52 protein-coding genes (1 of these 52 only partly in view) are annotated in these 55617 nt (G+C 69.6%); 26 read left to right on the top strand and 26 right to left on the bottom strand.

Annotation, left to right across the window (positions count from 1 at the left end; all coding sequences use genetic code 11):
- The 4 genes from ACZ432_RS01295 to ACZ432_RS01280 form a co-directional block, all read right to left on the bottom strand.
- Positions 1 to 1056: the 5' portion of an ABC transporter permease gene (locus tag ACZ432_RS01295; protein WP_426963329.1), read on the bottom strand. Its footprint begins 969 nt before the window's first position; 1056 of the gene's 2025 nt are visible here — the first part of the coding sequence; the start codon lies at positions 1054 to 1056; the stop codon falls past the left edge of the window.
- Between the two features lie 9 nt (positions 1057 to 1065).
- Entirely contained in the window at positions 1066 to 2313 is a 1248-nt protein-coding gene (locus ACZ432_RS01290; RefSeq protein WP_426963330.1) for an ABC transporter substrate-binding protein, read from the bottom strand.
- A 155-nt stretch (positions 2314 to 2468) separates the two neighbouring features.
- Positions 2469 to 3920, bottom strand: coding sequence for an aldehyde dehydrogenase family protein (locus tag ACZ432_RS01285; RefSeq protein WP_426963331.1), 1452 nt, complete (start codon positions 3918 to 3920; stop codon positions 2469 to 2471).
- A 28-nt stretch (positions 3921 to 3948) separates the two neighbouring features.
- Positions 3949 to 4416, bottom strand: coding sequence for a MaoC family dehydratase (locus ACZ432_RS01280; protein ID WP_058366515.1), 468 nt, complete (start codon positions 4414 to 4416; stop codon positions 3949 to 3951).
- 122 nt (positions 4417 to 4538) lie between these two features.
- Between ACZ432_RS01280 and ACZ432_RS01275 the strand changes: the two genes are divergently transcribed.
- Positions 4539 to 4934, top strand: coding sequence for a PaaI family thioesterase (locus tag ACZ432_RS01275; RefSeq protein WP_426963333.1), 396 nt, complete (start codon positions 4539 to 4541; stop codon positions 4932 to 4934).
- 805 nt (positions 4935 to 5739) lie between these two features.
- Here ACZ432_RS01275 and paaK read toward each other — a convergent pair.
- Positions 5740 to 7026, bottom strand: a complete 1287-nt coding sequence (gene paaK / locus ACZ432_RS01270) for a phenylacetate--CoA ligase PaaK (protein ID WP_426963335.1) — start codon at positions 7024 to 7026, stop codon at positions 5740 to 5742.
- Positions 7027 to 7209: 183 nt separating this feature from the next.
- Here paaK and ACZ432_RS01265 point away from each other — a divergent pair, with 183 nt between their 5' ends.
- Positions 7210 to 8385 (top strand): thiolase domain-containing protein, encoded by a 1176-nt coding sequence (locus ACZ432_RS01265; RefSeq protein ID WP_426963336.1) that lies wholly within the window; start codon positions 7210 to 7212, stop codon positions 8383 to 8385.
- Positions 8382 to 9818: a zinc ribbon domain-containing protein gene (locus ACZ432_RS01260; protein ID WP_426963337.1), complete on the top strand. Its 1437-nt coding sequence runs from the start codon at positions 8382 to 8384 to the stop codon at positions 9816 to 9818. The genes ACZ432_RS01265 and ACZ432_RS01260 overlap by 4 nt, the downstream gene beginning before the upstream one ends.
- 80 nt (positions 9819 to 9898) lie before the next feature.
- On the opposite strand, the gene ACZ432_RS01255 is transcribed toward ACZ432_RS01260, so the two are convergent.
- On the bottom strand, positions 9899 to 11041 hold the full coding sequence (locus ACZ432_RS01255) for a thiolase family protein (protein ID WP_426963338.1): 1143 nt from the start codon (positions 11039 to 11041) through the stop codon (positions 9899 to 9901).
- A 97-nt stretch (positions 11042 to 11138) separates the two neighbouring features.
- Between ACZ432_RS01255 and ACZ432_RS01250 the strand changes: the two genes are divergently transcribed.
- The 3 genes from ACZ432_RS01250 to ACZ432_RS01240 all read left to right on the top strand — a co-directional run bounded on the left by ACZ432_RS01250 (position 11139) and on the right by ACZ432_RS01240 (position 14358).
- A complete protein-coding gene (locus ACZ432_RS01250) occupies positions 11139 to 12026 on the top strand; it encodes a 3-hydroxyacyl-CoA dehydrogenase family protein (RefSeq protein WP_426963339.1) in 888 nt (295 codons plus the stop codon).
- The gene (locus tag ACZ432_RS01245) at positions 12023 to 12832 is read left to right on the top strand and encodes an enoyl-CoA hydratase/isomerase family protein (protein WP_426963340.1); all 810 of its coding nucleotides are present in this window, start codon (positions 12023 to 12025) and stop codon (positions 12830 to 12832) included. The genes ACZ432_RS01250 and ACZ432_RS01245 overlap by 4 nt, the downstream gene beginning before the upstream one ends.
- A 779-nt stretch (positions 12833 to 13611) precedes the next feature.
- Entirely contained in the window at positions 13612 to 14358 is a 747-nt protein-coding gene (locus ACZ432_RS01240) for an IclR family transcriptional regulator (protein WP_426963341.1), read from the top strand.
- Between the two features lie 33 nt (positions 14359 to 14391).
- Here the strand turns inward: ACZ432_RS01240 and ACZ432_RS01235 are convergent, their stop codons facing one another.
- On the bottom strand, positions 14392 to 16119 hold the full coding sequence (locus ACZ432_RS01235; protein WP_426963342.1) for a thiamine pyrophosphate-binding protein: 1728 nt from the start codon (positions 16117 to 16119) through the stop codon (positions 14392 to 14394).
- 161 nt (positions 16120 to 16280) lie between these two features.
- On the opposite strand from ACZ432_RS01235, the gene ACZ432_RS01230 reads away from it, so the two are divergent.
- The gene (locus ACZ432_RS01230) at positions 16281 to 17237 is read left to right on the top strand and encodes a type IV pilin domain-containing protein (RefSeq protein WP_426963343.1); all 957 of its coding nucleotides are present in this window, start codon (positions 16281 to 16283) and stop codon (positions 17235 to 17237) included.
- A 51-nt stretch (positions 17238 to 17288) separates the two neighbouring features.
- On the opposite strand, the gene ACZ432_RS01225 is transcribed toward ACZ432_RS01230, so the two are convergent.
- The gene (locus tag ACZ432_RS01225) at positions 17289 to 18155 is read right to left on the bottom strand and encodes a universal stress protein (protein WP_426963344.1); all 867 of its coding nucleotides are present in this window, start codon (positions 18153 to 18155) and stop codon (positions 17289 to 17291) included.
- A 265-nt stretch (positions 18156 to 18420) separates the two neighbouring features.
- On the opposite strand from ACZ432_RS01225, the gene ACZ432_RS01220 reads away from it, so the two are divergent.
- The 4 genes from ACZ432_RS01220 to ACZ432_RS01205 all read left to right on the top strand — a co-directional run bounded on the left by ACZ432_RS01220 (position 18421) and on the right by ACZ432_RS01205 (position 22971).
- Positions 18421 to 18849, top strand: a complete 429-nt coding sequence (locus ACZ432_RS01220) for a DUF1810 domain-containing protein (RefSeq protein ID WP_426963345.1) — start codon at positions 18421 to 18423, stop codon at positions 18847 to 18849.
- A gap of 87 nt (positions 18850 to 18936) precedes the next feature.
- Complete coding sequence (rdfA, locus tag ACZ432_RS01215) at positions 18937 to 19548, top strand: rod-determining factor RdfA (protein WP_426963346.1); 612 nt, start codon at positions 18937 to 18939, stop codon at positions 19546 to 19548.
- Between the two features lie 77 nt (positions 19549 to 19625).
- A complete protein-coding gene (locus ACZ432_RS01210) occupies positions 19626 to 21575 on the top strand; it encodes an archaea-specific SMC-related protein (RefSeq protein ID WP_426963347.1) in 1950 nt (649 codons plus the stop codon).
- A 658-nt stretch (positions 21576 to 22233) separates the two neighbouring features.
- Positions 22234 to 22971, top strand: coding sequence for a sugar phosphate isomerase/epimerase family protein (locus tag ACZ432_RS01205; RefSeq protein WP_426963898.1), 738 nt, complete (start codon positions 22234 to 22236; stop codon positions 22969 to 22971).
- Positions 22972 to 23010: 39 nt separating this feature from the next.
- Here ACZ432_RS01205 and ACZ432_RS01200 read toward each other — a convergent pair whose 3' ends face one another.
- The gene (locus tag ACZ432_RS01200; RefSeq protein WP_426963899.1) at positions 23011 to 24036 is read right to left on the bottom strand and encodes an NAD-dependent epimerase/dehydratase family protein; all 1026 of its coding nucleotides are present in this window, start codon (positions 24034 to 24036) and stop codon (positions 23011 to 23013) included.
- An 818-nt stretch (positions 24037 to 24854) separates the two neighbouring features.
- Here ACZ432_RS01200 and glmU point away from each other — a divergent pair.
- Complete coding sequence (glmU, locus tag ACZ432_RS01195) at positions 24855 to 26042, top strand: bifunctional sugar-1-phosphate nucleotidylyltransferase/acetyltransferase (protein WP_426963900.1); 1188 nt, start codon at positions 24855 to 24857, stop codon at positions 26040 to 26042.
- 99 nt (positions 26043 to 26141) lie between these two features.
- Here glmU and ACZ432_RS01190 read toward each other — a convergent pair whose 3' ends face one another.
- Positions 26142 to 27314, bottom strand: coding sequence for an MFS transporter (locus ACZ432_RS01190; protein ID WP_426963901.1), 1173 nt, complete (start codon positions 27312 to 27314; stop codon positions 26142 to 26144).
- Positions 27315 to 27527: 213 nt separating this feature from the next.
- Here ACZ432_RS01190 and ACZ432_RS01185 point away from each other — a divergent pair, with 213 nt between their 5' ends.
- On the top strand, positions 27528 to 27725 hold the full coding sequence (locus tag ACZ432_RS01185) for a hypothetical protein (protein WP_058366531.1): 198 nt from the start codon (positions 27528 to 27530) through the stop codon (positions 27723 to 27725).
- A 26-nt stretch (positions 27726 to 27751) separates the two neighbouring features.
- Here the strand turns inward: ACZ432_RS01185 and ACZ432_RS01180 are convergent, their stop codons facing one another.
- The 4 genes from ACZ432_RS01180 to ACZ432_RS01165 form a co-directional block, all read right to left on the bottom strand.
- Complete coding sequence (locus ACZ432_RS01180) at positions 27752 to 28162, bottom strand: RidA family protein (RefSeq protein WP_426963903.1); 411 nt, start codon at positions 28160 to 28162, stop codon at positions 27752 to 27754.
- Between the two features lie 100 nt (positions 28163 to 28262).
- Positions 28263 to 30314, bottom strand: a complete 2052-nt coding sequence (locus ACZ432_RS01175; RefSeq protein ID WP_426963904.1) for a TRAP transporter permease — start codon at positions 30312 to 30314, stop codon at positions 28263 to 28265.
- 93 nt (positions 30315 to 30407) lie between these two features.
- Complete coding sequence (locus ACZ432_RS01170; protein WP_426963905.1) at positions 30408 to 31577, bottom strand: TAXI family TRAP transporter solute-binding subunit; 1170 nt, start codon at positions 31575 to 31577, stop codon at positions 30408 to 30410.
- 193 nt (positions 31578 to 31770) lie between these two features.
- Positions 31771 to 32550: an HpcH/HpaI aldolase family protein gene (locus tag ACZ432_RS01165; protein WP_426963906.1), complete on the bottom strand. Its 780-nt coding sequence runs from the start codon at positions 32548 to 32550 to the stop codon at positions 31771 to 31773.
- A 76-nt stretch (positions 32551 to 32626) separates the two neighbouring features.
- On the opposite strand from ACZ432_RS01165, the gene ACZ432_RS01160 reads away from it, so the two are divergent.
- Entirely contained in the window at positions 32627 to 33214 is a 588-nt protein-coding gene (locus ACZ432_RS01160) for a carboxymuconolactone decarboxylase family protein (protein WP_426963907.1), read from the top strand.
- A 27-nt stretch (positions 33215 to 33241) separates the two neighbouring features.
- On the opposite strand, the gene ACZ432_RS01155 is transcribed toward ACZ432_RS01160, so the two are convergent.
- The 3 genes from ACZ432_RS01155 to ACZ432_RS01145 form a co-directional block, all read right to left on the bottom strand.
- Positions 33242 to 33583 carry a cupin domain-containing protein gene (locus ACZ432_RS01155; protein WP_426963908.1) on the bottom strand — a complete coding sequence of 114 codons (342 nt, stop codon included), beginning with the start codon at positions 33581 to 33583 and terminating at the stop codon, positions 33242 to 33244.
- A 132-nt stretch (positions 33584 to 33715) separates the two neighbouring features.
- Positions 33716 to 34264, bottom strand: coding sequence for a thiamine pyrophosphate-dependent enzyme (locus ACZ432_RS01150; protein ID WP_426963909.1), 549 nt, complete (start codon positions 34262 to 34264; stop codon positions 33716 to 33718).
- Positions 34264 to 34773, bottom strand: a complete 510-nt coding sequence (locus tag ACZ432_RS01145) for a thiamine pyrophosphate-binding protein (protein ID WP_426963910.1) — start codon at positions 34771 to 34773, stop codon at positions 34264 to 34266. Before ACZ432_RS01145 ends, ACZ432_RS01150 begins: the two co-directional genes overlap by 1 nt.
- Before the next feature lie 151 nt (positions 34774 to 34924).
- Between ACZ432_RS01145 and ACZ432_RS01140 the strand changes: the two genes are divergently transcribed.
- From ACZ432_RS01140 to ACZ432_RS01125, 4 genes are all read left to right on the top strand, one after another.
- Complete coding sequence (locus tag ACZ432_RS01140; RefSeq protein WP_426963911.1) at positions 34925 to 36019, top strand: Ldh family oxidoreductase; 1095 nt, start codon at positions 34925 to 34927, stop codon at positions 36017 to 36019.
- 78 nt (positions 36020 to 36097) lie between these two features.
- Complete coding sequence (locus ACZ432_RS01135; protein ID WP_426963912.1) at positions 36098 to 37291, top strand: iron-containing alcohol dehydrogenase family protein; 1194 nt, start codon at positions 36098 to 36100, stop codon at positions 37289 to 37291.
- Positions 37292 to 37358: 67 nt separating this feature from the next.
- The gene (locus ACZ432_RS01130; RefSeq protein ID WP_426963913.1) at positions 37359 to 38312 is read left to right on the top strand and encodes a D-2-hydroxyacid dehydrogenase; all 954 of its coding nucleotides are present in this window, start codon (positions 37359 to 37361) and stop codon (positions 38310 to 38312) included.
- Between the two features lie 58 nt (positions 38313 to 38370).
- Positions 38371 to 38796, top strand: coding sequence for a universal stress protein (locus tag ACZ432_RS01125; protein WP_426963914.1), 426 nt, complete (start codon positions 38371 to 38373; stop codon positions 38794 to 38796).
- A gap of 37 nt (positions 38797 to 38833) precedes the next feature.
- Here the strand turns inward: ACZ432_RS01125 and ACZ432_RS01120 are convergent, their stop codons facing one another.
- The 4 genes from ACZ432_RS01120 to ACZ432_RS01105 form a co-directional block, all read right to left on the bottom strand.
- Positions 38834 to 39562 carry a fumarylacetoacetate hydrolase family protein gene (locus ACZ432_RS01120; protein WP_426963915.1) on the bottom strand — a complete coding sequence of 243 codons (729 nt, stop codon included), beginning with the start codon at positions 39560 to 39562 and terminating at the stop codon, positions 38834 to 38836.
- A gap of 104 nt (positions 39563 to 39666) precedes the next feature.
- Positions 39667 to 41133 carry an acetyl-CoA hydrolase/transferase C-terminal domain-containing protein gene (locus ACZ432_RS01115; RefSeq protein ID WP_426963916.1) on the bottom strand — a complete coding sequence of 489 codons (1467 nt, stop codon included), beginning with the start codon at positions 41131 to 41133 and terminating at the stop codon, positions 39667 to 39669.
- Positions 41130 to 41675 (bottom strand): MaoC family dehydratase, encoded by a 546-nt coding sequence (locus ACZ432_RS01110; protein ID WP_426963917.1) that lies wholly within the window; start codon positions 41673 to 41675, stop codon positions 41130 to 41132. The genes ACZ432_RS01115 and ACZ432_RS01110 overlap by 4 nt, the downstream gene beginning before the upstream one ends.
- The gene (locus ACZ432_RS01105) at positions 41675 to 42877 is read right to left on the bottom strand and encodes an acyl-CoA dehydrogenase family protein (RefSeq protein WP_426963918.1); all 1203 of its coding nucleotides are present in this window, start codon (positions 42875 to 42877) and stop codon (positions 41675 to 41677) included. The genes ACZ432_RS01110 and ACZ432_RS01105 overlap by 1 nt, the downstream gene beginning before the upstream one ends.
- A gap of 135 nt (positions 42878 to 43012) precedes the next feature.
- On the opposite strand from ACZ432_RS01105, the gene ACZ432_RS01100 reads away from it, so the two are divergent.
- A complete protein-coding gene (locus ACZ432_RS01100; RefSeq protein ID WP_426963920.1) occupies positions 43013 to 43786 on the top strand; it encodes an IclR family transcriptional regulator in 774 nt (257 codons plus the stop codon).
- A gap of 443 nt (positions 43787 to 44229) precedes the next feature.
- Here the strand turns inward: ACZ432_RS01100 and ACZ432_RS01095 are convergent, their stop codons facing one another.
- Positions 44230 to 45216: a DUF7551 domain-containing protein gene (locus ACZ432_RS01095; RefSeq protein ID WP_426963921.1), complete on the bottom strand. Its 987-nt coding sequence runs from the start codon at positions 45214 to 45216 to the stop codon at positions 44230 to 44232.
- A gap of 212 nt (positions 45217 to 45428) precedes the next feature.
- Here ACZ432_RS01095 and ACZ432_RS01090 point away from each other — a divergent pair, with 212 nt between their 5' ends.
- The 4 genes from ACZ432_RS01090 (at position 45429) to glmM (ending at position 48884) form a co-directional block, all read left to right on the top strand.
- A complete protein-coding gene (locus tag ACZ432_RS01090; protein WP_426963922.1) occupies positions 45429 to 45848 on the top strand; it encodes a TRAM domain-containing protein in 420 nt (139 codons plus the stop codon).
- A gap of 87 nt (positions 45849 to 45935) precedes the next feature.
- Positions 45936 to 46541, top strand: a complete 606-nt coding sequence (locus ACZ432_RS01085) for a helix-turn-helix domain-containing protein (protein ID WP_426963923.1) — start codon at positions 45936 to 45938, stop codon at positions 46539 to 46541.
- Between the two features lie 77 nt (positions 46542 to 46618).
- Positions 46619 to 46798: a hypothetical protein gene (locus ACZ432_RS01080; protein ID WP_426963924.1), complete on the top strand. Its 180-nt coding sequence runs from the start codon at positions 46619 to 46621 to the stop codon at positions 46796 to 46798.
- A gap of 727 nt (positions 46799 to 47525) precedes the next feature.
- On the top strand, positions 47526 to 48884 hold the full coding sequence (glmM, locus tag ACZ432_RS01075) for a phosphoglucosamine mutase (protein WP_426963925.1): 1359 nt from the start codon (positions 47526 to 47528) through the stop codon (positions 48882 to 48884).
- 19 nt (positions 48885 to 48903) lie between these two features.
- Here the strand turns inward: glmM and ACZ432_RS01070 are convergent, their stop codons facing one another.
- Positions 48904 to 49350: a pyridoxamine 5'-phosphate oxidase family protein gene (locus tag ACZ432_RS01070; RefSeq protein ID WP_426963926.1), complete on the bottom strand. Its 447-nt coding sequence runs from the start codon at positions 49348 to 49350 to the stop codon at positions 48904 to 48906.
- A gap of 131 nt (positions 49351 to 49481) precedes the next feature.
- Between ACZ432_RS01070 and ACZ432_RS01065 the strand changes: the two genes are divergently transcribed.
- Positions 49482 to 50429, top strand: a complete 948-nt coding sequence (locus tag ACZ432_RS01065; RefSeq protein ID WP_426963927.1) for a TIGR03571 family LLM class oxidoreductase — start codon at positions 49482 to 49484, stop codon at positions 50427 to 50429.
- A gap of 16 nt (positions 50430 to 50445) precedes the next feature.
- Here the strand turns inward: ACZ432_RS01065 and ACZ432_RS01060 are convergent, their stop codons facing one another.
- The 3 genes from ACZ432_RS01060 to ACZ432_RS01050 all read right to left on the bottom strand — a co-directional run bounded on the left by ACZ432_RS01060 (position 50446) and on the right by ACZ432_RS01050 (position 53017).
- Positions 50446 to 50622, bottom strand: coding sequence for a hypothetical protein (locus ACZ432_RS01060; protein WP_426963928.1), 177 nt, complete (start codon positions 50620 to 50622; stop codon positions 50446 to 50448).
- A complete protein-coding gene (locus ACZ432_RS01055; protein ID WP_426963929.1) occupies positions 50622 to 51842 on the bottom strand; it encodes an ABC transporter substrate-binding protein in 1221 nt (406 codons plus the stop codon). The genes ACZ432_RS01060 and ACZ432_RS01055 overlap by 1 nt, the downstream gene beginning before the upstream one ends.
- A 62-nt stretch (positions 51843 to 51904) precedes the next feature.
- Positions 51905 to 53017 (bottom strand): HEAT repeat domain-containing protein, encoded by a 1113-nt coding sequence (locus ACZ432_RS01050; protein WP_426963930.1) that lies wholly within the window; start codon positions 53015 to 53017, stop codon positions 51905 to 51907.
- Positions 53018 to 53259: 242 nt separating this feature from the next.
- Between ACZ432_RS01050 and ACZ432_RS01045 the strand changes: the two genes are divergently transcribed.
- Both ACZ432_RS01045 and ACZ432_RS01040 read left to right on the top strand, forming a co-directional pair.
- Entirely contained in the window at positions 53260 to 54450 is a 1191-nt protein-coding gene (locus ACZ432_RS01045; protein ID WP_426963931.1) for an ABC transporter substrate-binding protein, read from the top strand.
- 132 nt (positions 54451 to 54582) lie between these two features.
- A complete protein-coding gene (locus ACZ432_RS01040; protein WP_426963932.1) occupies positions 54583 to 55551 on the top strand; it encodes an aldo/keto reductase in 969 nt (322 codons plus the stop codon).
- Positions 55552 to 55617 lie beyond the last annotated feature (66 nt).

The raw sequence follows: 55617 nt of genomic DNA, 5'->3' as shown, positions 1-55617 counted from the left end.
ACCGGTGAGGAGGAACACGAACGGCGCGACCGCGAGCACCGCGACGAACGCGAGCCCGAGGTTCCGCCGCGTCTCGTCGGAGAACACGCCGGACTCGACGCCCGTGAGCAGCGTATCTTCGGCACCCCCCTCACTGTGTTCCGACCCCCCGAACAGCCCCTGCGGCTTGTACAGCAGGACGCCGATCATCAGGAGGAAGATCGTCACGCCCTCGAAGTCCGGCATCGCGACGACGAACCCCTGCAGCTCGAAGAGTTCGGCGCCGGCGTAGGTCCGGGTGAGCGTTCGAACGACGCCGACCAGGAGGCCGCCGACCACCGCGCCGCGGAAGCTCCCGAGACCGCCGAGGACGACGATGATGAACGCCGGGACGATGACGCTGCTTCCCATCCCGGGGTTCACGCTCTGGTACCCGCCGAGGACGATGCCGCCGACGGCCGCGAGCGCGGCGCCGAGCCCGAAGATGAGCGTGTAGTACCGGTCGATGTCGATCCCGACGTTTCGGACCATCTGCCGGTCCTCCGACCCCGCCCTGATGATCATCCCGTACTTCGAGCGGGTGAGGAACAGCCAGATCCCGGCCGCGAGCAGGGCGGTGAACCCGATCATGAAGTAGTTGTACACCGACACCTCGATACCCCCGACCGCGATCGGCGTCGTGAGGTAGTCGGGAACGGCGAGGTTCTGCTGTTCCGACCCCCACCCCAACACGATCAGGTCGTTGATGATCAACACGAGCCCGAAGGTGAGGAGGATGTGGTAGAGCGGGTTGCGGCCGTACAGCGGTCGGATGGTGAACCGCTCGATCCCGACCCCGACGATCCCCACGAGCAGCGGCGACAGCACTAACGCGACCCAGAACCCGACCCCGGACCCGAGGGGGTCGACGATGCTGAGGGCGAAGTAGGCGCCGAGCGCGAACAGCTCCCCGTGCGAGAAGTTGATCACGTCCATCACGCCGAAGATGATGGACAGCCCGGCCGCCAACAGCACGTACACCATGCCGAGGGAGAGGCCGTTGACGAGCTGCTCCGCCAGGTTGACTACTAGGGACATCTGTCTGTCCTAGTTCATCTCGCAGCCGAACTCGCTCGCTGGGCGGAGCGCGTTCTCCCCCTCGGTCTTCGAGAGGATATCGACGTTGGCCATCTCGCCGTCCCCCTCGGTCAACTCGGCGATCCACGTCGGGTTGGTGGCCTGGTGGTCGGACTCGCGCAGCGTGATGTCGCCGAGGACGGTGGTGAAGCTCCCGCCCTCGAGGGCGTCGCGGGCGTCGGCCGGATCCGTGCTCCCCGCCTGCTCCATGCCCTTCGCGATGAGCCGGACGGAGTCGTACCCCGTTCGCTCGTAGTTGCCCGGCACCTCGTCGTACTCCGACTGGAACCCCTCGACGAACGCCTGGTTGTCGCCGATGTCGATGGAGGGGTCGTAGCGGACCCCGCCGTACGTGCCGACGCTGTTGGGGCCGGTCCCCGCGCGGGTGCTCTTGTACGCCATCGTCGGGGCGACGAGCGCCACGTCCTCGGTCAGCCCGCGGTCCGCGGCCTGATTGACGAAGGTGACCAGGTCGCCGCCGGTCATCCCGAGCACGGCCACGTCGGCGTCCGAGTTTCCGATCTGCGTGATGTAGGACTCGTAGTTCGACGATCCGAGGCTCGAGGACGACTCGCCGACCTCCGTGAACTCGTCGCTCGCCTCCTCCATGCGCATGCTGGTCCGGTTGTAGACGGAGGTGCCGTAGGCGTAGTCCGCGTAGTGGAACCAGACGTTCGACCCGATCTCCTCGACCGTGTACCCGGAGACCGCCTCCGCGATCTGCGCCGTGTTCGTCTCGAAGCGGAACACCCACTGGTTACACTGCTCGCCCGTGATCGGCACCGCGGCCCCGCCGGCGAAGTAGACGGTCTCCTCGGAGGCGGCCAGCTCGTTGAGCCCGAGGGCGGCCGAACTCGAGATCGCGCCGACGAGGTAGTCGGCCCCGTCCTCCTGGATCGCCTGCTGGGCCGCCTGCGAGGCGGCGCTCGCGTTCGTCTCCGTGTCGTAGTAGACGGGGTCGATCTCGAAGCTGTACTCGTCGCTCTCGTTGATCTGCTGGACCGCGTACTCCGCTCCCGCACGCTGGGAGGGCCCGAGCGTGCTGTACGCCCCCGACATCGGGTTCAGGATACCGATCGTCGCGGTGTTGTCGCCGCCGCTCGATCCGCCGGTACAGCCGGCGAGCCCCAGCGACGCGGCCGTACCTGCGACCGACAGGAACGTTCGCCGATCGTACGCGCTACGCTCCCCGGAAGGGGATCTTTCGTTATTCATCATGGTGGATGATCTGGTAATGGATCTCAACCAAGGGATAATAAATCTTTGTAGGATCGATGCTCGCGATTTGGCGGGACGAACTCGACGGAAAGCGTGCGGGAGACGGGTCCGGCGGAAAGCGCGGGCCCCCGGTCGAAGGCGCGTCGAACGCCCCGTCAGTCGAAGTTGATGTGGACGTTCTTCACTTCGGTGTAGGCCCTGAGCGCTTCCTCGCCCTGCGCCGCGCCGTGCCCGCTGTCCTTCGTGCCGCCGAACGGGACCTGCGGCCACGTGTTCGGTGTCTCGTTGACCATCACCATGCCGTACTCGAGCGTCTCCGCGAGCCGATGCGCGCGGGAGAGGTCGCTCGTCCACACGCAGGCGGTCAGCCCGAACGGGGAGTCGTTCGCGACCGCGAGCGCCTCGTCCTCGTCGCTCACCTCGATGACCGACAGCACCGGGCCGAAGATCTCCTCGCGGGCGACGGTCATGTCGTTGTCGACGTCGGTGAGGACGGTCGGTTCGACGAAGTGGCCCGTCTCCGGATCGTCCGGGACGCCGCCGCCCGCGGCGACGGTCGCCCCCTCCTCACGCCCCGTTTCGATGTACTCGAGGACGTCCTGCTGGTGGGACTCGCTCACAACGGGCCCCATCTGGCCGTCGTCGTCGATGCCGCCGCCGAGCGGAATACTCTCCGCGATGTCGACGAGCCGCTCGACCAGCTCGTCGTGAACGTCTTCGTGGACGACGAGCCGCGAGTTCGCCCAGCACATCTGGCCGGCGTTCATGAAGATCCCGTACTGGACGCCGCGCGCGGCCGCGTCGAGGTCGGCGTCCGGGAAGACGACCGCCGGTCCCTTCCCGCCGAGCTCGAGCGTCACGTCGGCGACGGCGTCCGCGGCGTCGCGCTGGATCGTCTTTCCGACCCCGGTGCTCCCGGTGAAGGTGACGTGGTCGACGCCCTCGTGGCCGGCGAGCGCGCTCCCGGCCTCGGAGCCGGACCCGGGAACGACGTTCACCACGCCGTCGGGGAGCCCCGCTTCCTCGGCGGCCTTCGCGTAGTAGAGCGCCGAGAGCGGCGTCGTGCTGGACGGCTTCAACACGACCGAGTTCCCCGTCGCGAGGGCGGGTGCGACCCCGCGACCGGCCAACTGGAACGGGTAGTTCCAGGGGGCGATGTGGGCGGTCACGCCCACCGGCTCGCGCCGGGTGTAGTCCAGCCGGCCGCCGGAGACGGGGATCTGGTCGCCGCGGACCTTGTCCACCGCACCCGCGTAGTGCCGGAAGGTGTCGATCACCATGTCGATCTCGAGGCCCGCCTCGAACGGCGTCTTGCCGTTGTCGTGGGACTCGACGAGCGCGATCTCGTCTTTCATCTCCTCGATGGCGTCGGCCATCTCGTGCAGCGCCGCGCGCCGGGCGCCGAGGTCCAGTTCGCGCCACTCGGACCCGCGCTCGACGGCCGCGGCCGCGGCCGCGACCGCGTCGTCGACGTCCGCCGCGCCGGCCTTCTGTACCGTCGCGTACGGTGCTTCCGCCGCCGGATCTTCCGTCGTGATCGTCTCGCCGTCCGCGGACGAGCGCCACTCGCCGTCGATAAACAGGTCTGTTGGACCGGAGTACTCCATCGTGTCAAAAAGTCCCTCGCGATGTCCCTTAATCGTTGCTCTCCGCCCGCTTGATCATGAACTTCATGTCCCCTTCGAAGACCGTGGTTCCGTCCTGGTTCTCCATGTGGGTGTCTAAGACCACGAGCCCGGCGTCGTCCCGGCTGAGCTCCTTCCGGCTGTCGACGGTCATCTCGAGCTGGATCGTGTCGCCGATGTGGACCGGGTTGGGGAGGTCCATGTAGTTCATCCCGAGGAACGCGATGGCCGTCCGCTCGAGGATCCCGGTCCGGTAGACGAACCCGGTCGCGTGGACGAACGTCATCGGGCCGTGCGCGATCCGCTCGCCGAACTCCTGTTCCGACGCGTACTCGCGGTTCGTGTGGAGCTCCGTCCAGTCGCCGCTGAGCGCGGAGTGCACCACGAAGTCCGCCTCCGTGACGGTTCGGCCGACGCTCACGAACTCCTTCCCCGGTTCGAAGTCCTCGAAGTAGTGAGGCTCGTAGCTGTATGGCATCGCCTAGAACTCATCCGGGCGGGTTAAATAAGTTTAGCTCGCCTGCCGTCCCTCGCCGCTCGCGTCGCACGCCCTTCCGCCGGCGGTACGTATTTATCCCGCGTCGCCGACGTCCCGACCGGATGAGTGACGTTCCAACGGAGCTTCGGGAGCGGATCCGGTCGGACCCGTTCTGCGAGCTCCTCGAGATCGAGTTCGTTGACGTCGACGTCGGCGCGGCCGAGGCGGAACTGACGGTCACCGAAGAGCTACTGAACTTCCACGGGACGCTCCACGGCGGCGCGATCTACTCGCTGGCCGACGCGGTGTTCGCCGCGGCGTCGAACTCCCACGGCGACGCGGCGGTCGGCCTCGAGTCGAACATCTCCTACCTCGACGCGGTCGACGTCGGCGAGACCATCGTCGCGACGGCGGAGGAGACCCACCTCACCGACGGGACCGGGGAGTACGAGGTCGAGGTGACCACCGCGGCCGGCGACCGGGTCGCGACGTTCCGCGGCCGCGTGTACCGCCCCTGATAACTCGGTTCGGGGGCGCTGCTCGCGAGTCGCAGATAGTGGCCGACGACCGTTCTCGGGATTCTTGTGACCGGAAAGCACGAGGACGGTCCACCCGTGCGGGTGCTCCCCAGTACCGAGGTCGCGGACGGCTCTCTGTGCGGGGGTTTTGTTTGTGGTTCTGTTGTCGATCCTGTTGCTCTCGGCAGCAACACTCAGAAAGCCCCAGTCAGCTCTCTATACGGTGCTTTTTCTGTGTCTGTCGTCGATCCTGCTGGTCTGGACAGCATCGTCTAGAAAGCCCCAGCCGGCTCGACCGGCCGTCGTGAGACGGTCCGGGCTGCCTGCAGTAGCGGGCTGCCGGGCTGCGACTCACGGGCTCCCGCTCGTGCCTCGCGGGACCGCGACACGCGTTGCGCTCCTCGCTCCCCGCCGCGCGGGACAAACCGCGTCCCGCTGCCCTCCGGCGTGCAGTAGCGCGCCGGAGACACATCTCGCTGCGGTGCTTGCGGTGCCGGGGCCGGATCGAGCCGGCTGCCCCTTTCAGTCCCACCCCGCTCCGCCCCGCACCGCAACCGCACAGCAGCCTCGCACCTCCCCAGCCTCGGCGGCGGCGCGGCCGCGGAACAGCACCGCACAGCAGGCGGCCGCGCCTCCGCCTCCCTCGCGCGCGTCGGAGTCGCGCGCGCCGACCGCCTCGGCACCGCCGCGATCACTGAACGGAGGGCGGTCGACGGAAGGCGGTCGACGGAGGGCCGTCGACGCAGGACCGGTCTCTCAACCTGTTCGTGGACCGCCGTGATGCCCCGGTTCCGAGGGCCGGTGGTTAGCGGTCGTCGAAGACGCGCTGCACCTTGCCGACCTCGGTCCGCTCGATGCCGCCCGAATCGACGAGGGTCAACTCGTCCGGCGTGAACGAGAGGACGTTGGACAGCCGGGTCATGACGGTGCTGTACAGCTCCGACTCGTCTCCGTCGAACTCCGGCTTCTTCTCGATCGTGAGCTCCATCACGTCGAGGTTGTTCTCCTCGCGGAGGTCGATCCGGTAGTGCGGCGCGACGCCATCGACGTCGAGCACCACGTCCTCGACCTCGCTGGGGTAGAAGTTGATCCCCCTGACGATCAGGAGGTTGTCGGTCCGCCCGGTGACGTTGTCCATCCGGACCATCGTGCGCCCGCACTCGCACTCCTCGTAGTTCAGGCTCGTGAGGTCGCCCGTGCGGTACCGGAACACCGGCAGCGCCTCCTTGCTCAGCGTCGTCAGGACGAGTTCGCCCTCCTCGCCCTCCTCGACGTGTTCGCCCGTCTCGGGGTCGATGACCTCCGGGTAGAAGTGATCTTCCCAGAGGTGGAGGCCGTCCTGCGCCTCGTGGCACTCGTTCGAGACGCCGGGACCGATGATCTCCGACAGCCCGTAGATGTCGATGCCGTTCACGTCGAGTCGCTCCTCGATCTCCTCGCGCATCGGGTCGGTGCACGGCTCCGCGCCGAAGATGATCGTCGAGATCGGCAGATCCTTGGGGTCGTACCCCATCTCCTCGGCCGTCTCCGCGAGGTAGAGCGCGTACGACGGCGTACACGAGAACGCGTCGCTCTCGAGGTCGTTCATCAGCTCGACCTGCCGCTGCGTGCCGCCGCTACCGATCGGCACGACGGTCGCGCCGAGCTCCTCGACGCCGTAGTGCAGTCCCAGGCCGCCGGTGAACAGCCCGTAGCCGTAGGCGTTCTGGACGGTATCGCCCGCGTCGACTCCGGAGGCCTTCAGCGACCGAGCGACGACGTCGCTCCACACGTCGAGGTCGTCGTCGGTGTACCCGACGATCTTCGGCTTGCCCGTCGTCCCGGAGGAGGCGTGGATCCGCGTGACCTCGTCGCGGTCGACCGCGAAGAGGCCGTCCGGGTACTCGTCCCGGAAGTCCTCCTTCGTGGTCATCGGGAGCTTCTCGATGTCCGCCACGCCGTCGATGTCGTCCGGGGTGATCCCCAACTCGTCGAACTTCTCGCGATAGAACGGAACGTTCTCGTAGGCGTTCTCGACGGTCTCGCGGAGCCGCTCGTCCTGCAGTTCGCGGATCTCCGCTCTGTCCGCCGTTTCTACTGGCTGGTATGCCATGGATACGCACTGATTGGGCTAGTGTGGTTAATAATTGTTGGGATACTTCCGGTCGCCGCGCTGCCTCCGGGACCGCGGCGCTTCGGTGGGGGCGACGAGCGGCCGGCGCGCGGGGTTCGTTCCGGCGTCCGGACCGAAACGGCAACGGAAAGCTATTTTCCGTCCTCCGATGTGTGTCGTCGTATGCGAGACGCTTACATCATCGGCGCCGGGCAGACGCCGTTCGGCGCGATGCCAGACAGGAGCTATCGGTCGCTGTTCGGCGAGGCGTTCGACCGCGCGGTCGAGAGCGTCCCCGACGGGATCGACGAGGCCGACATCGACGAGGCGGTCGTCGGCTCGCTCGGCGTCGGCGGCCGCCAACTCGGCCTCTCCGGACCGGCCGCGACGGAACACCTCGGCCTCCACGGGATCCCGAGCTCGCGGATCGAGAACGCCTGCGCCGCGTCGGGCTACTCGGTCCGGCAGGCCGTCCAGGCGGTGAAAAGCGGGATGGCGGACGTCGCCCTCGCGGGCGGCGTGGAGGTGATGACCGACATGAGCGGGGACGTGACCAAGTACTGGCTCGGCGTCTCCGGCGAGACGGAGTGGGAGCGGCTCACCGGCACGACGTTCGCCGGCGTGTACGCGCAGATGGCGAGCGCCTACCTGGACCGGTACGACGACGCGACGCGTGAGCACCTCTCGATGGTCGCAGTCAAGAACCACGCCAACGGCGCGAAGAACCCCAACGCACACCTCGGGTTCGAATGCTCGCTCGAGGACGCGATGGGCGCGCCCGACGTGGCGCATCCGCTGAACCTCTACCACTGCTGTCCGACCTCCGACGGCGCGGCGGCCGTGCTCGTCGCCAGCGAGGACGTCGTCGACGAGTACACCGACGAGCCCGTCCGCGTCGCGGGCGTCGGCGCGAGCAGCGAGCGGGTCGGGCTCTTCCAGCGCGAGGAGTACACGACGATCGCCTCCTCCCGCCGGGCCGGGGAGAAGGCCTACGACCGGGCCGGCATCGACCCGTCGGACGTCGACTTCGCGGAGGTCCACGACTGCTTCGCGATCGCCGAGCTGCTCGCGTACGAGGACCTCGGCTTCTGTGACCCCGGCGAGGCGTACCGCCTTCTGGAGGAGGGCACGACGGAGCTCGACGGCGACCTCCCGGTCAACGCGTCCGGCGGCCTCAAGTCGAAGGGGCACCCGATCGGCGCGACCGGGGCGGGCCAGGTCGCGGAGGCGTTCAAACAGCTTCGGGGGAAGGCCGGGGACAGACAGGTCGCGGACCCGAGGTACGGCGTCACGCACAACGTCGGGGGGAGCGGCGGCGCGGCGGTCGTCCACGTCCTCGAACGGGAGGTGGGCCGATGAGCGACGTCCGCGTTCGGGCGTTCGGTGCGTACAGCCCGCGCCTGCGGATCGACGCGGAGTCCTTCCGGGAGGCGTGGGGTCACTTCGAGGCGGCCGGGGTCGAGACGAAGGCCGTCCCGGAGGCGGACGAGGACGCGCTCACCATGGGCGTGGAGGCGGCGCGGCGAGCGCTCGACGCCGCGGGCGTCGATGCGGACGAGGTCGAGTACCTCTCGTTCGCCACCACGACCCCGCCGATGGCCGAGTCGGACCTGACGGCCCGGCTGACGAGCCTGCTCGGGGTCCCGACGACCGCGACGACCCTGACGATGACCGGGAGCACGCGCGCGGGGGCACAGGCGCTCGACGCCGCGCTCGACGCTGGCCCGTGGGGCGACGGCGTCGGCCTCGTCGTCGCGGCCGACTGCCCGACCGGCGCGCCGGACAGCGCGGTCGAGCACGCGGCCGGCGCCGCCGGCGTCGCCGCGGTCGTCGGCGGTGACGGGCCGGGCGTCGTCCGCGACCGGGCCTCCCACGTCGAGCCCTTCCCCGGCACGCGGTTCCGGGGCGCCGGGTCCGACGAGACGACGGAACTCGGCGTGACCAGCTACGACCGGAAGTCGTTCGAGACGGCGATTCGCGGGGCAGTCGACGGCCTCGGTCCGGTCGGCGACGTCGACGCGGCGGCCGTCCAGTCCCCGAACGGCAAGCTCCCGTACCGGGTGACGGGCGCGCTCGGCGTCGACGCCGAGCGGGTCGCGGCCGCCGACACGGTCGGTACGCTCGGGGACACCGGCGCCGCGAGCGCGCTCCTCGGGGCGGCGAAGGCGTTCGACGACGGCGCCGACCGCGTGCTCCTCGCCGCGTACGGCAGCGGCGCCGGCGCGAACGCGATGGTCCTCGACGGCGACGTTCCGACGAGGTGTGCACTCGACGGCGACGTCGACCTCAGCTACCCCGAGTACCTCCGCCGGCGCGGCGAGATCACCGCCGACGAGCCGGACGGCGGGGGCGCGTACGTGAGCGTCCCCTCGTGGAAGCGGACGATCCCGCAGCGGCACCGACTGATCGCGGGGCGCTGCCCCTCGTGTGACGCGCTCAACTTCCCGCCCGAGGGGGCGTGTCGCGAGTGCCACGACCGCCCCGACGACTACAAGACCGTCCGACTTCCCGGAACCGGAACGGTGGAGGGAGTCACGACCATCGCCCAGGGGGGCGCGCCTCCGGAGTTCGTCGAACAGCAGTCGAAGAGCGGTCCGTTCGTGAGCGCCGTCGTCGCCTTGGACGGCCCGGCGGGCGACGAGACGGTGAGCGTCCCGACGCAGGTGCTGGCGCCCGGGGAGTCCGCGGTGGAGATCGGGGACAGAACCGAGGCGGTGACCCGGCGGATCTACCGACAGGAGGGCGTCATCCGCTACGGGTTCAAGATGCGGCCGGTCGAAACCGACGGATAGCGCCCCGTCGGCTCTCGGCGGCGGCCCTGCTCGACGCTCCGATCGGTCGGCTCCGTCGGTTCGTCGTCTGCAGTCGTACGTTATGTTCGGTCGAAGACCGTCGCCACGCCCTGCCCGAACCCGACGCACATCGTCGCGAGCCCGCGGTCGCCGTCGCGCCGCCGTAGCTCGTGCAGGAGCGTCGTGGCGATCCGGGCGCCTGAGCAGCCGAGGGGGTGTCCCAGCGCGATCGCGCCGCCGTTCACGTTCAGCTTCTCGTCGGGAATTCCGAGTTCGTGGGCACAGTGGACGCTCTGCGCGGCGAAGGCCTCGTTGAGTTCGACCAGGTCGAGGTCGTCCACGCCGAGTCCGGCGTCGTCGAGCGCCGCCCGCGTCGCGGGGACCGGTCCGCGCCCCATCACTCGGGGGTCGACGCCCACGACCGACCGCGTCGCGACCCGCGCGATCGGTTCGAGGTCGTGCTCCTCCGCGTACGCGGCGCTGGTGACGAGGAGCCCGGCCGCTCCGTCGGTGAGCGGCGAGGCGTTCCCGGGCGTCACCGTCGCCTCGTCGTCGTCGCGAAACACGGTCGGGAGGTCGCCCAACTGCTCGACGGTCGTCCCGGGGCGGGGGGTCTCGTCGGTCGACACGACCCCGTCGGGCGTCTCCACGGGGACGATCTCCCGGTCGAACCGCCCCGCCTCGGCCGCCTCGACGGCCCGCTCGTGCGACCGGAGCGCGAACTCGTCCTGTGCCTCCCGCGAGACGCCGTGTTCGCGGGCGACCGTCTCGGCGGTCTGGCCCATCGGGAGGCGGTCCGCGTCGTACCGCGACTCGATCGCCGGATGCAGCCAGTCGGAGAACGGGACGCGACTCATCTGCTCGACGCCCGCGACCGGATAGACCTCGCCGTCACCGGCCTCGATCGCGCGTGCGGCGTCGTTGAGCGTCGTCAGCGACGAACCGCAGAGCCGCGTCGTCGTCGATCCCGGAACGGTCGCCGGGTATCCGCCGGCGAGCAGCACCTGCCTGGCGAGGTTTCGTCCCTGTTCCGCTTCCTGGTTCGCACATCCGAGCCGGAAGTCGTCCCATTCCTCGGGATCGACGCCGGTCCGGTCGATCAACGCGTCGAGCACCGCCGTCACGAGGTCCTCGGGGAACACCGCCGAGAGCGCGCCGTCCTTCTTCGCCATCGGCGTTCTGACGGCGTCGACCACGACGGCCTGCTGTCTAGACGTACCCATTGACAGGTTCAGATCGCGAGTTCTCGGTGATTAATTCACCGATCGGTGCATCGATGGCTGCAAACGCTTTTGAGTCTGCGCGTGGTCGCCGTTAGTGATGAAGGTCGCAGTACTCGGCGCGGGAACCATGGGCCACGGTATTGCACAGGTGTCGGCGATGGGCGGTCACGAGGTCAGCCTGCGGGACCTCGAGACCGAGATCGTCGAGTCGGGGCTCGACGCCATCGAGTCGAACCTGGACGGCGGGGTCGAGCGCGAGAAACTGACGCCGGCCGAGGCCGAGGCGGCCCGGGACCGGATCACCGGGACGACCTCCCTGCCCGAGGCGGTCTCCGGGGCCGACCTCGTCGTCGAGGCCGTCCCGGAGGAAATGCCGATCAAACACGACACGATGACCGAGGTCGAGAGCCACGTCGACCCGGACTGCCTCATCGCCTCGAACACCTCCTCCCTGTCGCTGACCGAGATCGCGAACGCGCTGGACCGGCCGGAGCGCGCGGTCGGCCTCCACTTCTTCAACCCGGTCCACATCATGAACCTCGTCGAGGTCGTCGTCGCCGAGCAGACGAGCGACGAGACGGTCGCGGCCGCGACGGAGTTCGCCGAGGGGATCGGGAAGACGCCCGTCACCGTCACCGACTCGCCCGGGTTCGCGTCGTCGCGGCTCGGCGTCGCACTCGGCGTCGAGGCGATGCGCATGGTCGAGGAGGGGGTCGCGGACCCCCGAGACATCGACACCGCGATGGAACTCGGGTACAACCATCCGATGGGCCCGATCGAACTCGGCGACGTCGTCGGGCTCGACGTTCGACTCGACATCCTCGAGTACCTCCGCGAGGAGCTCGGCGAGCGCTTCCGACCGCCGCAGGTGCTGAAGCGGAAGGTGCGTGCCGGGAAGCTCGGCAAGAAGACCGGCGAGGGGTTCTACGTCTGGGAGGACGGCGAGGTGGTTGGCGTCAGCGGGTCCGGAGGTGACGAGCAGTGAGCCTCCCCGAGGCGGTCGCCGACTGCGAGACCGTGTCGGCGTCGGTCGGGGACCGTGCCGACCACGTCGCGACGATCGAACTCTCGCGTCCGGACGCCAGGAACGCGCTCGACGCACAGCTCCGCGCGGAGCTCGAGACCGCCATGCTCGCCGTCGAGGAGACCGACGTCCGAGCCGTCGTGTTGACGGGCGACTCGGACGCGAACGCCTTCGTCGCCGGGGCCGACGTCACGGAGCTTCGCGAGCGGGACTCGCTCGAGCAGCGCGAGGCGAGCGAACGGCCGCGGGTGTACGAGCGCGTCGCGGACTGCCCCGTCCCGGTGATCGCGCGCATCAACGGCCACGCCCTCGGCGGGGGCTGCGAGCTGATCCAGGCGTGCGACATCCGGATCGCCCACGAGGACGCGAAGATCGGCCAGCCGGAGATCAACCTCGGCCTTATCCCCGGCGGCGGCGGAACGCAGCGACTCCCCCGGCTCGTCGGCGAGGGCCAGGCGATGAAGCTGATCCTCTCCGGCGAACTCGTCGACGCGACGGAGGCGGCCGACATCGGGCTGGTCGAGGAGGTCCACGGCGACGACGCGTTCGACGACCGCGTCTACGAGCTCGCGGGCGCCATCGCCGCGAAGAGTCCGGTCGCCCTGCGGTTCGCGAAGAAATCGGTCAAGGCCGCCTCGCGGATGGACCTCGAGTCCGGCATCGAGTACGAGGCCGAACTGTTCGCGCAGCTGTTCGCGACCGAAGACAAAAACGAGGGGATCGACGCGTTCTTCGAGGACCGCGAGCCCGAGTGGACGGGCCGATAGCGCGCGCACCGAACCGTTCGGGTGAGTCGAACGCGCTCCGGTGCCGATTCCGGTCCTTCCGTCTCGCCGGCTCGCGACTCGCTTTCCGCTTCTCTCGGGGTTGATACGGACTGCCACACGTTCTCGATACCGTCTTCCGGCGTCCGTTCATCGTGACAGCACGCTCGCCGCGTTCGGCCGTGCCGAATTTTGGCTCCCGGTTCGAGACGACGCCGGTATCCCCGTCACACACTCGCTTTCCGCCCGTATCCGGAGCCGGACCGCTCAAACGCGGCCGCGGGCGTGGCTTGGCTGGTTTCGGAGAGCCGACTGCCGCCGTTCTTCCCGGCGTTCTCCGCCGAATCCTGGTGCGTCCCCGTCGATATTACCCTCATGGTCGTTCGGCACTGATGAATGTTCTCACGGTGCTGCCCTCGGCTCGTCGCGGTCGCCGTCGTCACGAAACTACCCCTCAATGTTACAAAAATACGTTTGTAATGGAGGGTGGAAATCCCGACTCGTTCGTCGCTATCGAGATCGCCGTGGGATAGAACTCCCATCTCCAGCGGTTGCTATCGTCTATCTCTATATGATGATAGATATCTAAACAGGAAAAACAACCATGTTTTGGCTCAATCAAGTTTATTCTAAACACTTCACTAGAAAATATACTCTTAAGTCTAAATAATTTCTAATAACCTGACCGAACATCCAACCTTTCTTCTATGGTTGCCATTCGCTCTCAGCCTTTGTTCAGCCTGGATGAACAGACATATGGCGAATCGTGAACAACGGCGCGTATGGACGACACCGTAGAGGCCGGGGACAAACTGCTCCGGCTCGTCGAGACGCTCAAGGAGCACGGGCCCTCGGGCGTGACCGAGCTCGCCGACAGGGCGGACATGCCGAAGAGCACCGCCCACGCCTACCTCTCGACGCTCAAGGAACACGGGTACGTCGTCCAGACCGACTCGCGGGCGTACCGGCTGAGCCTGCGCTTCGTCGACATCGGGAGCAAGGTCCGCGAAACGCGGGAGCTGTACGACGAGATCCGGGCGAAACTCGACGAGATCTCCGAGGAGACGAACGAGAAGGCGTGGTGGACCGTCGAGGAGAACGGGAAGGCGGTGTTCATGGCGAAGTCGGCGGGCAAGCGAGCCATTCAGACGAACGCCCGGATCGGGCTCCACCTCGAGCTGTACCGGCTCGCCGCGGGGATGGCGATCCTCGCGAACCTCCCCGCCGAACGCCGGGTCGACATCCTCGACGGCTACGAGTATCCGCTCCCCGACGGGCGGACCCGCGCGGACCTCGAGTCGGAACTCGAGACCGTCCGGGAGACCGGGGTCGCGTACGGCACCGACAGCTTCCTCGAAGGCGTCACCGGAATCGGCGTCCCGCTCCTGGACAACGCCGGAACCGTCCACGGCGCGATCAGCGTCTCGGGGCCGAGCAACCGCCTCGAGGACGACCGGAACGAGCAGGAGTTGACGGACCTCCTGCGGGGTATCTCTGGCGAACTGCAGGTCAATTTCTCCTATCGGTGACGCCGACGGGACCGCGTCGGCCCCGCCGTCCGATCAGCGCTCCCGGGTCATCCACTCGCTGGCCTGCGGCTCCGCGGGATCCGTCGCGACCTCCACCAGCGATGGCCCGTCGCGGGCCCGCGCGTCGTCGAGCGCCTCCGCGATCCCGGACACGCCCGCGACGCGCGTCGCGTCGACGCCCATCCCCTCGGCGACCGCGGCCAGGTCGAGGCCGGCGTCGGCCCAGCCGTACGCCCCCGGACCGAGGCCGTGGGAGCGGTCGGCCTCCTCGCTGATGATGGCGTAGTCGTCGTTGTTGAGCGCGACGACGGTAACGTCGATCCCCTCCGTCGCGAGCGTGTGTAGCTCGTGGATGCACATCAGTAGGCCGCCGTCCCCCACCAGCGCGACCGCGTCCGCGTCCGGGTTCGCCAGCTTCGCGCCCATCGCCGAGGGGAGCGCGGTCCCCATCGTCGCCCACGACCCGGGGTTGACGTACGACTGCGGGCCGTAGGCCTCGCACGCGAGCAGCGTCCACTGGCGCGACCCGCCGGCGTCCGCGGTGACGATCGCGTCGCGGGGGAGCGCCTCGCGGACCGCTCGGACTACCTCGACGGAGGTCGGCGGGTCTCCCGCGTTCCGCGCCGCGGCGACCGCGTCGAACCGCGCCGCGTCCGCCGTCCGGACCGCGGCCGCGCGCTCGTCGCCGGGCCGTTCCGCGTCGCCGCCGCGCTCGGCTATCCCGTCCGTCAGTGCCCGCAGCGTCCGGTCGGCGTCGGCGACGATCCCCACGGCCGGCTCGTAGCCCGTCCCGAGGTCGTCGGCGCCGAGCGTGACGTGGACCAGATCGTCGGGGAGCTCGACGGACCAGCGGCCGGTCGCGACCGCGTCGAGGTCCGACCCCACCGCGAGGGCGGCGTCCGACTCGGCCAGCAGTCCGCGAAGCTCCGTCGAGGACCCGCCACAGAGCACGCCCGCCGAGAGTGCGTGGTCCTCCGGGAGCGTTCCCTTTCCCTTGTAGGTCGTCACCACCGGCGCGTCGAGCGCTTCCGCGAACGCGCGAAGCCGCTCGCTCGCCCCGGCCCGGCGGACGCCGCCGCCGGCGAGGACGACCGGCTGCTCGGCTCCAGCGAGCAGGTCCGCGGCCGCGTCGACGGCCGCCGCTGGAGGCTCCGGTGGCGTTCTGGACGCCCCCTCGCCGACGCTCGCCTGCGGCGTCGCGCTCGCGAGGAAGTCCTTCGGGATGCCGACGCGGACCGGCCCCATCGGCGGTTCGCGGGCGATCCGGATCGCCCGGTTCAGCTCCGCGACGGCGCTCTCGGCGGTCTCCACGAGGACGTTCTCCTTGACCACGTTGTCGTAGGTGTCCGGCGGCGTCTCGTGGATCCCGTCGCCGCCGCGAACCTCGTGTTCCGTCTCCACCGCGACGTGGACCATCGGCACGCAGTCGTTGAGCGCGTTCTTCAGCCCGTTCATCGCGTTCATGTCGCCCGGTCCCGGGACGACGACCGTCGCGGCCATCTCGCCGGGGTCGCGCGTCTCCGCGTACCCCCACGCGGCGTGCGTGACGGCGGTCTCGTGGCGCGCGACGACGAACCGGGCGTCACGGTCCGCGAGCGCCTCGTTGAGCGGGAGCGTCTGCTTGCCCGGAATGCCGAAGACGGTGTCGACGCCGTGGTCCAGCAGGCAGTCCACGACCGCCGCTCCGACGGTCGGCGTTCCGTCGCCGTCTCCGACCCTCCCGGTTCCCCCCTCCGCCGTTCGGTTCGTGCGTCCGGTCATTGGTGCCCCTTCTCCGGACCCCGACAATAATCCTTCGCACCGGCGGTGTATCGCATGTCGCGATACGCAGGTCGGATGGTGTCGCCTCCGCGGCGTGCCGTCGGGTCGCTCCCGCGAGGCGCGGTCGGGACAGTTTTCTTGTCGGCGATCCAACGCCGCCCATGGTGTGCTCCGACGGCGTCGACCGCGGGATCTCGCCGGTCGTCGGCGCGGTGATACTCGTCGGTATCGTCGCGCTGTTGGCGGGCACGGGCGGCGTGCTGTTCCTCGGTCTCGCGGACGACCCCGATCCCGCTCCCGGAGCGACGCTGGACGTGGAGACGGCCGGAGACGGTCTACACCACAGGCTCGTCCACGGCGGCGGCGACACGATCGACGGTGGCGAGCTCGCGATACGCGGGACCGCCGACCCGGACGCGGCCGCGGGCACGCGACTGACGGCCGGGACCGCCGTGGAGATCTACCCCGTCGACGAGGAGATCAGGGTCGTCTGGCGCGGCGAGGACGACACGACGTACGTCCTGACGACCGCGACCGTCGAGCGGACGCTCCCCGAACCGGACGAGACCTGCGAGTGGGTCGACGCGGAGACCGACGGCGGGACCGACCCGATCACGATCGACGGGCTCGTCGTCGACTGCGACGTGGAGACCGACGAGGGGATCACCGTGAGCGACGGGGGCGTGGTCGTCGGCGAGTCGGCCAGCGGAGCGAAGGACTTCGACGGGGACGACGCGACCGTCTACGGGGACGTGGACGTCGAGAAGGTCGTCAACATCCAGACGGGCACCGTCCGGGGGAGCGTCCTCTCCCGGACGGCGGACGCGAAGCTCGAAAACGTGACCGTCGACGGCTCGGTGACCGCACGGAAGGTCGTCGAGGTGCTCGCCGGGAGCGCGGTCGGCGGCGACGTCGAGAGCGAGAACAACACGGTGAAGGTGTTCGACTCGACCGTCTCGGGGTCCGTCCTCGCGGCCGACGGCGAGCAGGTCAAACTCGACAACGCGACCGTCGAGGGGCACGTGTACGTCGAGGAGGCGGCGTTCGACTGCACCGACTCGACAATCGGCGGGCGGGACTGCGACGACTACACGCCTCGCGACCCCGACGAGGCCTGAATCCGTTTCTCCGGCCGCCGACGGCGCGACGGAGGCCCGCGACCGCCGGCGTCAGGCCTCGGACGGAACGACGATCACCGGCACGGGGGCGTTCCTGAGCGTGCGCTCCGCGACGCCGCCGAGCAGGATTTTCTCGGCGCCGTGCTCGCCGGTGGTTCCCATGACGACGGCGTCGACGTCGTACTCGTCCACCGCGTCGACGATGGCCTCGGCGGGGTCGCCACGCTCGACGTGCGAGCGGACCGCGGACAGACCGCGGTCGTCGCCCGCCTCGGCGACGCGGTCGACTGCCTCGCTGGCCGAGCGGTCGCGCTCCTCGTCCGACAGCAGGGAGCGGAGGGTCGCGCCGACGCCGCCCTCCTCGACGACGGAGAGCGCGTCGACGGACGCACCGAGCGCGGCCGCCAGGTCGAGCCCGTGGGCCGCGGCCGCCTCCGCACGCGGACTCCCGTCGGTCGGCAGCAGGACGCGCTCGTAGGGCGCCGTCAGGCGCTCGTCGTCGCGGAGCCGCGCGACCAGCACCGGGGTCTCGGCGAGCCGGACGACCTTCTCGGTGACGCTACCGAGCAGCCCTCTCGCTCCAGAATTGCCGTGCGTCGCCATCGCGATCAGGTCGTGGTCGTACCGGTCCGCGTACTCGGCGATGCTCGGCGCGGGATTCCCCTGTACCGTCTCCGTCTCCGCGTCGATCCCCACCTCTGCCAACGTCTCCGCGGCGTCCGCGAGCACGTCCTCCCCCTCGCTGACGAGCGCGTCGACCACGTCGCCCTCCACGAGCGTGACGCTGTCGCGCGCGGTGTCCGCGACGAACAGCAGCTCCACGTCCGCGTCGACGCGCCGGGCGAGTTCGCCGACGTGCTCGAGCACCGCGGCCGCCCCCTCGCTGCCGTCGACGGGAACCAGGATCCGGTCGTACATGGGATCGGGTACGCCCACCCCCGCCAAAGTCGTTCGGGTCGGCGATCGCCCGCCCGTCGCCGTGTGGTTCACGTTCGGCCGCTCTCGCTATCGGTCGACATTTTCGCTCGGTTATGTGTCCGTCCACGTTTCAGAATTCCCATTTATCGTCCCCGGGGCGGTGTAGTCGCGCCACGGCGTGTTCGGGCGCCGCGCCGTCGCACACTCTCGGTTTCCAGACCCGACCGTTTAGGTGCGGCTCGCACGTAGGTCGCGACCTGGACGAATGACTCGTTCGGAGGACCCCCACGACCTGCAGCGGTTCGTCGAGGCACAGAATCCCGTGATAGACCAGGTGAAGACGGAGCTCCGGTCGGGCCGGAAGCGGACCCACTGGATGTGGTTCGTCTTCCCGCAGGTCGCGGGGCTCGGCAGCAGCCGCATGGCCCGGCGCTACGCGATCGGATCGCGGGCCGAGGCGGAGGCCTACCTGGCGTACCCGGTTCTCGGACCGCGGCTTCGCGAGTGCACGGCCCTCGTGAACGCGCTCGACGGTCGCACGGCGACCGAGGTGTTCGGGTCCCCCGACGACCTGAAGTTCCGCTCCTCGATGACGCTGTTCGACGCGGTCGCGGACGACCCCGACCCGTTCCGAACGGCGCTGGAGACGTACTACGACGAACCAGATCGAGAGACATTACGCTTTCTCGAGTAGTCCGGCGGGTGCGGTATCGAGACCACGTTACTACCGCAACCACGTTACACCGCTATCTTTGTAACGGTGGAGGACGTGCGTCACCGTATGACCGATACCGATTCTCGGCCGAACAGCAAGGTCGCGCGCGTCATCGAGACGTACGACCTCGACGGGATGGGTGAACGGTTGGAGGCGGAGTGGACGGGCGCGGACGGCGAGCGGACGAGCCTCCGGGACCTCGCGGACCAGTTCAACCGCGCGGTGCTTTCGGCCGCGATGCGCGAGGCCGGTCGGTCGGCCGTCGAGAGCGACGTCGCGAGCGCGTACGCCACGCTGACCGACGACGACACCGCGCGTGCCGACCTGATGCGCAAGCGTCGCGAACTCGAGCGCGACGGCGTCGACGTCGACGCCGTGCTCGACGACTTCGTCACCCATCAGGCGGTCCACACGTACCTCACCGACTACCGGGAGGCGGAGCTGCCGGACCGCTCGGCCGACCGCGTCGACCGCAAGATCGACACGCTGGAGCGGCTCCAGGGCCGGACCGCGGCCGTGGCCGAGTCCACGGTCGCGAACCTCGTCGACGCCGGGGAGCTGACCGACCACGACTACGAACTGCTCGTCGACGTGCGCGCGGTCTGTCCCGACTGCGGGACCGATTACCCGGTCGGGGACCTGCTTCGGGAGGGCGGCTGCGACTGCGCCGCCGACTGAGCGGAGCGTTGGCGGCGATCCCGCGGGACCGACTCCCGTCACAAAAGTTATACCCCTTCCAACGGTACGAGCGTGCAATGAGTTCGATGGCCCGTACCGAGGAAGAGGTCCGTGTTCGCGCCCGCAACGTCGGCGGGATCGACGAGACCGAGGTAACGATCCCCCCTGGAGTCACGGTACTCAGCGGTCGCAACGCCACCAACCGCACGTCGTTCCTCCAGGCGCTGATGGCGGGGCTCGGCAGCACGCGTCCCTCCCTCAAGGGCGACGCGGAGGAGGGCGAGGTGGAACTGTCCGTCGGCGACGAGACGTACACGCGGACGCTGACGCGACGCGGCGGGGAGGTCGCCTTCGGCGGCGACCCGTTCCTCGACGACCCCGAGATCGCGGACCTGTTCGCGTTCCTGCTCGAGGACAACGAGGCCCGACAGGCGGTCGCACGGGGGGACGACCTCCGCGAGATCATCATGCGGCCGGTCGACACCGACCGCATCGAGGCGGAGATCCGCGAGCTGGAACGCGAGAAGGACGACCTCGACCAGCGGATCGCGGACCTCGACCGACTGGAGTCGACGCTCCCGGAGCTGGAGTCGGAGAAGGCCGACGTGGAGACGGACCTCGAGGCCGCCCGCGAGGACCTCGAGGCCGCCCAGGCGGCCATCGACGACCTCGATACGGACCTCGAGGAGAGCCGGTCGCGAAAGGAGGAGCTGGAGGAGGCGTTCGCGAAGGTCCGCGAGGCGCGCTCCGAACTGGAGGACGTGGAGTTCGAGATCGAGGCCGAGGAATCGACGCTCTCGGAGCTCCGCGCGGAGCGCGAGGAGCTGGAGGCGACGCTCGAGGACACCGACGAGCCCGACGAGGACCCCGAGCGCATCGACGGCCGGATCGAGGAGCTCCGCCGGCGCAAGCGCGCGCTCGACGAGACGCTGAACGAGCTCGGGAGCGTCATCAGCTTCAACGAGGAGATGCTGGAGGGCGACGGGCTGGACGTGGAGCTCGAGGGGGACGGTACGGGGGACTCCGACGCCGGCGCGCTCACCGACGAACTGCTCGGCGACGACCGAACCGTCTGCTGGACGTGCGGGTCGGAGGTCGACACCGACCGGATCGAGGGGACGCTCGACCAGCTCCGGGACCTCCGGGCCTCGAAACTGGAGGAGCGCAACGGGCTCCGCGACGAGATCGACGAGCTCTCGGAGAAGCGCTCCTCGCTCCGTCAGCGCCGGAACGAGCGCCAGCGCGCCGAGCGCCGCCTGCAGGGGATCGAGTCCGAGATCGAGGAGGTGGAGGAACGCATCGAGTCGCTCGAGACGGAACGCGAGGAGACCGAGGAGCGCGTCGCGGAACTCGAGGCGGCCACCGAGGACGTGGGCGCGGGCGAGTACGACGAGGTGATCGAGCGCCACCGCGAGGCCAACGAACTGGAGATCGAGATCGACCGGCTGGAGTCGGATCTGGCGGAGATCGAGGCGGAGATCGCGGAGACGAAGGCCGACCTCGACGAGCGCGAGGAGCTCCGAGAGCGCCGCGAGGGGGTGGCCGAGGAGCTCACCGACCTCCGGACGCGCGTCGACCGCATCGAGGCGGACGCTGTCGAGGCGTTCAACGACCACATGGCGTCCGTCCTGGAGATCCTCGACTACGACAACATCGACCGCATCTGGATCGAGCGCCGCGAGACCGAGGTCCGCGAGGGCCGCCGCAAGGTCGAGAAGACGCGCTTCGACCTCCACGTCGTGCGCTCGGGCCCCGACGGGAGTGCCTACCGGGACACGGTCGACCACCTCTCCGAGTCCGAGCGCGAGGTGACGGGCCTCGTGTTCGCGCTCGCGGGCTACCTCGTTCACGACGTCCACGAGACGGTGCCGTTCATCCTGCTCGACTCGCTGGAGGCGATCGACTCCGACCGCATCGCGGCCGTCGTCGACTACCTCCGCGAGTACGCCGACTACCTCGTCGCCGCGCTGCTGCCCGAGGACGCGGCCGCGATCACCGGCGACCACACCACGATCGAGTCGATCTGAGCGAGACGGCGTTCGTCGGGTCCTCTTCGCTTTCCGACTCGCTGATGCTCTATACCGATACTGAGTGTTACAGACCGATTCAGAAGTTTTGTTTTTCTGAAACTCGCGGCGGTGCTGTGCGGTCGCGGAGCGGTGCGGTTGCGGTGCTGTGTTGTCGGCGCGCGCCGCGGCGACCCTGTGTCGCCGCGACCGCGCGAGGGAGGCGGCGGCGCGGCCGCATTGCGGTGCGGTTTCGCGGCCGCGCCACCGCCGAGGCTGGGGAGGTGCGAGGCCTGCGGTGCGGTTGCGGGGCGGGGTGGGGCTGAAAGGGGCAGTCGGCTCGATCCCGCCCGGACGACGCAAGCACCGCAGCGGGCGGTGTCTCCAGCGCGCTACTGCACGCTGGAGGCTCGCGAGACGCGGGTTGTCTCGCCAAGCGGAGAGCGAGGAGCGCAGCGAGGCCCGGCGCGGTCGAGCCGGCTGGGGCTTTCTGGGTGTTACTGTCCCGATCAGCAGGACCCGCAACAGACACAGAAACATCATCTTCTGACAGAAAAATGGAACAACGCACGTAGTAGACCCAGTATCGGTGTTCACGCGGGAACGCACCGGTCGCGTCGGGCTGACCGGCCGATCCAGTGCGGAGGGATTTATTGCGGCTCCGTGCTGCCGTTCGCGTATGGCGCGCACTGCGGTCCAGCTCTACACCCTTCGCGACATCGACGAACCGCTCCCCGCACTGCTCGACCGCGTCGGAGGCACGTCCTTCGAGGGCGTGGAGTTCGCCCACCGCGTCGGCGAGGCCGACCCGGGAACGGTCGCCGACGCGCTGACCCGCAACGACCTCTCGCCGGCGGTGGCACACGTCGGGCTTGCGGCGCTGGAGGAGTCGTACGACGAGACGACCGCGCGATACCGGACGCTCGGCGTCGAGACGCTGGTCGTCCCGTGGCTCGACCCCGAACACTTCGAGAGCGGGGCCGCGGTCGCCGACGCCGCCGAGCGGCTGAACGCCGTCGCGTCCGACCTCGCCGCCGACGGCTTCGCGCTCGCCTACCACAACCACGACCAGGAGTTTGCCGATCTCGACGGCCGGCCCGCGCTGGAGGAACTCCTCGCGCGCACCGACGACCGCGTGGGGCTGGAACTCGACCTCGGGTGGGCCGCCGTCGGCGGCGTCGACCCCGCCGCGTACCTCGAGCGCCACGCCGACCGGATCACGCACGTCCACTTTTCGGACGCCGACGCCGCGTCGGGTACGCCGGTCGAACTCGGCGAGGGCGCCATCGACCTCGACGCGTGCGCCGCTGCCGCTCGCGAGGCCGGCGCCGAATGGTTCGTCTACGAGAACGACGATCCGAGCGACGCCGCAGCGTCGCTGACTCACGGCGCGGCGACGCTCGACCGCCTGCGGTAGCGGGCGGACGCTCGGTTCGGTCTCGTTCGCGTCTCCGCTTCAGTTCAACCAGTTCGCGACGACCTCGGCGGTCCCCTCGCGCCACGCTGCGACGAACGCGTCGTCGTTCTCGGCGTTCCACGGTTCGACGGCGCCGCGGGCGTCCATGTCCGCGACCGTCCGCCGGACGCCCTCCTCGAAGCCGACCTCGTAGCTGAAGCCCAGGTCGCGTTTCGCCTTCGCGTTGTCGAAGACGGTGCTGAACCGGAAGTGGTCGCGGAGCATGTCCGTCCGCTCGGGGAACGCCTCGCGGAGCACGTCGGTCGGGACGTGAACGAGGTCCGGGTCCGGCGCGTCGAGCGCGCGGGCCACCGTGCGGTGGTACTCGTTCCACGTCATGCACTCCTCGCTGGTGACGTGGTAGGCCTCGCCGTGCGCGTCGGGGTTGCCGACCGCGCCGACGAACGCGCCGGCCACGTCGTCGCGGTGACACGGCCCCCAGACCGAGGTGCCGTCGCCGTGGACGATGACTGGCTTCCCCTCGCGGATCCGGTCGACGTAGTAGCTCCCCGTACCGAGCGTGTGCAGGACCGGACCGCCCTCGCCGTAGGTGCTCCACGGTCGGACGATCGTGGTCGCGAAGGCGTCGCCGTGCGCGTCGAGGAAGACGTCCTCGGCGGCCGCCTTGTTCGCCCCGTACGCGCTCACGGGCTCGCCCTCGCGGTCCGACTCGCGGACGGCCTCCGCCTCGGTGACCGGCATGCGGTCGAGCGGACGATGGTAGGCGTCGACCGTCGAGCAGAACACGTACTGGTCGGCGACGCCGCCGAACGCCGCGACCGCGTCCCGGGCCGTCTCCGGGTCGAAACAGACCATGTCTATCACGCAGTCGGGGGACACCTCGCGCGCCGCCCGGTCGAGCACCGCGGGGTCGTTCCTGTCGCCGCGGCGGAACTCGACGCCGCTCGGGAGGTCCGCGCTCGTCTCGCCGCGAGTCAGACAGGTCACGTCGTGGCCGACCGCCGCGAGCCCGCGCGTGACGCCCGTGCTTATGAGTCCCGTGCCGCCGACGAGGAGTACGTCCATGCGCTCCGGTCGTGGTGGGGCGCCGTAAATGCGACGCTAGAGCCGTCGTACGTGCTGGCTCTGCTCGATCCGCGACCGAACTGTTCGAGCGGTTCGATGTTTCCACAATTTCAAGACACTTCACCAACTCCAGAAATTCTGCGTTTGTCGCGTATTTTCATCGCGGCTCCCTCTCCGGGTTCTCGCGACTCACGCAGTCTGCAAACTCGGGACTGTCCACGGTGTCTCCCGATCGTGGGATATTCACAATTTCTACAATTTGCATAAATTTGGAACGGTCTGGACTTCTCACCGTGTTTCCGATGCTCGAACGGGGTACACGATGTCCGTCGGGTGCGCCGTTTCCCGCTGTTCGTCGTGTTCCCGCGCCGGCGTTCACTACCGGTGATGAACTCGGCGTGGCACCCCGCGAGGTTCGCGACCGCTTTCGACGCGATCCCGCGTTCGTCTGGATGAACGATTTCCGAACATTTCAAAATTCAATATAACTGACTATATTTAAAATTCTAAAATTCGCCTTTACATTCGTTGATACTACTTTACCCTCGGCTACTACCGTGGAAATATCCTACTATTTATGACTTCTGTCTGGTTCTCCTACTGTAGACATTTCTAAGTTTGTGAAAATTCTACAATGTTTAAAAGGTCGAAAAAGTGTCAGATCTGTCCACTTCGCGAACCGTTCGCGAGGTGTACGCTTCGTGGACCGTGAGGCCGGTGGCGTAGCCGACCACGACCGCGGTTCGGTCCGTTCCGCTCGCCCGCCGGCGAGCGGTCGCCGTCGCAACCTCTTTGCCGGCGCGGACGGATGCCCGGATATGCAAACCGTCGTGCTCGCGGCCGGACAGGGAACGCGGATGCGTCCGCTCACGGACGCGCTCCCGAAGCCGATGCTCCCGGTCGCCGGCAAGCCCCTCGTCGCGCACACGGTCGAGACCGCCGTCGCGGCCGGTGCGAGCGAGATCGTGCTGGTCGTCGGCTACGAGGCGGCCGCGGTCCGTGACTACTTCGGGAGCCACGACCCGGGCGTTCCGGTGACCTTCGCCGAACAGACCGAACAGCGCGGGACCGCGGACGCGGTCCGTGCGGCGGCGCCACACCTCTCGGACGCCCCGTTCGCGGTGCTCAACGGCGACGCGCTCTACGACGAGGCGTCGCTCGCCGCGCTGTACGACGCGGGGCCGGCGGTCGGCTCGTTCCGGGTCGACGACCCCTCTTCGTACGGCGTACTGGAACTGGACGGTGAGGGGGCCGTCGAGGGCGTCGTCGAGAAGCCCGACGACCCGCCGTCGGACCTGATCAACGCCGGCGCGTACGTCTTTCCGGCGGTCGCGCGGGACTGGCTCGACGTCCCCGAGAGCGAACGCGGCGAGGCCGAGTTGACCGACGTGCTCCAGCGCTGCTGCGAGGCGGCGACCGTCGAGGCCGTCCCCTTCGAGCGGTGGCTCGACGTGGGTCGACCGTGGGAACTGCTGGCCGCCAGCGAGTGGAAGCTCGCGGCGCTCGAGGGCCGGATCGACGGTGCGGTGAGCGAGGACGCGCACCTCTCGGGGACCGTCGTCGTCGAGGCGGGCGCCACCGTGAAGCCCGGCGTCGTGATCGAGGGCCCCGCCTACGTCGACGCGGACGCGACCGTGGGACCGAACGCGTACGTCAGGGGGGCGACCTACGTCGGCGAGGGGGCAAAAGTGGGTCACGCCGTCGAGGTGAAAAACAGCGTGCTGATGAGCGGGGCGAGCCTCGGCCACCTCTCGTACCTCGGCGACAGCGTGCTCGGGCGCGAGACGAACTTCGGCGCGGGGACGAACGTCGCCAACCTCAGACACGACGGAGGGAACGTACGCCTGACGGTCAAGGGCGAGCGCGTCTCCACCGGGCGCCGGAAGTTCGGCGTCGTCACCGGCGACGGGGCCAAGACCGGGATCAACAGCGCGCTCAACGCCGGCGTCACCCTCTCCTCGGGGGCGAGGACGTCCCCGGGCGAGACGGTGACGCGGGACCGGTAGCCCGGTCGGAATCGTGCGCCCGGGGCGTCGGCCCGGGTACGTGCGCTCGGTGCCCCTGGGAGCAGCGGGAGACGCGCCCGTCGACTCCGGAGGCTCGCCTCAGTAGCCGAGCCGGAACAGCGTGTTCGCGCCGATGGCGACCGCCGTCACCGCGAACAGCGCCGCCATGACGCCGAACGACACCGACCACCCGAACAGGTCCGCGAGCAGGCCGACCGTCGCGGAGCCGGTCGATCCGAGCATCGTGTACACCGTTCGGACCAGGCCGAAGCCGGCCCCGCGCTCCGCCTCGGAGAGGTTGTCCATGAACCGCGGGTCGAGCGCGGAGAAGAAGCTCGAGCCGACCCCGGCCAGGACCACGGCGACCGTGACCGCGGCAGTCGGGGGACCGGCGACGAGGAGGGCGACGCCGGCCGCCCCGGCGACCATCGACACGCCGAGCGCGAGGTCCCGCCCGAACGCGTCCGAGAGCTCCCCGAGCGCGATCTGGCCGACAGCACGGACGACGAAGAACGCGGAGAACACCGCTCCCGCGAAGGCGGGCGTCACGTCCCGGAACTCCACGAGGAAGGTGGGCAGGAACGAGAGCAGCCCCTGCGCCACGAACGTCCCGCACGTGGCGATGAGCAGCGTGAACGCGATTGGGGGCCGCGAGACGACGCGCGCCAGCGGTCCGAGCTCCAGCCGGTCGCGCACGGGCTGGTCGGGCCGCCGTGGCTCGGTCGGCCGGACCCGCCGGGCGAACAGGACGAAGACCGGCAGCCCGACGAGCGCGGCGAGCGCGACCGCCGGCCGCCAGCCGTATCGCGTCCCGACCCACGCGGCGGTGACGGGTGCGAGCAGCCCCGCGAGTGGCGCCCCGAGCGAGTGGATCCCGACCGCGCGACCCATGTCCTCGAACGTCCGGGAGAGCAGCGTCGTCGCGACGCTGTAGTGGAGGCCGGCGACGGCGCCGAGCGCGACCGCACAGAGCACGAAGGCGGCGAACACCGGTACGACGGCCAGGAGGAGGCTCGTCGCGGCCGTTCCGCCGACGGCGACGAGGATCACCCGCCGCTCCCCGAACCGGTCGGCGAGGATCCCGCTCGGGAACTGGGCGAGCCCGTAGGCCATCCACATGCCGGTCAGGGCGAGACCGACGCTCGCGTTCGTGACCGCGAAGTCCGCGCGGATGAACGGGATGACCGGGCTGATCGCGAGCCGCGCGAAGAAGGTCACGAAGAACGCCAGCATGCACGCCGCGAGCACGGTGTGTCGGTAGTGCCAGCCCATTCGATAAGCGACCGGTTCGCGGCCGCGGTAAATGAGCCTGTGGGTCCCCGAGATCCGTGCACGGGACGACGCAGTCGCCCGAATTCGGACGCGGTTCGCGCGATTCGCTTTCGGTCGAGTCGGCCGCGTCTCGGGGGCGGTCCCGCCCGGCCCGGGGGGCGGTGTCCCTCGTCTTGGGAAACGTTCACGCCCGTTCGGGTACTACTGCCGGGCATGGATACGGATCACCTGCTGGCGGTCGTGCCGCACTACGTGGCGCTGTTCCTGCTGCTGGCCGGCAGCCTCGCGGTTATCAACGCCCTCGCCGGCCCGATCGGGTTCTGGGCCGAACTCGCCGTCGTCGTCGTGATCGCCTTCCTCTACCGGCCGCTCGTTCTCCGACTCGGCGTCGCGCCCGAGCCCTGGCGCTGAGAGGCGCTCACGCGCCCGCGCCGTCGTCAGTTCGGACCGTCCGACCTCCCCGCGGCCCGGTCCGGCTCGACCGCGACCGCCTCGATCTCCACGTCGGCGTCGACCGCGAGATCCGCCACCGCGACGGCGCTCCGGGCGGGCATCGGCGCGGCAAAGCGGCGACGGTACGCGTCGTTGAACGCGTCGAAGTCGGACAGGTCGGTCAGGAACACGGTCACTTTCACCACGTCCGCGAGCGTCAGCCCCGCGGCCGCGAGCACCGCCTCGAGGTTATCGAGCGTCCGCTCGGTCTGGACGCCGAGGTCGCCGTTCACGATGTCGCCGTCGGCCGTTCGCGGGACCTGCCCGGAGACGTATACGGTGTCGCCGGCCCGGACGGCCTGTGAGATCGGGGAGTCGCTCCGGGGCGCGTCGTCGGTATCGATCGCGGTACGCATGCGTGTCCCTTCGGCACGCGGGGGATAAAGGTGAGCGCCCGGTGCGCCGTGGTGCCGGTGCGCCGCCGGGCCGCTTAGCGGCGGACCGCCGCGCGGTTCCTCACCGCGCCGCGCCCGGGAGCTTCGCCTGCACCGATTCGGGGAGGTACTTCCCCTGCCAGGCGACGAGCCCGATGACGAGCACGCTCGCGATCAGGCGGAGCACGCCCGCGGCGGGCACGAGCGGCGCGAACAGCAGCACCGCAGCGAGCGCGAGCAGCGCCGCCCGCACGGGCAGCGGGACGGACCCTTCGAGGTGGTTGACCAGCGCCACGGCCATCGCCACGAACCCGACGAGCACGACGAGGAACGTGGTCGCCGTCGTCGGGAACTCCCAGAACAGGAGGCTGTCGTTGAGGACGAACACGTACGGGAGGACGAAAAGCGGCGCCGCGAGGATCAGCGAGCGGCGCGCGGTCTCCCAGAAGCTCCCCCCGCTGATCCGCGAGGTGACGAGACACGCGATGGCCACCGGCGGCGTGATCGCGGACAGGATCGCGAAGTAGAACACGAAGAAGTGCGCCGCCAGCAGCGGGATCCCCGCCTCGGCGAGCGCGGGCGCGATCAGCAGCACCGCGGTGATGTACGCCGCGACGGTGGGCATCCCCAGTCCGAACAGCAGCGCGGCGACCATCGTCAGCATGAGGAGGACGACGGTGACGCCGCCGGACAGCGACAGCAGGCTGTTCGCGAACACCTGCGTGAAGCCGGTCAGGTTCAGGACGCCGACGAAGATGTTCATCACGCCGATGGCGACGCCGATCGGGGCCGCGTTCTCGAGCCCGCGGCCGAAGCCGTCGAGCGTGTCGACCCCGAAGTCCTTCAGGTCGTAGTCGTCACGGAGGCCGACGCTCTGGATGAACGCCGCCGGGATCGAGGAGGCGACGGCCCAGAACCCGGCGTACAGCGGGTCCCAAGTGAGGATGATCATCGTGTACAGCAGCACTCCGACCGGGACCCACAGCGAGATCCCCTCGACGACGAGGTTCCGCACCGTGAGGTTATCGAAGGAGATGGAGTCGGTCGACCGGCCGAACAGCTGCGCGACCGCCTCCTCGCGCTGGAGGCTCACCGACTCGAGTTCGAGCTGGGTCGGGTCGACCTCCTCGATCCCCTCCTTCATCGTCGTCAGGTGAACCCCGACCGCGACGGAGAAGTAGAACAGGAGGGCCGGCAGCGCCCCGACCACGATGATGTAGAGGTAGCTGTTGCCCGTGATCTGCGCCATGACGAACGCGGCCGCGCCCATGATCGGCGGCATGATCTGTCCGCCGCTCGATGCGACCGACTCGAAGGCGCCGGCCGTGTCCTCGTCCAGCCCGTGCCGCTTCAGGAGGGGAATGGTGAACGCGCCGGTCGTCGCCGCGTTGGCGGCCGCGCTCCCGTTGATCGACCCCATGCCGAGGCTGGCGACGACGGTCATCTGCGCGAGCCCGGACCTGATACGCCGGCCGACGATCGTCCCCAACTGGAGGAAGTAGTCGAGCGCGCCGTACGCCTCCAGCATTCCGGCGAAGATCATGAAGATGATGATGTACGTCGCCGAGACGCCGGTGATGACGCCGTAGAGCCCGCTTCCGTATTCGATCGTCAGGCCCTGGATCAGCCGGTTGATGCTGACGCCGTTGTGGTTGAGGATGCCCGGGAAGTAGGGTCCCCAGTAGGCGTACGCGAGGCCGCCGACGCCGACCACGGAGAGGATGGGGCCGTAGACGCGCCGCGTCACGTCGAGAACGACGACCATCATCAGCAGGCCGGCGAGCATGTCGGTGGTGGTGTACACGCCGAGCTGTTCGTACACCATCCGCTCGTAGCCGAGCACGAGGTAGAGCGTCGCGCCGACGCCGACGAACCCTTCCAATAGGCCGATGTAGTTCCCGATGCGCTGTTTTGTCGTCTGCGGATCCACGTCGAAGGCGACGACCGCGGCCCCGAGGGTCATCGTCCCGACGTGGATCAGGCGGTGTTGGTTCTGCTCGACGAAGAACGTCCGTACGTAGCTGAGGTGATACCCGGCGATGAGCACCCCGAGCACGATCAACACGCCGTACTTGATCATCCGGCGGCGTGCGGCGGGGCTTTGTTCGGTCTGTGTGTCTGCTGTCTCAGTCATGTGTCGTGATGTGTGTCCGCTCGGGCCACGTCGGGGGAACGAACTACGTGAGGGGTTATCAAAGCGGGGGATCGAGCGTCGGTCGGAGCGGGGTTACTGGTTCGACTCGTACTCTTCGAGCGTCGTCAGCTCGTCGCTCCAGAGGCCCTCCTCCTTCATGAACTGCTCGGCCCCGGGGTGGACGGGGGCTTCGGGCGAGGCGAGCGTGAGCTGCTGGGTCAGCTCCGGCCCCGCACCCTCCAGGACGGCGCTCGCGCTCCGGACCTGGTCGATGTTGTCGTTGACCACCGAGACGAACTCGTACGCGAGCTCCTGGCTGATCTCCGCCGGGAACACCGTCTCGTACCCGACGCCGAGCGACGGGACCTGGTCGACCGAGATCTCCTGTTCCCACACGTCGGCGGGCGACTCGAGGTAGACGTAGGGCATCCCCGACTCGGCGATGTCGGACTCGTCGAACTCCCACTGGACGACGTCGATGTCCGTCGTCGCGTCGACCTCCTGCTCCCAGCCGACCGTCGTCACCTGGCTGACGGTGTACCCCATGCAGATGTCGAGGCGGCCGTCGCGGATCGCGGCGCTCTGGCTGCCCCAGTCCATCGAGCTGATGTTGTACTTCTCCTCGGGGTTCTCGATGCCCGACAGCTCGAACGCGTCGACGCCCGCGAAGTAGTTCGTCCCGCCGCGGTTGCCCCACGCCATGTCGATCGAGCCGTCCTGCGGGATGTCCGAGACGGTCTCGATGTCCGAGAGCTCCTCGACGTCCCGCTTGATGAGGAAGTACTCGATGGACATGAAGGGGAGCACCTGCGTCATCGTCTTCGAGAGCTGCTCGTTGTACGGCGGGTTGCCGGCGTTCCCCTGAACGACGCCCCACGAGGTACTCTGTGCGATGTCGAGTTCGCCGTCCGCGATGAGCGGCAGGTTGGCGGCCGTCCCGCCCGTCGTCTGCGCGCTCATGTCGATGAGGTCGGAGTTCTCCGAGATGACCTGCGACATCGCGACGCCGGACGCGTGCGTCGCGGAGTCCGGACCGGACGTGCCGATCGTCCAGCTGACGGAGTCGCTTCCGCCGTCGCCGCCGCCGCCGTTCTCTTCGGTGTCTCCGCCGCCACCGTTCTCCTCGGTGTCCTCACCGCCGCCGTCGCCGCCGTCGCCACCGCCCGTACAGCCCGCGATGCCGGCGATACCGAGCGCGCCGGTTGCCTTCAGGAACTTTCTCCGATCGCTGCCGTTACCGATAGCCGATCTCCAGTCTTCCATTGTGGTACTGCCTCACATAATTAGAGGGATCCATCACTATTTATTGGTTTCGTAATGATGTACAGTCGCAGGGAAGGAAAAATACATACGGGGACGGATTCCGCGTCGTCGGCTCACGGCCGAGTCGCGGTTATCGTTCCGCGGTCGAGTCGGGTCGAGTTTTCGCGGTCTAGTCGGCGCTCGGGATCGAGGATCAGCGGTCGATGGCGTCGAGCCGATCGGAGAGCACCTGTCGCGCGGCGCTCAGCTCTCCGCCCATGCGGACGATCCGGTAGCCGTCGTCGACCGCCTCCCGGATCGCGTCGGGGTCGTTGTGGATGCCCGCAAGCGCCACGTCCGACGCGGCGATGGCCGTCTCGGCCCGCTCCACGAGCGCCTCGACCTCGGGGTGATCCTTCTGCATCGGACGACCGACGGAGACGGAGAGGTCCGCCGGCCCAAGGAAGGCGAAGCCGAGCCCTGACACGTCGAGGATCTCGTCGAGGTTCTCGACGGCCGTTTCGTTCTCGATCATGACGCCGACGAACGTCTCCGCGTCCTCGCGGGCGGCGTGGTCCGCGAAGTCCGCGCCCCACGTCGAGCCGCGACCGACGCCGATCCCGCGGTCGGCCGGCTCGCCGTCGACCGCGAACCGCGCCGCCGCCACGGCCTCGCGGACCTCCGCGGGGGTCTCGACTCGCGGGATCAGGATCGTTCTGACGCCCGCGTCGAGCACCTTCCGCACGAGCGGCGGGTCGCCGGAGGGAAGCCGGACGAACAGTTCGATGTCCGCCGCCTCCGCGGCGCGCGTCAGGTCCTCGAAGACGGTGCTGTCGTAGGGGCTCGGCCCGGCGTGCTCGAAGTCGAGCCAGACGAAGTCGAGCCCGAGCGCGCCGAACGTCTCGACGGCCGCCGGCGAGAACGTCGCCGCGCTCGCGCCGAAGACCGGGTCGCCGCGCTCCACGCTCCGCCGTAAGGTGTTTGCTCGATCCACGCGTTCGCCTCGTCGCGTCCGCGTATCAACCTTCCGCCGTGCATAAGGCTAAGTGCGGCGGCGAGACTCTGTGGGTATGGCTCGCATACGCCTCGCGGAGCGCTCGGACCTGCCCGAGGAGCACCAGCACCTGATCGCCGCCTTCCGGGAACCGGAGGACCTCGCGCCCGAGTACAGACACCTGATGTCCGGCGCCGAGCGCAACGTGTACGCCGCCTTCGGCCGGAACCCGCCCGCCCTCGTCGCGTTCCGGGAGTTCGCCGGGTCGCTGTGGAACGACGCGGACCTGGACGCGCGAACGCGGGAGCTAGTGATCCTCCGGGTCGCCCGCGAACTGGACTCGCGGTACGTCTGGCACCAGCACGGCCGCATCGCGCTGAGCGCCGGGCTCCCGGCCGACGACGTCAGGGCCGTCGGCGCGAACGCGCTGGAGCGGTTCGACGAGGGCGAGGCCGCGCTGCTTTCGTACGTCCGCGCGTATCTCACCGGCGCGGTCGACGACGACCTCCACGACCGCGTGAGCGCGCACTACGACGACGGAACGATCGTCGCCGTCGGCATGCTCGCCGGCACGTACGCGACCATCGTCCGGTCGATGCAGGCGCTCGACGTGCCGATCGAGGAGGGGTTCATCGGGTGGGACCTCGCGAACGCGCCGGAGTAGCCGCGGTCGTGGGATCCGAGACGGTCCTCACTCCGGGATGTAGTCCTCGCGGACGGGATGGAAGATGTCGAGCACCTCGAGCGGCTCGTCCCCGTCCGCGCGCATCGCGTGCTTCTCGCCGGAGTCGAGCAGGTAGCAGGTACCGGGCGTCAACTCGTACTCCTCGCCGTCGACGATCTGAGTGCCGGTCCCGCTGACGACGTAACCGATCTGCTCGTGAGGGTGGTTGTGGTACGGCGACTCGGCGCCGGGCTCGATGACGTTGTGGGTCAGCATCTGGTTGTAGCTGTACAGCAGGACGTGCTGCTCGAAGCCGTCGTGGTCCGCGGCGTTGTCCGGGACCTCCGTGTACGCGAGGTGTTCTACCATGACGACCGGTAGGACGCGGACCGACAAAAAGGCGTAGCCGGTCGCGGCGGTTTCCGCCGGGAACGGCGCGAGCCGCGCGCGGGCGTCGGCTCGCAGACGACTCGCGGTCAGCCGACTTCGCGATCCCGCGAGCTACTCCGTCAGCGAGTCGCGGACGCGCCGCGGGATGTGCGGGAAGTCGAACGTCGGACGCGCCTCGGGGTCGGTCGGTTCGACGGTGCACTCGATCAGCGAGGGGCCGTCGCGGTCGACGGCGTCGGCGTAGGCCGCAGCGAACTCGTCGTCCGAGTCGACCCGCTCCGCGGGGAGCCCCTGCGCCTCCGCGGCGGCCGCGAAGTCGATGGAGGGGGTCGGCTGGCCGCCGGTCGTCCCGTAGATGCCGTTGTCGAAGCAGACCACGGTGAGGTTCGACTGGTCGGCGGTCGCGACCGTCGAGCAGACGCCGAGCGACATCGTCAGCGACCCGTCGCCCGCCAGCACCGTCACCTGCTCGTCGGTGCCGTGGGCGACGCCGACGCCGGTCGCCGTCGTCGACCCCATGCTCCCCCAGAGGTAGAAGTTGCGCTCGCGGTCGCCGACCTCCGCGAGGACGTAGGAGGCGACGCCGAGGTTCGAGACGACGACCGCGTCCGGCGTCTCCTCGATGACCGCGGCCGTGCAGGCGAACTGGTCGGCCGCCATCACTGCGCCTCCTGTCCGTAGCCGGTGACGGTCGCATCGAGGAACACCACGTACGGCGTCCGCGTCGAGAAGGCGGAGTCGGCCGCCATCCGCACCGTCTTCCGGAGCGTCCCCGGCTCCTCGACCACGGTGTGTCTGACCCCCATCTCGTCCATCATTCCCGGCAGGCCGTAGCCCGCGGGCACCTGCGCGACGTTGAACTCGCCGAGGTCGCCCCGGCGGGTCACCAGCGCGAGGAACGGCAGCCGCGCCGGCGCCGACAGCGAGCCGATGGCGTTGATCGCGTTCGCGAGGCCGCTCGACTGACACATCACGGCCGCGCGCTCGCCGGTCACCCACGCGCCGGAGGCCGCCGCGATCGCGCTCTCCTCGCGCTCGACGCGCAGCGTGTCCACGTCCGACTCCTGTAGCCCCTCCAGGACCGCGCCCATCGCGCCGTCCGGGAGCTGCGTCACGAGGTCGATCTCGGCGTCGAGCAGTCCGTCCACTATCTCCGCTTCCCAACTCATACCCGTCAGTCGGATCGGAGCGGCTTGACTGTTGGGGCTCCGGCCGTTCCCCCCTCCTCGTGCGGCAGCGTGCGCGGCCCGCGCTCCCGGCTCGCACGCTCCACCGCCCCCGCGCCGAAAACGCTTCATTCCCCGCCGCGTATGCGGAGGTATGCCACGGATAGCCCCCGCCCGGCTAGAGGCGGGAGCGACGGTGCTCCTCGAAGCGCTCGGAACGCCCGACCCAGCGGCCGCGAAGGTGGCCGCCTCGCTCGTCGACGCGGACCTCTGCGGGCACGCCTCACACGGCGTCGTCCGCCTCGCGACGATGTACGCGCCGATGGTCGACGAGGGGACCCTCGACCCGGCGGCGAGCCCGACCGTCGACGACGCGGACCCGGGAGCGCTCCGCGTCGACGGTAACCGAGGGTTCGGCCAGCTGACGGGGCGGGCGGCCGTCGACGCGGCGGTCGAGGTCGCCGCGGAGCGCGGCGTCGCGGCCGTCGGGGTCAAAAACGGCGCCCACATGGGCCGGATCGGCGAGTGGGCCGAGCGCGCGGCCGCCGAGGGGTTCGCTCTCCTCGCGTTCGTCAACACCGGACTGGCGGGGCGAACGGTGACGGTTCCGGGCAGCGCCGAGCGCCTGTTCTCGACGAACCCCATCGCCGTCGGCATCCCGACGTTCGGCGCGACCCCGCACCCGGTCGTGCTGGACATCGCCACGAGCCAGGTCGCTCACGGCAAGGTGACCAAGCGGAGCGTCGAGGGCGACCCGCTCCCGCCCGCGTGGACGGTGACCGCGGAGGGCGGTCACGTCGCCGACGCGGACGCGTTCGAGGACGGCGCCGGCGCGCTGCTCCCGCTTGGCGGTCGCTCCGCGGGCCACAAGGGGTTCGGGCTCTCGGTCGTCGCGGAGCTGCTCGCGGGCGTCGTGGGCGGCGGCGAGGTGTTCGGCGAGGGCACGCCGGGGTCGGTGAACAACGCGGCGGCGTTCGTCCTGATCGATCCGGCGCGGTTCACCTCCCGCGAGCGCGTCCGCGAGGCCGTGACCACCCTTGACGACTACCTCGCGGACGCGACGCTCTCTGCGGCGATCGAGCGTCCGGACGCGATGGACGGGGACCGACCGCTACTCCCCGGCGCGCCGGAGCACCGGACGCGATCGGACCGCGAGCGGGAGGGGGTCCCGGTCGGCGACCGCACGCTCGACGCCCTCGCGGCTCTCGCGGCGGACCTCGGCGTGGCCGACGAGTTCCGGCTCGGCTGAGGGCCGCCTCACGGCCACCGGCAGCGCGACGCCTGTGCCCAACCGCACAGTTAAGACCGCTTCGGCCGACGTACGACCGTGTTCCAGCCAGCAGACACCTTCGAGTTCGAGTACCTCGGGAGCGACGTGATATACGGCCGCGGCCGCGTCGCGGAGCTCGGCGACCGGCTCGGTGCCGCCGGGATCGACCGCGCACTCGTGGTCTGTGGGTCGAACGTCGGCGCCAACGAGGCCGTGATGGGGCCGGTGCGCGAGGGGCTCGGCGACCGGCTCGCCGGGGTCTTCGACGAGACGAGTTCGGCCAAGTCCATCGAGACGGCCGCCGACGCCGTCGAGGCGCTCCACGCGGCCGACGCGGACGCCATCGTCGGCGTCGGCGGGGGCAGCAGCCTCAACGTCGCCAGGCAGATGAGCGCGCTCGCGGCGGACGGGCGGTCGGCGGACGAACTGCGCGCGGCGGCCGAGGCCGACGGGACCGTCGCCACCCCTGACCCCGACGGACCGCTCACGCCCGTCGCGGTCGTCCCGACGACGCTGACCGGCGCCGATCTGTCGGCCGGCGGGAGCCTCGTCGTCCTCCCGCGGGAGGCGTCGCCGACGGGCCAGCCGGTCGTCGCCAGTTGGAGCGTCCCGCCGACGCTCGTCGTCGAGGACCCCGCGCTGTTCGAGACGACGCCGCACGGTCCGCTCGCGGGCTCGGCGATGAACGGCTTCAACAAGGGGCTCGAGACGGTCTACGCGGCGGGCGGCTCGCCCGTCACGGACGCGACCGCCACGCACGGCCTCCGCCACCTCGTCGCCGGCCTCCCGGGCCTCGACGGGGAGGGCCCGACCGCGGTCGACCGCGCCGTCGTCGGCATGATCCTGGTGCAGTACGAGAGCCGGATCAACGTGATCCACGCGTTCGGGCAGGCCCTCTCGCGCCGCTATCCGGTCCAGCAGGGCGTCGCACACGCCGTGATGGCCCCGCACGTCCTCCGGTTCGTTCTCGACAACGTCGACGGGCGCCGGCGGCTCCTCGCCGAGGGCCTCGACGTGGAGGCGGAGGGCCGAACGGACGAGGAGGTGGCGGACGCGGTCGTCGCGGCGGTCCGGGAGGTCCGGGACTCGCTCGGTGTGCCGACCCGCCTCCGCGACCTCGGGGGTGTCTCCCACGACGACCTCCGACCGATCGCGGAGTACGTCGCCGACCACGGCGTGCTGGCGGCCGCGCCGCCCGGACTGACGGTGACGGTCGAGGACGCGGAGGCGGTTCTGGAGCGGGCGTGGTAGGACGGCACCGTCGGAGCGAAGGCCTTCCACCCGTGAACATTAGTAATCCGGCGTCGACGGGGACTGCATGGCAGACATCGTCGTTCTGAACCACAGCGTCCACGGGGTCCCGGCCGCGGAGTGTGCCGACGCCCTCCGCGAGCGAGTCGACGACAGGAGCGTCGCGCTGGCGGAATCGGCCGCGGCGGAGCGCGAACTGGTGCCCGAGGCGGAGGTGATCGTCGGGAGCGACCTCGACGCGGACCTGCTCGCGCTCGCCGACGACCTGCGCCTGTTCGCGTGTACCTCCGCCGGCACCGACCGGCTCGACATGGACGCCTTCCGCGAGCGCGGCGTCGCCGTGACCAGCGCCTCGGGCGTCCACGGTCCGAACATCGCCGAGCACGTCATCGGCTGGATCCTGCTGATCACCCGGCGGCTCGACGAGGGGCTCCGCCGGCAGGAGCGCGCCGAGTGGCGCCACTTTCAGGCGTTCGGCGAGCTCCAGGGCTCGCGGGTCTGCGTCGTCGGCCTCGGCGCCATCGGGACCGCCGTCGTGGAGCGCTTGGAGGGGTTCGGCGTCGAGACGGTCGGCGTGCGGTACACGCCCGAGAAGGGCGGCCCGACCGACGAGGTGTACGGGTTCGACGAGCTACTGGAGGCGTTCGTCGGCGTCGACTACGTCGTCGTCGCCTGCCCGCTGACGGAGACGACGCGGGGACTGATCGGCGGCGACGAGCTCGCTGCGGTTCCGGTCGACGCCGTCCTCGTCAACATCGCGCGCGGGCCGGTCGTGGACACCGACGCGCTCGTGACGGCGCTCCGGAAGAACGACCTCCACGCCGCGGCGCTCGACGTGACCGACCCCGAACCGCTGCCCGCGGACCACCCCCTCTGGTCGCTCGGGAACGCCTACGTCACCTCCCACGTCTCGGGCTACACGCCGCGCTACCTGGAGCGCGTCGCGGACATCCTCGCCCGGAACCTCGACCGCGTGGACGAGACGGGGTCGTACGCGGACCTGGAGAACAGGGTCGACTGACCGGTGTTCGGCCCCGCCCGGAGGTGCATTTATGGGGTCGCGCCGCGAGCGGTCACTCATGTATCGCGTACTGGTGGCTGTCGACTCGAACGAAGAGCGTGCGGAAGCCGTCGCGCGGGCGGTCGCGGACCTCCCCGGGGACCCGGGGTCGGTCGAGGCCGTCCTGTTGAACGTGTTCGAGGACTTCCAGGGGACCGACGAGGGACGTCAGATCAGCACCGACGACATCTACGACCCCGAGGAGTTCCCGGAGAGCGTCGACGCGGCGACCGAGATCCTCGCCGGCGCCGGACGCGACCCCGAGCGCCGGCGCGAGCACGGCGACCCCGCGGAGCGGATCACCGAGGCGGCCGACGAGGTCGACGCCGACCTGATCGCCCTCTCGGGACGCAAGCGGTCCCCGGCCGGAAAAGTGCTGTTCGGGAGCGTCACGCAGTCGGTGCTTCTGTCCGCGGAGCGGCCGGTACTGGTCGCGATGGGGTAGCGAGGTCCGAACCGGGGCCTCGCGGCCCCATCCGGCGTCACTCCGCGACGTAGTGCTCCAGCGTGCCGACGCCCTCGACCTCGATCTCGACGCGGTCGCCGTCACCGAGCGGGCCGACGCCCTCGGGCGTCCCCGTCGCGATCACGTCGCCGGGTTCCAGGGTGAGGTACTCCGTGATCTCCTCGATCAGCTCGGGGATCTCGAAGATCATGTGCTCGATGGTCGACTCCTGGCGCGTCTCGCCGTTGACGCGCGCGCTGACGGTCGCGTCCGCGGGGAGTTCGTCGGGCGAGGCCAGCACTGGGCCGAGCGGGGCGGCGTTGTCGAACGCCTTCCCGCGCACCCAGTTCTTCTCCTTGCGCTGGTCGTCGCGGTTCGAGACGTCGTTCATGCAGGTGTAACCCGCGATCACGTCCTCGGCGTCCGCGGCGTCGACGTTCCGGGCCTGCTCGCCGATGACGACGCAGAGCTCGGCCTCGTGTTCGACCTTCTCCTTGCCCTCGGGCAGCGTGACAGTGTCGCCGTGTGCCGACAGCGCGTTCGGCGGCTTGAGGAACAGGAGAGGACGGTCCGGCACGTCGTTGCCGAGCTCCTCGGCGTGTTTCGCGTAGTTGCGGCCGATGCAGACGATCTTCGTCGGCTCACACGGCGGGAGCACCTCGACGTCGTCGACGGCGTACGTCCGCCCCGCGGCGGTGATCGTGCCGTAGTCGTACTCGCCGGTGCGCGTCGTGCCCGCCTCGTCCCGGAAGCGTATCTGTTTCACGTTCGCGTATTGGCGGATCGGCACATATTGGTTGGGAATTCGGCGACCCGCCTCGTCGGCAAAAACCTGCGCCGCAGCGGTCGATCGGTCCGCGCGGTGGACGGTCAGCGGTCGCCGCGCCAGTCGAAGGCGGCGTCGAGGTCGTGGGGGACGTGACCGTCGGCCCGACCGGCCTCCTCGAGGTACGCTCGGAGGTCGGCCGCGTAGTCGGGGTGCGCGCAGGCGTCGACCAGCGCGCTCGCGGTCTCCCGCGGGTCGTTGCCCCGCAGGTCGGCGACGCCGCGCTCGGTCACGACCACGTCGACGTCGTGTTCGGTGTGATCGACGTGGGGGACCATCGGCACGATACGGGAGACGTCGCCCCCCTTCGCGGTCGACGGGAGCGCGAGGACCGACAGCGCCGCGTTGCGGTTGAAGTCCCCGCTCCCGCCGATCCCGTTCAGCATATCCGTCCCGCCGACGTGCGTCGAGTTCACGTGGCCGAACAGGTCGACCTCCAGCGCGCTGTTGACGGCGACGACGCCGAAGCGGTCGATGAGGCTCGGGCCGTTCGAGAGGTCCGCCGGCCGCAGCACCACGTCCTCGGCGTAGCGCTCCACCTCGTCGAACAACCGGTCCTGGCCCTCGGCCGAGAGCGCGAGGGAGGTCGCGCTGGCGGCCGCCAGTTCGCCGTCGTCGATCAGGTCCAACAGGCCGTCCTGGATCACCTCGCCGAAGTAGATCAGGTCCCTGTCGCCCAGCTCCGCCTCTCCGAGCGCCGCCATCAGCGCGTTGCCGAGGCTGCCGACGCCGAACTGGATCCGGAGCGACTCCGCGAACAGGGGGGAGCGCTCGACCTCCGTCTCGATGAACGCGCGGAGGTTCTCGGCGATCGCGCGGTCGTCCGCGGTGGGTTCGCGGAACTCGTAGGGCCGGTCCCGGCGGTTCGTCTCCACGACGGCGACCAGTTTCGCGGGGTCGAACCACACGCGGTCGTCGCCGATGCGGTCGCCCGGCCCCGACAGCGGGACCGGTTCGCGGTTCGGCGGCCGTCCCCGCCGATAGATGTCGTGGAAGCGCCGGACGCCCTCGGGGACGGCGGCGTTCACCTCCACGATCAGTCGGTCCGCGGCCGCGACGAACGCGGGCGTCTGGCCGATGCTCGTCGTGGGGATCAGCCAGTCGCCGCCGACGGCGAGCGCCTCGACGATCGCCACGTCCGGGTCCACGAGCCCGCCGTACTGCACCTCGTCGCCGAGCGAACTGATGTTGCGGTCGTGGAAGGCGACCTCGCCCGCGTTGATCGCCTCCCGGATCGTTCCGCCCGCCTGGTAGGGGAACCGGCGGTCGACCGCCCCCGCCTCCACGAGTTCGCGGTCGATCTCCGGGCCGACGCTGCCGCCGCTGACGACGGTCAGTCCCGGGTCGCGGTCGTCCGCGGCCGCCGCGGACGCGAGCGCGGACGGGACCGCCTTGGGGTAGCCCACGCTCCCGAAGCCGCTGACGAGGACCGCGTCGTCGTCCCCGATCTCGGCCGCGGCCTCGGCGGCCGACGCGATCGGAAGCCCGTCCTCGACCCGGCCGTCGCTCATTCGCAGTCCTCTGGCTGGGTGCCGACGCCCTCCGGCCAGCCGGGCGGCTGCGCCGCCGAGGGCTCGGCGTACGAGCGCTTGAGCACCATCGGCGTGCGCTCCAGCGACAGCACGAGGTCGTCGTCCTGGTTGTACGTCCTGAGCTCGGTCGTGACCATGCCGACGTGGTCGCGGCTCTCGGACTCCCGCTTCGAGAGCACCTCGGACTCCGCGAACAGCGTGTCGCCGTGGAAGACCGGCGCGTGGTGTCTGATGTCGTCGTAGCCGAGGTTCGCGGTCGCGTTCATCGATACGTCGACCACGCTCATCCCCACCGCGAGCGCGATCACGAACGTCCCGTCGACGAGGCGCTCGCCGAACTCCGTCTCGGCGGCGTACGCCTCGTTGAAGTGCATCGGGTTCACGTTCATGGTGATGTTCGTGAACCAGACGTTGTCCGTCTCCGTCACGGTGCGTCCGTAGGGGTGTTTGTACACGTCCCCCACTTCGAAGTCCTCGTAGTATCGTCCCTGCCAGCCGGTCTTGAGTCGTTTGTCGGTCATCAGTAGGATCTCGGTAACCCGAGCACGTTCTCGCCGATGTAGTTCAACGCGAGCTGCTGGGTGATCGGGACCAGCCGCGTGAGCCGCGCCTCCCGGAAGTAGCGCTCCACGTCGTACTCGCGGGCGACACCGAAGCCGCCGTGGGTCTGGACCGCGGCGTCCGCGGCGTCGAAGGCCGCTTCCGCCGCGAGGTACTTCGCCATGTTCGCGCGGGCGCCGACCGCCTTCGCGTCGGCGTCGTCGTCCGCGTCGCTCGCGGCGCCGTACACCATCCCCTTCGCGGCCTGCACGTGAGCGTGCGCCTCCGCGAGGGGGTGCTGGATCGCCTGATTGGCGCCGATGGGGCCGCCGAACACTTCGCGGTCGTTCGCGTAGGAGGCCCCCGCCTCGATGGCGGCCTCGCCGAGGCCGACGCACTCGGCCGCGATGGCGAGCCGCTCCTCGTTGAGGCCGTCGAGCATCTGGTAGAACCCGCGCCCCTCCTCGCCGATCAGGTTCTCCGCGGGGACCCGGAGGTCCTCGAAGAACAGCTCGTAGGAGTGGACGAAGTTGCTCGCGGTCTTGTCGATCTTCTCGATCTCCAGCCCGCCCTGCTCGTAGGCGTCCTCCAGGTCGACGAGCAGCATCGAGAGCCCGCGGGTCCGCTTTTCGACCTCCTCGCGCGGAGTCGTCCGCGCCATCAACACGAGGTAGTCGCTGGCGTCGACCCGGGAGATCCAGATCTTCTGGCCGTTCACGACGTACTCGTCGCCGTCGAGTTCCGCGCTCGTCTGGATCGACGTGGAGTCCGAACCCGCGTTCGGCTCGGTGAGGCCGAACGCCTGGATCGAGGTCTCGCCGCGCGCGACCTTCGGGAGGAGGTCGGCCTTCAGCTCCTCGCTCCCGTACTTCACCAGCGGGACCGAGTTGTAGATCGCGCCGTGGACCGCCTGCGCCGCGCTGAAGCCGCCGCCGGAGGCGGCGATCTCCTCGAGCATCACGACGACCTCGTCGGTGCCCATTCCGGCGCCACCGTGCTCCTCCGGCAGGAGCGCGCCGAACCATCCCCCTTCGGCGAGCGCGTCCACGAACTCCTGCGGGTACTCCCCCTGCGCGTCCTTCTCCCGCCAGTACGCGGCGTCGAAGTCCGCACAGATATCCCGAATCGCGTCGCGGACGAGCTGCTGCTGGTCGGTCAGATTGACCGTGTCTCGCTCTACCATTTGCCGACAGAGCGTTTCGCGGGCGGTCGCATAAAGGTGAGGGTGCGGGCGGTCGCAGGTAGCTCCACGTCGTCCGAGGCCCAGCATGCGTTCGACGACACGAAACACTATATGGGTAAAGCGCATATTGGGTGTATGAACGGCGAGACGGACCACGGCGGGCTCGATACGGTCGGTTCGGTGGAGACGCTGTTCGATATCGTCGAATTCGTTCACGGGAACGAGGGCGTGACGCTCGCGGAGGCGGCCGCGGCGCTCCCGTACGCCAAGAGCACGGTGCACCGCCACCTCGCGACGCTCAAGGAGCGCGGCTACGTCGTCGAGGAGGACGGCTACTACACGGGGCTCCGGTTCCTGGAGCTCGGCGAGCGGGCCCGCAGCCGGCGCCGGGCGTACCGGCTGGCTCGCACGAAGGTCGAGGAACTCGCGGCCGAGACCGGCGAACGCGCCCAGTTCATCGTCGAGGAGCACGGGCAGGCGGTGTACGTCCACCGCGCGCTGGGCGAACACGCCGTCAACACCGACGCGGAGATCGGCAAACGCATCCCGCTGCACGCGACCGCGTCCGGCAAGGCCATCCTCGCCGCCATGGACTCGGCCGAATCGTCCCGCATCATCGAACGCTCGTCGTTCGAACGCGTCACGTCGGAGACCATCACCGACCCAGAATCGCTCGCGGACGAGCTCGACGCGATCGCCGACCGCGGCTACGCGTTCAACCGCGAGGAGAACCTCGACGGCCTCCACGCGGTCGGCGTCCCGATCAGCGGTCCAGAAGACACCGTGATCGGTGCGCTGAGCGTTTCCGGCCCCTCCCACCGGCTCACCGGCCACCGCTTCGAGGAAGAACTCCCGACGCTGCTTCTGGGGACGGCCAACGAACTCGAGTTGAACATCGCCCACGCGTAGCGTTCCGCATCGCGGGACGAACGAAAAACTGCGTTTTCCGTCGCGACTCTTCGACGCTTCGCCATTACGAGCTTAGTTCTGTAACGGAGCAAGCTCCGATCGTCGTCGCTGGCGGCGCCACGCTCCGATCAATATATTTCTTTATTCTGAGCATTCAGCAAAAGCCTATGAAATTCAGTATGTAGACACTGGATCCGAATCGTGGAGTAATCACCTCTACTATTCCTGAAAATTCTATTTTCTGGGTAATTGGGGAGGAATTTGTATAAAATCTCTCTTTATGGATGTTATTGGTAGATCTCAGTGGATACTGATTCCAACATCAGGAACAGTCTCAATACTCTATTCATGATAGTGTCACTATAACTTGTCTATCATTTCTTGACTAGTGTATGATTTTCGGAATGACTGCCAGTTCCGTTTTCGGTTCTGATCGCGGCGGGTCACTCCGACCCGCTCGTCACCGCGGGGCCGGCCGAGACGCGCGTCAGCCCTCGCGGGGGTCGCTCCGCGGTCGGGTGGTCGGTCGCGACCGCGATTCGCCACGCCGGGGACCGACCGTCGGCGGGGTCGAGTCGGGTCGCGGCGGTCACGGAGACGTTCGCGGCCGCGTCCGCGTCGCCGACCCGGCTCAGGAGGGCCAGCGTGAACGGGAGCGTGACGAGCGCGTCCCCACCGTCGTCCGCGCTCGCGTAGCCGCGGAGCGTGACCGACCGCGACCGGCGGTTCGCGGTCGTCTCGGGGTCGGCAGTCGGCCCCGACTCGGGGGCGTGTACCGCGAACGCTTCGAGGAACGCGACCGACCGCAGGTCACACAGCGCGCCTTCCAGGGGATCGGCCGCCGCGGTCGAGGGCGCGGGGAGCCGGGCCGCGGCGTCGCACAGCAGGGCCGCCTGTTCGGTCGGGTCGAGTCGGTCGTCGACCTCCCGGGCCACGTGCTCGAGGAGGTGGAGGCAGAGCTCGTCCGGGTCGCTCACCGACTCGGCCGCCTCCAGGTACGCGTCCATGATCGCCGTCTCGACGCCCCGGTGGGGGGAGTTCTCGATCGCCTCGAACGTCGCGCCGGCGGCGGTGTGACAGAAGTCGACCAGGGTCCGCCGTTCGGCGGTCGACGGCCGGCTTCCGGACTCGGTGCGGGAGCGGTCGCGTCCGTCGTCCCCGGTCGCCTCCCGGCCCCGGGGGCCCTGAAGGCGACGCTGACAGGCGACCACGTCGTGGAAGGGGACCTGCGGATCGTACCGGCGCAACGCCGCTCGGTACTGCTCGGTCGCCTTCGCCGCCGCGCGGGCGGTCGGCCGTGAGGGGAACCGGAGCCCGGTCGTCGGGACCGGCCGGTCGCCGGTCCGGGCACACCGGAGCACGTACTCGCCGTCGGCGGTCGCGAGCGACTCGATGTGGCCCCGCACGTCGTCGAGCGTGGCCCCGATCATCGACGGTCCCTCCCCCGGTCCGCGGCCGCACCTGCGGCACGCGACCGCGGCCGTGTGCGAGTCCGATCGTCCATGTGGTTTAGGCCAACCTAAAGAATCATAATCCCATCGGTTCCGGTCGGTCTCGCGGGTCCGTCGGAGGCGGGGCCAATCGGCAGCCGTTCGCCGTGGGAATCGGGGATTTATCTCCCCCCGGCCCGCAATCGGTCAGTATGGTCGAAATAACTGATTCTCTGAAGTGTCTCTATACGGCCACCGTGGACGACGACGGCGAGGGCGGGTACACCGTCACCGTTCCGGACGCCGAAGTCGGGCACGGAACGCTGGCCGAGGGCGAGACGTACCGCGTCGTGCTGCTGGACCACGACGGCGGTGAGTCGACAGATGCGTCCGCGGCCGCGACCGCGAGCGAGCGCGACCGTGCGTCCGCGACGGAACCGAGCGGGCCGCCGGTCTCCGAGGGTGAGGTGCGCGAGGTCACCATCGAGACGCTCGGCGACCAGGGCGACGGCATCGCCAAGATCGAACGCGGCTACGTGGTCATCGTCCCGGACGCGGACCTGGGCGACGAGGTGACGGTGGAGATCACGGCGGTCCGAGAGAACGTCTCCTTCGCCGAGATCGTCGAGTAGAACGGAGCGGGAACGGTCTCAGTCTTTTGCGACCCCATCCCCCGGTGCGAAGGGCTATACTTCTCCGACCGGTATCCTCGCCAAATCATGTCGTCGAACGCCGGTGACGCGGACGGTGGCTGCCTCCGGGTCGACCTCGACGTCGAACCCGGCAGCGCGTGGGAGTGTCCCATCGTCGACGACCACGACGACGTCCGCGAGGTGACCGTCAACGCGGTCGGCGACGACTGCCGTGTGGACCTGACTCCCGCAGACGAGTCGGGCGTCGTGACCGCCACCGGCTCCGTCGACGAGGACTGCCTCTGTCACGTCTTCCAGCGGCACGACTGCGTTCCCCGCATTCGCGGGGTCGACGCCGGGACGATGCGCGTGACGACGTACGTCGACGACCGCTCCGTCGTCCGCGATCTTGTGAGCGCGCTCCGTGATGCGGTTGGACGCGTCGCGCTCGCCCGCCTCGCGGTCGTGGAGGGCCCCGGCACGACCGAGCGCGCGACGGTCGACCTCTCGGCGCTCACCGACGCCCAACGCGAGGTGCTCGACCTGGCGATCCGCCGCGGCTACTTCGGCGACGGGGCCGACCACGCCGCGCTCGCGGCGGAACTCGACATCTCCGAGTCCGCGCTCTCCCAGCGCCTCAGGGCGGGACAGGCTCGCCTCGTCGCTGAAGTGTTCGACGCGACGGCCGACTGATCGGGGCCCGTTCCGACGGTGCTGGGGGCCTGCCCGCCGGGGGCACTTCAAGCCCTTCACTGTGAAGCAGTGGTGCGATGACCGTTCCGTACCTCCCCTCGCACATGGCGACACAGGCTCACTCCCCGGCCACGACGCGCGACCGCGAACAGAGCACGGTGATGGCTGCGGCGATGCTCGCGTGGCTCGTCATCTGGCTCGGTATCATCGCGTTCCTGTTCGGCTACGGGAACGTTGTCTCCTCGATAGTGGTCTGAGAACCCTCCGCGGATCGGGGTTTTCTGAACGAGAGCGATACTTAGTGGAGCGATGTGTTTTTGTCTGTTTTTTGTTACTAGGCGGTGTTTTTGTGACTGCTGTCGGTGCTGCTTCCGGGGACAGAAACACCCAGAAAGCCCCAGCCGGCTCTCTGGACGCGGTTTTTGTGTCTGTTGCAGATCCTGCTGCGTGGAACAACACCATCCAGAAAGCCCCAGCCGGCTCGACCGCGCCGCGCCTCGCTGCGCTCCTCGCTCTCAGCACCGCCCGCTGCGGTGCTTATCTGGCAAGACGGTCCGGGCGTTCCGTTGCGTCTCTCGGCACAGCCCGACGGACGGGTCCGGGCTGCGACTTGCTGACTCTCGCTCGGCAGGCTCGCGAGAGCGTCGTCGGGGCGGGTTCGAATCGGCTGCCCCTTTCAGTCCCACCCACCGCACCGCAACCGCCCCGCACAGCAGCCTCGTACCTCCCCAACCTCGGCGGCGGCGCGGCCGCGAAACCGCACCGCATGCGGCCGCGCCGCCGCCTCCCTCGCGCGGTCGCGGCGCCACAGGGGCGCCGCGGCGCGCACCGACAGTACGGCACCGCAACCGCACCGCTCCGCGACCGCACAGCACCGCACCGCCGCGAGTTTCAGAAAAGCGATGTGTCTGAATCGGTCTGTAACACTAAGTATCGCCATCGATCGTCGGCCGCTTTTTGACGGTTGCCCGCGTGGGCCGGAGTATGTCTCTGTTCGGAACGAGCGGCGTACGCGGACCGGTCGGCGAGACGGTGACGGCGGGCCTCGCGCTCGACGTGGGGCGCGCGGTCGCGGCGGACGCCGACCGCGTGGTCGTCGGGCGCGATGCCCGCGACTCGGGGCGCGCGCTGGTAGACGCGCTCGCGGCCGGGCTGGTCGAGTGCGGGACCGACGTGGTGGACCTGGGCGTCGCGGCGACGCCGACCGTCGCGCGGGCCGTCGCGGGCGAGGACGCTGCCGCGGGCGTCGTGGTCACCGCCTCCCACAATCCGCCCGCTGACAACGGGATCAAGCTCTGGACGCGCTCGGGGCAGGCGTTCGACGCCGACCACCGGGCGACTGTCGAGTCCCGGATCGAGGAGGGGCAGTTCGAGTTCGCGGCGTGGGACGGCCACGGCGTCCGGCGCGAGGGCGCGGACGCCGACGCCCGCCACCGCGTGGCGCTCGTGGACGCGGGCGAGCGCGCCGTCGCGAGCACCGGGTCGACGTTCGACGACCTCTCCGTTGTCGTGGACCTGGGGAACGGCACGGGACGGGTGACGGCCGACGCGCTTCACGAGCTGGGCGCGGACGTGGCGACGCTCAACGCCCAGCGCGACGGGCGGTTCCCGGGGCGGCCGAGCGAACCGACCGCCGAGACCTGCCGCGGGCTGTGCGCACACGTCGCGGCGACCGACGCCGACCTGGGGATCGCTCACGACGGGGACGCGGACCGGATGATGGCGGTCGCGGGCGACGGCGAGTTCGTCCCGGGCGACCTGCTGCTCGCGCTGTTCGCGCGCCGGGAGGCGGGGGCTGGCGACGAGGTGGCAGCGCCGGTCGACACCAGCTTCGCCGTCGACGACGCGCTCGCCGAGGTCGGCGCGAGCGTGACGCGGACGCGGGTGGGCGACGTGTACGTGGCCGAGCGGACCCGCGAGGAGGGCGTCGTCTTCGGCGGCGAGCCCTCCGGCGCGTGGATCTTCCCGGAGCAGACGCTCTGTCCGGACGGTCCGCTCGCGGCCGTGACGCTGGCGGCGATGGCCGCGGCGGAGCCGCTCGCGGACCGACTCGCGACCGTCGAGCGCCACCCGATCCGACGCGCGAGCGTCGAGGTGGCGGACAAGGCGGCCGTGATGGAACGCGTCGCGGAGCGGCTGACCGCGGAGTACGCGGACACGTCCACGCTCGACGGGGTCCGCGTCGACCTCGACGAGGGCTGGTTCCTCGTGCGCGCGTCCGGCACGCAACCGCTCGTCCGGCTGACCGCGGAGGCGCGCGACCCCGAACTCGCCGACGGCATCCTCGCGGAGGCGCGGTCGGTGCTCGACGAGGCGATCGGGGCGGTCGAGCGGTCCGAGTGACTGCGGCGGTGACGCGGTCTCAGACCGCGGTCGAGGACTCCGTGCGCCCCTCCAGCGTGTCCGGAACGAGCCGGTAGAACTCGAAGTCCACCTGCGACGGCGGTCGCTCGAAGATGTCGACGATCGGGATGTGAACGCGTTCGAGCGCCGCGAGCGTCTCCGTCGCGATGTCGGACTCGCTGGTGTGTTCGAGCGTGCCGGTCGCGACGACGCTCCGTGCACCCTCCTCGCCCCGCTCGTAGGTCACGAACGAGACCGGGCGGTCCACGGCGTCCGCCTTCTCGCTCCCGCCGCCCACCGCGAGCCGGAAGAAGAACGCGGTCGTGTCGGCGTCGTAGCCGTACGAGACCGGCACGGTGTGGGGCGGTTCGTCCGGGTCACCCGCGAAGGAAATCACGCCGGTTCCCCCGACGCCGAGGAACGCGTCCCGCTCCCGCTCGTCCATCGTCGCCGCCTCGTTGACCATGGTTCACGGTACGCCGTCGGGTCGGATAAGTGTACAGTGCGGACCGGGACCGACGGCCGGCCGCACGCCCCGCGTCCGCCTCCGGAGACCGACAGGTCGTTGTGTCGCGGTCGCCTCCGGTCCCGTAACCGATGTCCGCACATCACAACGCCGGCTTCCGTCGACTGTTCGAGACGGACCGCCTCTCGTTCGGCACGGGGTTCCCGCTGACGAACGCGGACGAGTCGGCGCCGGACGTCGACGCGGAGGTCCGACTCGCCCGCCGCGCGGAGGAATTGGGCTACGACGCGCTGTGGGCCCGCGACGTGCCGACCTTCTGGCCGTCGTTCGGCGACGCCGGACAGACGTTCGACGTGTGGCCGTGGCTCACCAGAATGGCGACCGCGACCGACGACGTGGCGCTCGGGACCGCCAGCGTCGTGCTCACGCTCAGACATCCCCTCCACGTCGCGAAGGCCGCCGCCTCCGTGGACCGCCTCTCCGACGGCCGACTCGTCTTGGGCGTCGCCACGGGTGACCGCGACCCGGAGTTCCCCGCGTTCGACGTCGATCCCGACGACCGCGGCCACCTGTTCCGGGAGGCGGTCGGCCTCCTGCGGACGGTGTGGGCCGAGGAGTTCCCGGAGGCGGACACCTCGTGGGGGACGCTCGACGGCGACCTCTCCGTCGTCCCGGAGCCGACGACGGAGACGGTGCCGCTGCTGCCGACCGGGCACGCCCGACAGACCGTCGACTGGATCGGCGACCACGGCGACGGCTGGCTGTTCTACCACCTGCCCGAGTCGACGCTGGAATCGTACCTCGACGACTGGCGCGCCGCGGCGGGAGACAAACCGTTCGCGATGGCGATGCAGGTCGACCTCGCGGACGATCCGACCGCGGACCCCGAGCACGTCCATCAGGGGTTCCGCGCGGGGACGGAGTGGTTCCGGGAGTACGTCCGCGACCTCGAGGACGCGGGCGTCGACCACCTGCTGGTCGGCCTCCGCGGCGACGACCCCGAACGCGAGCTGGAGCGGTTCGCGAGCGAGGTGATGGAGCCGGTGCAAGCGACCGGTACTGACGGAAGCGACCGATAGCGCGGCCGAAGTGCGCTTAGCGGCGGACTCGCATCGGGGTTTCGGCGACGATGAACGGCTCCTCGTCGTCCGCGGCGGCGAGCGCGAGGCCACCGCAGTCGGTCCGGATCGCGTGGAGCGCTGGGAGGTCCGGAAGGTCGTAGTCCGCGGGGTCGCCGTACGCGCCCGCGATGGCCCACTCGCGGGCCCGCATCAGGCCTCTCCCGTGATGACCGCAGCGAGCGCGTCGTGGTCGAACAGCCGCTCGTCCTCGGGTACCTCACCGATCCCGTGCCAGTCGCCGAACGTCTCGGGGTAGAACTGCTTGGCGGCCACCTCGGTCTGGAGCAGGTTGATGACCGGCCCCTGGTAGGAGGTCCCGCCGCGGTAGAGGCGGTCGTTCTGCACGGCCGAGAGCTGGCTGCCCACGTCGTCCTCGCGCATGGTCTCCATCCGGGCCTCGAACTCCTCGGTCGAGACGTGCGAGAGGCCGTACTGGAACAGGAGCACGTCCGGGTCGGCCTCCAGCAGCTGCTCGTAGTCCCACTCGGCGTAGCTCCCCTCGATGAGGTCGTCGAACGCGCCCCGGATCCCGAGGTCGCGGTACTGCTTGTGGCCGTTCCCGTCGTGGACCGGGTACGCGTAGAACGACCCGCCCTCGAAGTCGGAGTTGACGGAGAGCAGCCCCACCGTCGGGCGCTCCTCCGCCGGCGGCAGGTTCTCCGCGATGTCGGTCTGCAGCCCGGCGTGTAACTCGGCGACCGCCTCGTAGCGCTCGCGCTCGCGGAAGACCTCCGCCACCTTCTCGAACGCCTCGTAGAGGTCGTAGTAACGATAATCGTGCCAGTCAGCGCCGCGCCGTCGGATGCTGTTCCCGACGATCGGACCGACGTTCTCGGCCACCTCCGCGAACTCCTCGTCCGTCCAGCCGTCGTCCAGTATCTGGACGAAATTCGGGTCGAAGAGGTGGACGTCGCTGTCGAGTTCGTAGAAGAGCTCCTTGTCGATCCCTCCCTCGCCCATGAGCTGGGTGATCCCCTCGAAGTCGACCTCGACGTCCGGGAGCGAGTTCACCAGCTCCGTCGGCCAGTTGTCGGTGAAGATCAGTCCCGTTGCGTCCTCCCAGCGGCCGAGCGCCAGCGCCATGTCGCCGTACGTGCTGAAGTAGGCCATCCACGACTCCGGCGGTCGCTCGAACGTCACCTCTCCCATCGGCGCCATCGACACCGCGTACTCCTCTCCGTCCCCCTCGGTCGCGGACTCCGTCGTCTCCGCGGTCGCGGTCGCCGGATCGGCGCCCGTCGTGTCGGTCGCCGATCCCGACCCCTCGCCGCCGGTACAGCCCGCGAGGAGCCCGGCCGTCGCGACCGCGCCGCCGTATCGCAGATACTCACGTCTCGTCCGCCCTGCCGAACCGATGTCGGTCGGGTCCATGTGGATTAGGCCCGCCTAAACACTCAAAAGCGCATCGGTTTTTAGGCCACCCTAACTATTCTTCATCTGGGTGCGCCGCAGTGCGGGCACATCGGGAGCTCCCCGTCCGGAAGGGGGGCCGCACAGTGCGGACATTCCCCGTCCTCGGGAGTCACCATCGCCTCGACGACCGCGTCCGTGTGCTCGCGGACCGCCGCGACCGAGGCGACGCCGTCCGGGGCGGACCCCTCCTCGGGACCGCGTTCCTCACCGGCTCTCTCCTCCCCGTCGGCGTCCAGCGCCGCCTCGGCGAACCGGACGCGCGTCCGGAGGAACGCCGCCGCCTCGTCGTCGGCGTCCGCGTTCTCGAGGGCGTCGGCGAGCGCGGCACGGAGGTCGACGCTCGGTGAGGGGTCGTCCCCGGTGGGTCGGGACGCCTCGTCCGCGCGGGCGAGGAGTCCCAGCGCCTCCGCCGCTCGGCCCCGGACGTACGGCTCCTCGTCGGCGAGTCGCGCCGCGAGCGCGTCCGCGGCGGCCGACAGCCGCGCCGGCCGCTCGCAGCCGACCACGACGAGCGCGGTACAGAGGTGATAGCGGACGAGCGGCTCCTCGTCGTCGAGGTGATCGGCCAGCGACGCGATCTGATGGGCCAGCCGCGTCGGGTCGCCGATGGCCACCGCCGCCAGCGCCTTCGCCAGCTTCCGGCGGACCTCCGGTTCGTCGAAGGCGAGGCCGACGCGCAGGTCCGCGAGCAGTTCCGGGGTGGCGACCTCCCCCGGACGCTCGACCGCGGCGTAGCCCAGCGCCTCCGCACAGCGCGCCCGCACGTAGTAGAACTCCCCGTCGTCCGCGAGGCGGTCGGCGAGGGTCGGGACCGCGTCGTCGACCGCGGCCGGCGCCGTCGCCGCCACCCGGACGAACAGCTTCGCGGTCGCCAGCCGCACCGACCGGTCGTCGTCGCGGAGAAATCGGGCGAGGTTCGCCCCGGCACCGTGAGCGAGGGCCGTCTCGCCCGCGTCGGGGCCGGCGTCCCCGGGGTCGTCGAGCGCCTCGCGGACCGCCACGATCGCTCGCTTTCGCTCGGTCGGATCGGCGACCGCGAGGCGCTCGCCCAGCGACGCGCGCGCCTCGTCGTCGCCGTCCTCGAGCGTCTCGACCGCCGCCTCGGGGTCGACGGGAGGGGTCTGGTCGGCCATCGGTGTCGGCTAACCCGTCCCGCCCGACCCACTTAACGACCGCCCGATCGACGCGGCCGGAACCGCCGCTCATCGAAACCGCGACACTTTTTAGGCAATCCTAAAATAACGAGTACGAACGTCCCGGGACCGAAGGTATGCGACGAATCGCCGGTCGGACCGCGGACCTGACCGGCGAAACCCGCGTGGACGGACCCAGGGATCGGAATGGTTATTATGTTTTAGGCTGGCCTAAAAAACACATGCCGAACGACGCTACCGAACGCGAGGCATCGACGCGACGAGAGTACGTGAAGTTCACCGGCGCGGCCGCGACCGCGGGCCTGTTGGCCGGCTGTACCGGCGGCGAGGGGGACGACCCCGAGACGGCACAGGAAGCGACCTCGACCGCCGCGGCCACCGACGACGCCACCGACACCGCGACCGCGGACGACGGCTACGAGGTCTCGATGGAGCCGGTCGGGACGGTCGCGTTCGACGAGGTGCCGGCGTCGATCGCGCCGTTCACCGCCGACTACGTCGACATGCTGGTCGCGCTCGGGCACGCGGACGCCGTCGAGTCGATCTGGTTCCGCGGCCGCTACAAGACCCTCCACTACGACCACCTCGACGGCGTGTCGATCGACCTCGACGACCTCACCCAGCTCTGGAACGACGGCGTCTCCAAGGAGGTCTTCTACGAGATGGACGCGGACCTCCACCTGATGGACCCCAACGCCCTGACGAGCTGGCTCGGGGTCTGGAGCGAGGACGACGTGGCCGAGATCCGCGAGAACGTCGCGCCGTTCCTCGGCAACCTGATCTTCCGGCGCACGGACGACTGGCACGACTACCGCTACTACTCGCTGTACGAGGCGTTCGAGAAGGTCGCCGCGGTCGTGCAGGAGCGCGAGCGGTTCGAGGCGATCCGGTCGGTCCACGACGACCTCGTCGCGGACGTCCAGAACCGGCTCCCGCCGGAGTCGGAGCGGCCGGACGCGGCCCTTATGTTCGCCGGCACCGAGCCGGACGAGTTCACGCCGTACCGGATCGACGGCGGGGGCGCGAACAAGGAGCACTTCCGCACGCTCGGCATCTCGGACGCGTTCGCCGGCACCGGCGTCGAGGGCTACTCGGGGTCCGAGTCGCTCGACTACGAGGCACTCCTGGAGATCGACCCCGACTCGCTGCTGCTCCGCTACCACGAGGAGGGGATGAGCCGCGAGGAGTTCGAGGATACCGTCGTCGCGTACATGAAAGACCACGACGTGGGCAGCCAGCTCACGGCGGTCCAGAACGACCGCGTGTTCCGCGGCGGCCCGATCTACGCCGGCCCGCTCCACAACCTGTTCATGATCGAGCGGTACGCGAAGGCCTACTTCCCCGACGAGTTCACCGAGGACGAACTGTTCGACCACGACGCGCTCGCCGACGTGATCACCGACGGGGTCTGAGACGCCCCACGTCGCCCGCCGCGGCTCGTGGCGGCGACTGCTGGTTTTGGATATCGCGCTGAGTGGTTTATGGCGCCCGACCGCGCGCGACGCCTCGCGTAGGTTTAACAGCCCGGCGTCCGCCCCTCGGACATGGAGTACACGACGCTCGGCTCGACCGGCACGACCGTCTCGCGGCTCTGTCTCGGCTGTATGAGCTTCGGCAGCGGCCACGACTGGATGCTGGACCCGGAGGAGGGCCGCGAACTGGTCGAGCGCGCGATCGACCTCGGCATCAACTTCTTCGACACGGCCAACGTCTACTCGAACGGCGAGAGCGAGGAGATCCTCGGCGACGTGCTGGCGGAGTACGACCGCGACGAGCAGGTCGTCGCGACGAAAGTCCGGTTCCCGGGCGCGAGCGAGCACCCGAACGCGGCGGGCCTCTCCCGGAAGACGATCGAGCAGGAACTGGACAACTCGCTGGACCGACTGGGGATGGACGCGGTCGACCTCTATCAGATCCACCGCTGGGATTACGACACGCCGGTCGAGGAGACGCTGCGCGCGCTCGACGACGCGGTGCGGCGCGGGAAGACGCGGTACGTCGGCGCCTCCTCGATGTGGGCCCACCAGTTCGCGGACGCGCTCCACACGAGCGACCGGCTCGGACTGGAGCGGTTCGCCACCATGCAGAACCTCTACAACCTCGCCTACCGCGAGGAGGAGCGCGAAATGCTCCCGCTGTGCGAGAAGGAGGGCATCGGCGTCATGCCGTGGAGCCCGATGGCGGCCGGCTACCTCACCCGCCCTTACGAGGCGGAGACCGCCACGTCCCGCGGCGAGCACGAGGCGGAAGTCGGTCGACCCTATCGCGAGGGCGGCGGCGAGGAGATAAACGCCCGCGTCGAGGAGCTCGCGGCCGAGAAGGGCGTGGAGATGGCGCAGATCGCGCTCTCGTGGGTGCTCCACAAGGACGTGGTGACGGCGCCCATCGTCGGTACGTCCAGCGTCGAGCACCTGGAGGACGCGGTCGAGGCGCTCGACATCGACCTGTCCGACTCCGACATCGAGTGGCTGGAGGAGCCGTACGAGCCGGTTCGGGTCTCCGGACACGAGTAGGGCGTTCGCCGCAGGCTCGGTCGCTCGCGCCGGAACGTACTTGATCCGGTGGGCACAACCTCCGCG

The sequence above is a fragment of the Haloparvum alkalitolerans genome (assembly GCF_055381565.1).
Note: the sequence above shows the minus strand (reverse complement) of the source record. Positions and strands in the feature narration are given on the sequence as shown.

What these genes read in the sequence shown, in the direction of transcription:
- ACZ432_RS01225 (WP_426963344.1), bottom strand. Translation starts at nt 18,155, where the DNA reads ATGTACGACCGGATCCTGGTTCCCGTCGACGGCAGCGAGGGGGCGGCC.
- ACZ432_RS01250 (WP_426963339.1), top strand. Translation starts at nt 11,139, where the DNA reads ATGAAGGTCGCAGTACTCGGCGCGGGAACCATGGGCCACGGTATTGCA.
- ACZ432_RS01130 (WP_426963913.1), top strand. Translation starts at nt 37,359, where the DNA reads ATGGCAGACATCGTCGTTCTGAACCACAGCGTCCACGGGGTCCCGGCC.
- ACZ432_RS01265 (WP_426963336.1), top strand. Translation starts at nt 7,210, where the DNA reads ATGCGAGACGCTTACATCATCGGCGCCGGGCAGACGCCGTTCGGCGCG.
- ACZ432_RS01150 (WP_426963909.1), bottom strand. Translation starts at nt 34,264, where the DNA reads ATGGCGGCCGACCAGTTCGCCTGCACGGCCGCGGTCATCGAGGAGACG.
- ACZ432_RS01160 (WP_426963907.1), top strand. Translation starts at nt 32,627, where the DNA reads ATGGCTCGCATACGCCTCGCGGAGCGCTCGGACCTGCCCGAGGAGCAC.
- ACZ432_RS01140 (WP_426963911.1), top strand. Translation starts at nt 34,925, where the DNA reads ATGCCACGGATAGCCCCCGCCCGGCTAGAGGCGGGAGCGACGGTGCTC.
- ACZ432_RS01080 (WP_426963924.1), top strand. Translation starts at nt 46,619, where the DNA reads ATGACCGTTCCGTACCTCCCCTCGCACATGGCGACACAGGCTCACTCC.
- ACZ432_RS01235 (WP_426963342.1), bottom strand. Translation starts at nt 16,119, where the DNA reads ATGACCGGACGCACGAACCGAACGGCGGAGGGGGGAACCGGGAGGGTC.
- ACZ432_RS01175 (WP_426963904.1), bottom strand. Translation starts at nt 30,314, where the DNA reads ATGACTGAGACAGCAGACACACAGACCGAACAAAGCCCCGCCGCACGC.
- ACZ432_RS01260 (WP_426963337.1), top strand. Translation starts at nt 8,382, where the DNA reads ATGAGCGACGTCCGCGTTCGGGCGTTCGGTGCGTACAGCCCGCGCCTG.
- ACZ432_RS01115 (WP_426963916.1), bottom strand. Translation starts at nt 41,133, where the DNA reads ATGAGCGACGGCCGGGTCGAGGACGGGCTTCCGATCGCGTCGGCCGCC.
- ACZ432_RS01155 (WP_426963908.1), bottom strand. Translation starts at nt 33,583, where the DNA reads ATGGTAGAACACCTCGCGTACACGGAGGTCCCGGACAACGCCGCGGAC.
- ACZ432_RS01255 (WP_426963338.1), bottom strand. Translation starts at nt 11,041, where the DNA reads ATGGGTACGTCTAGACAGCAGGCCGTCGTGGTCGACGCCGTCAGAACG.
- ACZ432_RS01190 (WP_426963901.1), bottom strand. Translation starts at nt 27,314, where the DNA reads ATGGGCTGGCACTACCGACACACCGTGCTCGCGGCGTGCATGCTGGCG.
- ACZ432_RS01085 (WP_426963923.1), top strand. Translation starts at nt 45,936, where the DNA reads ATGTCGTCGAACGCCGGTGACGCGGACGGTGGCTGCCTCCGGGTCGAC.
- paaK (WP_426963335.1), bottom strand. Translation starts at nt 7,026, where the DNA reads ATGGCATACCAGCCAGTAGAAACGGCGGACAGAGCGGAGATCCGCGAA.
- ACZ432_RS01280 (WP_058366515.1), bottom strand. Translation starts at nt 4,416, where the DNA reads ATGCCATACAGCTACGAGCCTCACTACTTCGAGGACTTCGAACCGGGG.
- ACZ432_RS01105 (WP_426963918.1), bottom strand. Translation starts at nt 42,877, where the DNA reads ATGGTAGAGCGAGACACGGTCAATCTGACCGACCAGCAGCAGCTCGTC.
- ACZ432_RS01040 (WP_426963932.1), top strand. Translation starts at nt 54,583, where the DNA reads ATGGAGTACACGACGCTCGGCTCGACCGGCACGACCGTCTCGCGGCTC.
- glmU (WP_426963900.1), top strand. Translation starts at nt 24,855, where the DNA reads ATGCAAACCGTCGTGCTCGCGGCCGGACAGGGAACGCGGATGCGTCCG.
- glmM (WP_426963925.1), top strand. Translation starts at nt 47,526, where the DNA reads ATGTCTCTGTTCGGAACGAGCGGCGTACGCGGACCGGTCGGCGAGACG.
- ACZ432_RS01145 (WP_426963910.1), bottom strand. Translation starts at nt 34,773, where the DNA reads ATGAGTTGGGAAGCGGAGATAGTGGACGGACTGCTCGACGCCGAGATC.
- ACZ432_RS01210 (WP_426963347.1), top strand. Translation starts at nt 19,626, where the DNA reads ATGAGTTCGATGGCCCGTACCGAGGAAGAGGTCCGTGTTCGCGCCCGC.
- ACZ432_RS01240 (WP_426963341.1), top strand. Translation starts at nt 13,612, where the DNA reads ATGGACGACACCGTAGAGGCCGGGGACAAACTGCTCCGGCTCGTCGAG.
- ACZ432_RS01185 (WP_058366531.1), top strand. Translation starts at nt 27,528, where the DNA reads ATGGATACGGATCACCTGCTGGCGGTCGTGCCGCACTACGTGGCGCTG.
- ACZ432_RS01180 (WP_426963903.1), bottom strand. Translation starts at nt 28,162, where the DNA reads ATGCGTACCGCGATCGATACCGACGACGCGCCCCGGAGCGACTCCCCG.
- ACZ432_RS01060 (WP_426963928.1), bottom strand. Translation starts at nt 50,622, where the DNA reads ATGCGGGCCCGCGAGTGGGCCATCGCGGGCGCGTACGGCGACCCCGCG.
- ACZ432_RS01275 (WP_426963333.1), top strand. Translation starts at nt 4,539, where the DNA reads ATGAGTGACGTTCCAACGGAGCTTCGGGAGCGGATCCGGTCGGACCCG.
- ACZ432_RS01045 (WP_426963931.1), top strand. Translation starts at nt 53,260, where the DNA reads ATGCCGAACGACGCTACCGAACGCGAGGCATCGACGCGACGAGAGTAC.
- ACZ432_RS01070 (WP_426963926.1), bottom strand. Translation starts at nt 49,350, where the DNA reads ATGGTCAACGAGGCGGCGACGATGGACGAGCGGGAGCGGGACGCGTTC.
- ACZ432_RS01170 (WP_426963905.1), bottom strand. Translation starts at nt 31,577, where the DNA reads ATGGAAGACTGGAGATCGGCTATCGGTAACGGCAGCGATCGGAGAAAG.
- ACZ432_RS01100 (WP_426963920.1), top strand. Translation starts at nt 43,013, where the DNA reads ATGAACGGCGAGACGGACCACGGCGGGCTCGATACGGTCGGTTCGGTG.
- ACZ432_RS01290 (WP_426963330.1), bottom strand. Translation starts at nt 2,313, where the DNA reads ATGATGAATAACGAAAGATCCCCTTCCGGGGAGCGTAGCGCGTACGAT.
- ACZ432_RS01090 (WP_426963922.1), top strand. Translation starts at nt 45,429, where the DNA reads ATGGTCGAAATAACTGATTCTCTGAAGTGTCTCTATACGGCCACCGTG.
- ACZ432_RS01050 (WP_426963930.1), bottom strand. Translation starts at nt 53,017, where the DNA reads ATGGCCGACCAGACCCCTCCCGTCGACCCCGAGGCGGCGGTCGAGACG.
- ACZ432_RS01125 (WP_426963914.1), top strand. Translation starts at nt 38,371, where the DNA reads ATGTATCGCGTACTGGTGGCTGTCGACTCGAACGAAGAGCGTGCGGAA.
- ACZ432_RS01285 (WP_426963331.1), bottom strand. Translation starts at nt 3,920, where the DNA reads ATGGAGTACTCCGGTCCAACAGACCTGTTTATCGACGGCGAGTGGCGC.
- ACZ432_RS01230 (WP_426963343.1), top strand. Translation starts at nt 16,281, where the DNA reads ATGGTGTGCTCCGACGGCGTCGACCGCGGGATCTCGCCGGTCGTCGGC.
- ACZ432_RS01220 (WP_426963345.1), top strand. Translation starts at nt 18,421, where the DNA reads ATGACTCGTTCGGAGGACCCCCACGACCTGCAGCGGTTCGTCGAGGCA.
- ACZ432_RS01200 (WP_426963899.1), bottom strand. Translation starts at nt 24,036, where the DNA reads ATGGACGTACTCCTCGTCGGCGGCACGGGACTCATAAGCACGGGCGTC.
- rdfA (WP_426963346.1), top strand. Translation starts at nt 18,937, where the DNA reads ATGACCGATACCGATTCTCGGCCGAACAGCAAGGTCGCGCGCGTCATC.
- ACZ432_RS01095 (WP_426963921.1), bottom strand. Translation starts at nt 45,216, where the DNA reads ATGATCGGGGCCACGCTCGACGACGTGCGGGGCCACATCGAGTCGCTC.
- ACZ432_RS01065 (WP_426963927.1), top strand. Translation starts at nt 49,482, where the DNA reads ATGTCCGCACATCACAACGCCGGCTTCCGTCGACTGTTCGAGACGGAC.
- ACZ432_RS01110 (WP_426963917.1), bottom strand. Translation starts at nt 41,675, where the DNA reads ATGACCGACAAACGACTCAAGACCGGCTGGCAGGGACGATACTACGAG.
- ACZ432_RS01205 (WP_426963898.1), top strand. Translation starts at nt 22,234, where the DNA reads ATGGCGCGCACTGCGGTCCAGCTCTACACCCTTCGCGACATCGACGAA.
- ACZ432_RS01055 (WP_426963929.1), bottom strand. Translation starts at nt 51,842, where the DNA reads ATGGACCCGACCGACATCGGTTCGGCAGGGCGGACGAGACGTGAGTAT.